This window comes from Variovorax dokdonensis (genome assembly GCF_030316895.1).
GTDB classification, from domain to species: domain Bacteria; phylum Pseudomonadota; class Gammaproteobacteria; order Burkholderiales; family Burkholderiaceae_C; genus Variovorax; species Variovorax dokdonensis.
The window spans coordinates 282,787-338,182 of record NZ_JASZYV010000003.1; the positions used below are offsets into that span (position 1 = coordinate 282,787).

Sequence of the window (55,396 nt, forward strand, 5' to 3'; positions counted from 1 at the left end):
CGCCTTGTAATCGGTGCTCTGGGCGTGCGCCGCAGCCCAGGTCTTCAGCTCTTCGATCAGGGCCAGCCGCAGGGCCTTGTGCTCCGCCGCGTCGGCGCGCACCTTTTCCAGCCAGGCCTCGACCACCTTGTGGGCTTCGTTGCAGGCCTCGTCGAAGCGCTTCCAGAGCGCGTGGTTGGGCACGCCACCCTGGTCGGTCTTCTTCCATTGCTCGCGCAACGCGCGCAGGCTTTCCTGCATCTTGCGGCCGCCGAGCGCCTGCCCTTCCGGGCGCTTGAGCAGCGCCTCGGCCTTGGCGACGAGCTCCTCGCGGATCTTGTCGGCGCTCCAGCGCTGCCAGCCTTCGAGCTCGCCCGCGGCAATGAGCGCGGCATGGACTTCACCTTCGAGCGGCTGTTCGACCAGACGGCCATGTTCCTTGAGCACGGCGCGCAGCGCAGCCGACGCGCTGGCGGTGCCCTTGCCGTGCCCCTCGGCGGTTTCCTTCTTGAGCCGCTCCAGCGCCGCGGTCACGGCTTCTTGCGCCGCGGCGCGGACCGCCGGATCGACCTTCGGTGCGCGCGGCGCAGCGGGCCGCTCGGCGGCTTCCGTTGCCGCGGCCTCCGGCGCCAACCCGCGGGCGACGCGAAGCTCATCCGCCCAGACGGGCACGGGCGGCAATGGCGCCGACGCATCGGCAGCTGCAGCCACGGCTTGCGCCAATGCGGCCTGGAACGCTTCGGATACGGCGGTCAACTGGGCGCGCGAAGCTTCCAGCTGAGGCGCCAGACGGGGGTCGAGACTCTCCCAGTTGGCGTCGGAGGCAATTTCGGTCGCTTGCTCTTTCCATGCGGCAACGTCCGAAGCCAGGGCATCGCCCGTGGCCTGGGCGTCTTGCCAGCCCTTGGTGGAAAGGACGTCGAAGCGCTGCACGAGCAGCACCGCCGCCTCGCGGTGAACCTGAACACGGTGCTGAAGGTCTTCGATGCCCTTGATCCGTTCGGCCAGACGCTGGCGCAAGCTGGCGAGGGGCTCGCGCGACAACGGCGCGCCTGCCTTGGCAGCGTCGCGCTGCCAGGCCAGGGCGTCGGCGATGTTCATCCGGGGTTGGTCAAGCAACGCTTGCGCCTTCTGCTCCCATTCGGCAGCGATGGCGGCCTGATCGCGTGCACGCCGGGCCTCGTCGAGCTTTTCGCGCACCAGGCGCGCCGCCCCCTTGTCGCGGCTGCTGAGTTCCTTGAAGACTTCCTGCAGCTGCTCGGTGGCGGGGCTGCGAGCGAGCCAGTCGCGGACACGCTGGGCGCGCTCTCCGGATGTGGGCGCCGTAAAGGCGCCGCCGGTCAAAGCGTCAAGAGCCTGGATGTCGTGGGGCTTTGGGGAAGAAGAAGTCACTTCGGATCGCTTGTCGGAATGGGGGCTTTTCAAAAGAAACGGCGCCGGAATTTCCGGCGCAGCCCTCCATTTTGACCGACGCGCCGGCTCGGCTCAACGCACCTCGACTTTCAGCAGGGCGCTGGGCTTCCAATCCGCCCCGCTCGGCTTGGTCTGCACCGCCCCCAGGAAGAGGCTTTCTGCGGGCACTTTGTGCTCCAGCAGATAGTCCCGCACGACCACGCCGCGCTCCACCGCGAGTTTCCGGATGGACTCGTCATCCACCTTCATGTCGGCCATGAGCAGCTTTTCCATCTCTTCCTGCGGAAGGTCCTTGGCGATGCCGATCAGGTTGCGCGGCTTGCTGATGTCAGCTCGCTTGTAGACGGCCTCGAGCAGTGCAGGATATTCCGCATCGGTGACAGGCTCGACACTCGACGCGTCCTTGCCGGCGCGCACGGCGCTTCGGCGCTTTTCAGCCTGTGCCATCTGGCGCAGCCTGGCGCGCTGGTAGGCCTCCTTTTCCTTCTCGAGGCTGGCGGTGCCGACCACCGTCATCTGCAAGCCGGCGCGGTCGGTCATGGCCTTGGCGATCTTGTCCAGGCTCTGCTTGGCGGCGGCATCGAGCGTGTCGAGGCCGGCACCGAAAGCGATGGCGTCCGAGGGCCCGCCAGAACCACCCCCGCCTCCGCCGGTGAGCAGGCTGATCGGCGAAGTGATGGCCTTGACGATCAAATTGACGATGCCCTTCCAGATGAGTGGGGCGATGCTGAACTGAGGATCGTTGACCGACCCCGACAAGGGCAGATCGACGTCGATCACGCCATTGCGGTCGGCCAGCAGCGCCACCGCGAGCTTGACGGGCAAGGTGCTGGTCGCGCCGGGCACTTCCTCGCCGAAGGTCAACTGGTTGAGCACCAGCTTGTTGGTGGCGGTCAGGCGGCCGTCGGGCTCGACCTTGTAGTCGACGTCCACGCTCATCTTGCCCCGCTCGATGCCGTGCCCCGTGTAGCGCACGGTGTAGGGCGAAAGCGGCGCCAGCTCCAGGTCGCGGACCTTGGCGCCGATGTCCAACTGCAACGGCTTGACCAGCGGGTTGAGCTTGCCGGCAATTTCGAGCGACGCCGTCTGCTGCGCCTTGCCGCGCAGCTCCAGATCGGCCATCTGGACAGCCCCGTCGACGGGTTGCGAGGAGAAGGCGCTGAGCTTGCCGGTCAGCGCGCTCAGGTCGGCGGAATAGTTGGGCTTGATGAAATGGTCGGTGAAGTCGATGCGGCCGTTGACCAGCGAAATCGGTCCGAAGTTGATGACAGGCTGCGGTCCGGCCGGCTCCGCGGGGGTTGCGGGCGCGGCCTGCGCCGTCGGCGGTGCCGCATCGCCGCCCACCATCTGTTCCGCCGGAACGGCCCCACCCGCTGCGGCGGGCCGCCTGGTCGTCGCCTGCGCAGGCGCCGCCGAACCCGGCGTCACTGGCTGATCGGACCGCGTCACCGTCTCGCCGCTGATGGGCTTGCGCACGGTGGTCGCTGCGCCCGCACCCGCTGCAGGTGGAGCGACCGGTGCAGCGGCCTTGTCGCCTGGCTTGGGCGGCCCTGCCACTTCCACCGGCTTGCTGCTGGCCAGATCCTGGAGATGCAGCGTGCCGGCCTCGTCGATCACGATGCGGGCAAACAGATCCGTCAAGGCCGTTTCACGCACATCCAGCTTGAAGGGCGTCTTGGGCACCATGTCGAACTTGACGCCGCGCAACTGCAGCGATTGCCACGACAGCAGGCGACTCGCGTTGCGCCCAAGGGACGAGCCACCGCCGGCCGCCTCGACCAGCACGGAGCTGTTGACGCGCATGTTGTCCACCGACGTGTCGCCCTGCAGGCTGACGCGCGGTCCGGCCGACTCGCTGGCGAATCGAAGCGCGCCCTTGTAATTGAAGTACGCGCGGCGCAGATCCAGGTTGGGAAACTGATCGGCGACGTAGGCCTTGAAGGCATGGACCGGAATCGACCCCACGTCGAGTTGCCCCTGGGTCGTCAAGGGCGTGAGGGCCAATGTTCCCTTGTACGAGAAGCGTCCAGGATTGGACCGAGCACCCGAGGCAATGCGCCCGGACACGTCGATCGGCATCGCGCCCTTGCCGTCCAGACTGAACTTCTGGGCAGAAACATCCAGCGACGTCAGCTTGACGTCCACTTCCTCGCCTTTGACGGACTTGTCGGAAAAGCCCACCTGCCCATCCGACAGCTTCAAGCTGTCCAAGCTAAGCGCCCAAGGCTTCTCGGCGCTCTTGGCGTCGTTCGCGTTGCGCTTGCCGGCCGGCCTGTCGGCACCCTGGCCGGCCGACGTCGATGTCGACGTCTTGAGCCAATCCTCGTACATCCAGCGACCACCGCCATCCCGCTCCACCTCGGCCACCGGCTTGGCAAGCTCTACACCCTGCACGGTCACATTGCGTTCGGTCAAGTTGACCTTGGCGCCCGTCACCGTCAACTTGGAAACGCTGGCAAGCGCCGCCTTGTCGCGGCGCAGCGCCAGACCATCGGCAGTGAACTGCTGGACATCGACCAACAATCGATCGGGCTTGCTCCATTGGAGACCGACCCGGCCAGCCAGCGTGCCATCCAGGGCCGGATCCAGGAACTGCGACACATACGGCGCAGCCAACTTGAGGGGCAACTGACCGACCTCGGTCTGCACCTTGGCCATTTGATCGGTGGCCTCACCCTGGAACTTCAGGCTGCCTCCGCCCAAGCCAACCGCGCCCTCGAACCGGGCAGGCTGCTCCATCGGCCAACGTACGTCCTGAACCTTCAGTTGCAGTCCGGTCAGCGATGCCTCGGCCGCCGGAGAAACAGACGCGTCACGCCATTGAACGGCGCCGTCGTCCAGTGTGACGGCGTCGATCTGTGCCGTCCACGCCAGCTTTTCCGCCGCCCCCTTGGCCGCCTCGGCGACAGGACGTGACACTTCCGGCGGCTCTCCGGCATGCGCGCCGGGCTGGGTCGGTTGCAGGTTCAGCCGCCCATCTGCCTCACGCGAAACGAGCAGTTGCGGACCGGTCAGCGCCACCTCCGAAAGGTGCACCTTGCCCTCGAGGGGACGCACATCCGCCAGCACCACTTTCAGGCCCTTGAGGGAGGCCAGGTCCTTGTCGCGAGCATCAAGCAGCTTGGCGTCGCGCACTTCGACCGTGCCGCTGATGCGCAACCCCTCGCTGGGCCCCTGCTGGAATTCAACCTGCAGGTCGGCATCGAGGCTGCCGCCTGCGAGCTTGGCGACCTGATCTCGTGGCGCGTAGGCCAGAAAGGGCTGCAGGTCGAGCCCCTGGAAATGCATGCGCGCGCCCGTCTGGCGCGTCTCGGCAAATGGCAGCGCCTCTGCGCTGGAATCGAAATGGCTGCCGTTCAGGGTAAAAGCCAGCTTGGGCATCACCTTGACCTCGCGCTGCGAAGGCAGGCTGCTCAGGAACGGAACGCCCAGGGTTAGATCGCGGATCTCATGCTTGGGGCCCAGCGCCTGGTCATCGAAGTCGACACTGCCGCCGGTCAGTTCGATGTTGTAGATGGCGAAGCGAGCGGGCTCCGAGGCGTCCTTTTTCTCGGGCTGCGGTGAGGCCGCAATGCGCTTGAGCACATCGTCGAAGTCGTAGCTGCCGTCCTTGTTGCGAACGGCCCGGATGGTGGGACGCTCGATCTTGACCGCATCGACCACGGGAGCCAGCCGAAGGATGGACTGCATCTCGGCGTCGACATAGATGCGACCCACCTCGATCTGGGCGTGGCTGCCGTCGGCACTCGCGATGCGCAAGTCGTTGACTGCAAGCTCCAGGGTCCAGGGCTTGAAGTCGATCTTGCCGATCGTGACCTCGCGCCCCAGCGCCGCACTGGCATGTTTTTGCGCCTGACTCTTCGCGATGGGGGGCACCGCGAGCCACAGGATGACCCACAGCAGCACCAGCGCTCCCAATGCGTAAGCAACTCGCCGGACCCACTTGTTGTTCTTGATCGTGACAGCTTTCATGAGCGGCAGTGTGCCGCAATCGGCCAGGGCTTCCCACCCCGAAAACATGAAAGCCGAGCGCACAAATGAGAAAGCCCGGATGCACGACGGAGAAGTCTTGCATCCGGGCTCGATGGCGAGCCCGAAGCTCATGCCATCTCTTTGCGCCGCCGAAAGAGGATGGTTCCGGCAGTGCTGGCGGCAAGAGATTGCCACCGAGGAGGCCTCGACCGTCGGACGCGGGGTGTTTGGTTTCCCCAGGCCAGCCGGGTCTCGGCGAGCGCCTGAAACAGTCAGGCAGTTGCAGGTTAAGCCTGTCTCGCCTGTCGCGCAACTTGAAAATTCAATGGGGTCGCCCTGGTCGATTCATCCCCTTTTTCGGACTTTTCTATCGCACGTTTAGGCATAAAAAATAAGCCCCTTATGCTTGACCGTGTATTTTGACCTCCCTAGAATCGCCGCTGGCCTCGACATCCGACCCCTCGAGGCCCACTGATTCCGCTGAAATGTGAACTTCTGTCCACATTCTCGATGTCTCAGGCATCGGCGCCCATTCCCTCCCTCGCGCTGACCTGATACACGCCGATCCAACGCGCTGTCCCTCCAAACCGTGGCCCTTCGTGGGCATCGTTTCGAGGTCCGCAACGAAAGGAAAGAGCAATGAAACAGGCGTTGTCGGCCGCAGTCCAAGGACTGAGGACATTCGTGTCCGACGTGGCAGATGGCTTTTTCGAAATCACGCACAACGGCTTTGCCCTTCTGGGTCTGGCGACCGTGTTTGCCGTCCTCGCGCTTTTTGCACGACCAGACCTGCGCCAGTCCGGCGAGGAACAACTCATGGGCTGGCTGGAGGCGCGTCGCGCCGCGCTGCGGCCCGCCGAGCCCGTCAGCCCCGTCGCGCTCGAACCGACGGCGTTGGAGCGCACGACGGCGGCGAGCCCGATGGATCTGCCCAAGCAGCAAGCCGCAATGGCGTTCTGGCTGGCACGCAAATATCGTGTCGCGCCTGAGCCGCTGAGCGTGCTGGTGGCCGAGGCCTACGACCTGGGCCAGCGGACCAAGCTCGACCCCGCCCTGATCCTGGCCATCGTGGCTGTGGAGTCCAGCTTCAACCCGTTTGCGCAGAGCCATGTGGGAGCGCAGGGGCTCATGCAGGTCATGACCCGGGTGCACGGTGACAAGTACGAGCCCGCCGGCGGCACGCTGACGGCTTTCGATCCCGTCACCAACATGCGTGTTGGCGTGAAGGTCTTGCTTGAATGCATCTCGCGGGCCGGCTCGCTGGAAGGCGGCTTGCGCTACTACGTCGGCGCGGCGAACCTCGAAAGCGACGGTGGCTATGCGAGCAAGGTGTTGGCCGAACGCAGCCGCCTGCGTCAAGTCGCGGCAGGCAAGGCCGTGGCGCCCAATGCCGCTCCGACGCCGGTGCGCGATGCACCCATCTCGGCGACCAACGACAAGAAGCCCGCCGCGACTGGCGACGACAAGGTCGCGCTGCTCTCCGACGGCTCCTGAGCTCGGCTAAACTCACCCCCGTACGCGACTGGCGATAAGCGCCTGTTCCTGTCGAACGATCGGTGCCCGAAAGGGCCCAACCATTCGGCATGCGAGCATGGGCGCCGACGTGGGGCACACCACTGGGAAGCGTACCGCCCGCCGGCTTGGCACAAAGCGGCGGGCGATCAGCCGTTCGCCTGGGCAGCCCTTGTTTGATTCCTGAACAAGGCCCAATGTCTTGACTGAAGGACTGCCATGTATCAACGCAATATTCTGGTCGAACAGACCGACCCCGAAATCTGGGCTGCCATCCAGGCCGAACACGCCCGCCAGGAACATCACATCGAGCTGATCGCGAGCGAGAACTACGCTTCGCCGGCGGTGATGGCTGCGCAAGGCACCCAGCTGACCAACAAGTATGCCGAGGGCTATCCGGGCCGTCGCTACTACGGTGGCTGCGAGCACGTCGACGTCGTCGAACAACTGGCCATCGATCGCGTCAAGAAGATCTTCGGCGCAGACGCCGCGAACGTGCAGCCCCATTGCGGCGCCTCGGCGAACGAGGCGGTGATGCTGGCCTTCCTCAAGCCTGGCGACACGATCATGGGCATGAGCCTCGCCGAAGGCGGACACCTGACGCACGGCATGCCGCTCAACATGAGCGGCAAGTGGTTCAACGTGGTCAGCTACGGCCTGGACGCCAAGGAAGCCATCGACTACGACGCGATGGAGCGCAAGGCGCACGAGCACCGCCCCAAGCTGATCATCGCCGGAGCCTCGGCCTACTCTTTGCGCATCGACTTCGAGCGCTTCGCCAAGGTGGCCAAGGACGTCGGCGCGATCTTCATGGTCGACATGGCTCACTACGCCGGCCTCATCGCCGCTGGCGTCTACCCCAACCCGGTGCCGCATGCCGACGTGGTGACTTCCACCACCCACAAGAGCCTGCGCGGCCCGCGCGGCGGCATCATCCTGATGAAGGCCGAGCACGAGAAGGCGATCAACAGCGCCATCTTCCCCGGCCTGCAAGGCGGCCCGCTGATGCATGTGATCGCGGCCAAGGCCGTGGCTTTCCAGGAAGCGCTCTCGCCCGACTTCAAGACCTATCAGCAGCAAGTGGTGAAGAACGCCCGCATCGTCGCCGAGACGCTGACCGAGCGCGGCCTGCGCATCGTCAGCGGCGGCACCGAGAGCCACGTGATGCTGGTCGACCTGCGCGCCAAGGGCATCACGGGCAAGGAAGCCGAGGCCGTGCTGGGCCAGGCCCACATGACCATCAACAAGAACGCCATTCCCAACGATCCGGAGAAGCCGATGGTCACCAGCGGCGTTCGCGTCGGCACGCCAGCCATGACCACGCGCGGCTTCAAGGACGAGGAAGCGCGTGCCACGGCAAACCTGATCGCCGACGTGCTGGACAATCCGCGCGATGCGGAGCACATCGCTGCGGTGCGTGCCAAGGTGAACGCGCTGACCGAGCGCTTCCCGGTCTACCGCTGATGACGGGCTGCGCCGCATGAAGTGTCCTTTCTGCGGCCATGCCGAGACCCAGGTCGTCGAAACGCGCCTGAGCGAAGACGGTGAGTTCGTGCGCAGGCGCCGTCAATGCGGCGACTGCGACAAACGCTTCACCACCTATGAACGCGCCGAAGTCACATTTCCGGCTGTGGTCAAGAAGGATGGACGCCGCGCGGAGTTCGACTCCGGCAAGGTGCGCGCATCCATGCAGCTGGCGCTGCGAAAGCGGCCGGTGAGCATCGAGCAGATCGACAACGCGCTGCTGCGCATCGAGCACAAGCTCTTGTCGAGCGGCCTGCGCGAGATCGAGTCCACCAAGCTCGGCGAAATTGTCATGCGCGAACTCAAGCGGCTCGACAAGGTGGCTTACGTGCGCTTCGCCTCCGTCTACCGCAGCTTCGAAGACGTCGACGAATTCAGGCAATTGCTTCGCGATATCTAGATCGTTGCTCGGGAGGCGCGTTTTGCTCCAACCGAGCACGTTTGTTGAGCCGGCGTCACCAGAACGCCCGATGATTCCGCTCATCCGCTGCATAAGACCGATCGGCGGTCGTCTCGCCTGAATCCGCGTTCTATCCCTAACAATCTCGCCCGAGATATGGAGGGAGGAGAGCATGGGAAGCGACGCGTGTGCGGCGGGGTGCCGGAGTGCACCCCGCCAGCGATGTACTCGCGGATTGGTGCTGCTGGAATTGTTGGTGGCCATCGCCATCCTGGCGGTGATGGCGGCATGGGCCGCGCCCAGTTTCGCCGCATTGACAGAGCGAATGCGCGTGCGTGCGGCGACTTTCGCGCTGCGTGACAGCCTCTACCTGGCCCGAGCCGAGGCCATCAAGCGTGGCGGCCGCGTCCTCCTCGCGCGCCTTCCAAGTCTCGGCGATTGCGATTCAAGCGCCGACGGCGCCGGTCAGTGGCGTTGCGGCTGGGCCATCTTTGCAGACGCCAATGGCGACGGCGCTGTCTCTGCGAACGACGAGTTGCTCTTTTCCACGGCAGGGCAGGACAGCGTCAACGTCGCACAGACCAGTTCTCGCGAGCGCCTGCAACTGGACGCTCGTGGCCAGTTCGGCCTGATTGGCGTGGGCTTCAATCTGCAATCGCGCTTTGACAAGGAGATCGTCAGCGCGATCTGCATTTCTGCCGGCGGACGCATCCAGACATGGATTGGAGAAGAACGTTGTCCAGGGTAGGCCATCGGAGCGGCGCCAGCACTTCGCGAGGCTTGGCGCTGATGGAAGCGCTGGTCGCGCTGGCCCTGGTCTCCATGGCGCTGATGGGCCTTCTTTGGGCGCAGTGGAAGACCTTGGCAGACAGCGCCTCAAGCCTTCGCAGAAGCCAGGCCATCCAGTTGATCGCGGATCTTTCGGAGCGGGTGCAGTCCAATCCGCAGGCACGCGCCCGGCTGGACGACTACCGGGTCGAATGGGCACAAGCGGTCGATGCACTGACTGATTGCCAGCTCGAAGCGTGTGACCCTCGCCAACTGGCGCGTTGGGATCTGGCGCACTGGAAGCGGTCCGTCGAAGAGCAATTGCCGCAGGGCGATGCCACTGTCTACGCGTTGTCCGATCAGAGCGGCGGTCACGCACCGGCGTTGGGCGTGATGGTGGGATGGCGATCGAGCGACGACTCGCCGCCAAAGCCAGACGATGGTCAAGTTCGCTGCCCGCCAGGCTGGGCCTGCCACTTCGGTCATGTCCAGCCCTGAACGCATGAAGCGCCACCGCCGATGCGCCGCGCACCTCGTGCGGGGTGCGCTGCTGGTCGAGCTCATGGTGGGCCTGACCGTCGGTGGACTGGTCACCCTCGCTGCGCTGGCGGTGTTGCAGACTTTCGGGCAAACGCAGCGGATCGTCGACGACCAGAGTCAACTGCTGCAGCAAGCCGGCTTCGTCTTCAGACTGCTGGGACAGCAGATCCGCACGGCAGGGTCTCGCGACATCGAGGCTGCGGGAGATGCGGACCCGACGACAGGAGCAACGCCGTACCGCTATGTCGCCCAGGCCACGTCCGCCAACACGACCGTGGTGCGCGGCACGTCCGGCATGCCCCATGACACCCTCACGCTTGCCGCTGCGGCCTATATAGCGCCGGACGGTGTTCGTCGCGACTGCCTGGGACAGAAGGCATCGACTCAAGTCCCGCTGGCCGCCACTTTCCAGGTGGATGCGGGCGGCGTGCTTCGCTGCAAGAGCAGTTCGGGGCAGAACCAGCCGATCGCCTTTGGCGTCGCGGCGTTCCGGATCCGCTATCGCCTGCGCAATGGTGAAGCCATGCGCGACCTCGATGCCTCTGCGATCGAACAGGCTGACCAATGGCGCCAGGTCGTCGCCGTGGCGGTGTGCATCGACCTGCGCGGGGATGCGGTCCTGGCTGGCACGGAGCAACGCTATGTGGACTGCGAAGGCAAGGCCGCCACCGACAAGACGCGCCGGCATCTGGTCCTGCAGCGCCTTTTCCATCTTCGAGCGGACGGATTGACCTGAATGAATCGCTCCATTTCGGCTTCTCGATGCAACCAGCAAGGGTTGGCATTGATGATCGTCATGATCGTGCTGCTGATGGCCACGCTCCTCGTCGTCGGGGCGGCGCGCACAACCTGGTTCACCGAACGCCTGATCGGCAACGATGCGGACCAGGAGCGCGCGCTCGCCAACGCGCAGGCCATGCTGGCTGACGCCGAGTACGACATTCGCGCCGAGTCGCCCGACGGACGCCCGTGTACAGGGGAGTCGCCGCCAAGCCCCAGGAACTGCCGCGCGCCAGGCGATCCGCAATCCAGCGTACCCTGGATTCCGCGCGAGGGACCGCTCGACTTCGCTCGCCTTCGCAACGTGCTGATGACGCAAGCGGTAGGCGGCGGCATTGCGTGCGCTCAAGGCGTGTGCCTGGCTGGCGCGCTGCCTGCAAGATTCTGGCAACTTCCGCCCGCGGAACTCGCACGCATCGAGAACACGGGTGCGCGCTATGCCCAATTCAGCGGCGCGCCGGATGCCCCGGCGGACAACCCTTTGTTGTCGTCCCGAGCCTGGTATTGGATCGAGATCCTCCCCTATTCCGGTCCGACTGGCACTGCGCTCGCGCCCGATGCCGACAACCCGTTCATCTTTCGCATCACTGCATTGGCATCGGGACGCCGCCCGACGACCCAAGTGGTGCTGGAGCGTCTCTTCGTCTGGAAGCGGGTGGATGCATGACCAGGCCTCTGCATCGAAGTCGGCAAGCCTGGCTGGCAAGCGCGCTGATTGGCGCGAGCATGTGCGTCACCCATGCGGTTGCAGCGGACGCCAAGGATTCAAACGGCCTCTCGTTCGAATCAACGCCCGTTCTCACGGCAGGTCGCGTGCCCGTGCCCAGGCTGATGATTGCGCTCTCTCGACTTCCGAGCGACCAGAACAAACGCAAGGATCTGTTGACGGCACTTGGCGGGACCATCGATCAGTTGCCGGATGCCAGCGTGCAGCTGGGATGGGTGGCGCCATCTTCCTGCGAGGCACCTGATCAAGCCGGCGAGTCGTGTTCGAGCGGGGCAACGCCGCAGACCCTCGATGCCGCGACGCGCGCCGCCTTCAAGGCGTTTCTGGCTGCGGCCGGTCGGCAAACAGGCGCGTCGGAGAGCAGCGATGCCCCCACGACAACGGCGCGGACGATCGCCTACGCCGAAGAGCAAAGCAGCCTCGCCGCCGCACATCAGCCGCAGAAGGGCGCCGATCTGCTGTGCCGCCAATCTCACGTGGTCCTCGTGGGTACGGACGTGGGGCCCGGCACGCTGCGGCCAGACCAGCCGCATGACGGAGCAATGGCGCCCAAGCCGGTCATCCATCAAGTCGCCGCGGCAGGCGACGGCCTCGCCGCGCAAATCGACGAAGCGGTGCAGACCGCCGTCGCCGAAAGCCAAGGGCCTGACGACACCCGCACCCTTGCGCTTGCCATGGTGCCGAACGCCAAGGGCGGCGAACAAGCTGTCGTTGCCGCCCGCTACAACGCACATGGCTGGCACGGCGAACTCGCCCTTCGGACCTTGCAGCGCGCCGGAATCGACACAAGCTCGGCACCCTGGGGCAGGCAAGCCGGCAGCGGCGAGCCGCACACCACGGCCACGCTGCTCGATGCAAGGGAGCCCGACACCAGGGTGATCCTTTCCAGCCAGGGCGAAGGCCAGCAACTGAAGGGCCTTGCCTGGCGTTGGACCGAGTTGCCGCAAGCGCAACGCGCGCTGCTCGAACGGGATGCCCACCAGCGCCCCGACGGCCTCGGCAGCCAACGCCTGGAGTGGCTGCGTGGCGTCCGCGCTGACGAACAGGCCAATGGCGGCAAGTTGCGCGACCGTCGATCGCCGCAGGCTGACATGTTGGGCAGCGTTCCATGGGCCAGTCCGGGCCGGCTTGCGACGCGCACGACGCCAGCCCAACCGACGATGATCTACGCAGCCGGCAACGGCGGCATGCTCCACGCCTTCGATGCCGAGAGCGGCCAGGAGCGATTCGCGTACGTGCCCCAAGGTGCGCTTGCCAAGGTTGCGGCCATGAGCCAGCCGCAGTATCTGCACCAAGCTTCCATCGCCGCATCGCCATTCACGGCCGACTGGCAAGAAGGCGACCAGACTCGTCGCTGGCTCTTCGGCACGCCAGGCGCTGGCGGCAAAGGCTATTTCGCATTGGATGTGAGCAACCTCCAAGGCTTTGCCGACGAATCGCAGGGGGCGCAGCAGATCCGGCTGGACACCACCGCGTCCGAAGATCCCGATCTGGGCCATATCTTCGGGACGCCGGTCACCGCCGCTGGCGACCCGTGGCGCAGCGCCTCGGTCATGCGACTGAATGACGGCCGAACGGCGCTGGTGCTCGGCAACGGCTTCGGCAGCGAGTCCGGCCGTGCCGTGTTGCTGCTGCACTACCTGGATGGTGCGCGCGAGTTGCGCAAGATCCCTGCAGGCAAGGAGGTCGGCAACGGCCTCGGCCCGGTTCGCCTGGTCGATCTCGACGGCGATCGGAAAGCCGATCTCGCCTACGCCGGCGACCTCCGCGGGTATGTCTGGAAGTTCGACCTCCGCGCCACGGACCCTGCCCAATGGCGCGTCGCTGTAAAGAGCCAGCCCATGTTCATGGCGAAGGACGAACAAGCCCATCCGCAGCCGATCACCAGCGCCCCCACGACATGGCCGCACCCAGAACGTGGCCGCATCCTGGTCTTCGGTACTGGGCGAATGCTGACACCGGACGACCGCGGCGATACATCCACCCAAACGATCTACGGCATCCACGATCGGGATGACGACGAGCCGGCCAGCCGCGGGCGCGCCGCACTGCGCCGCCGCGAACTCGTGTCAGGCGCAAGCCGGGTCACCACGGCGGCTGCGAGCGACTCCGCGGCAGGCTCGGCACCGGGCTGGTATGTCGACCTCCCCGTGCCCGGCGAGCGGGTGCTTGACCATCCTCGGCACTTCGATGGCCAGCTGATCGACATCGTCAGCTCCGTGCCGGCGCCTGTTCCACCTGTCGGCGCCGGCGAATCCTGCAAGACCGCCAACGAGCGGCAGTTTCGCAACACCCTCAGGGCACTGGATGGCGAGCCACCGCGGACAGCGATCCATGGGACGTCCGACGCTCCATTGACCGTCGGGCGCCTGGAGCTTTCGGCAACGCCGAGCGTCGCCGTTCGCAGCCTGAGTCGCGAAGTCCGGATGAACTTCGAGGGTGGTCAAGACGATGCGACGCGCGCGCGCCTGGGCTTTATCGCCGTCCGACCTTCATGGCGACAGCTTCAATGACACGATTCGAACCGCGGGCCCTGCCCTCCTCCCGCTCGGCATCGGGCCCGACGGGATTCACGCTGCTCGAGATGCTGATGGTGATGCTCATCGTCGCCGTGCTGGCGGCCGTGGCGCTGCCCGGCTACCAGAGCCATGTGCGCAAGGCTCGCCGGGCCGAAGCGCGCACGGCACTTCTGCGGGCAGCCCATTGGATGGAGCGACAGGCCACCGTCCGCGGCCTGTATCCGGATGCCGGCCTACCGCAGGATCTTGAGCTTTCGATCAACAAGTACTACCGCATCGTCCGCAGGCCTCCCAACGACGAGGACGACGCTGGCCTGCACTTCTGGCTGGAAGCCGTACCCCAGGGCGTGCAGGCATCCGACGCTTGTGGCAGCTTCACGCTCAGTCATGCCGGAGAGCGCGGAGTCACCGGGCCAGGCGCTTCGGCATCCGACTGCTGGTCGCGCTAGGCCGCCCCGAACGAGCGCGGATCGACCCGAAGGCGACACGGTCCCTGCATGCGCCGGCTATGCTGCACATCCATGATGCAGCTTGCCCTCGAGGCCGCGCGCCACGCGCTGCGGCTGTCCCCCCCCAATCCGGCCGTCGGATGCGTGCTGGTCGCGCCCGATGGCAGCGTCATCGGTGTTGGCCACACCCAGCGCGCAGGCGGGCCGCATGCAGAGATCATGGCCTTGCGCGATGCACAGGCCCACGGCCGCTCGGTCGAAGGCGCCACGGCCTACGTCACCCTGGAGCCATGCGCCCACCACGGACGCACCGGTCCCTGCTGCGACGCCCTGGCCCAGGCGCGCATCGCCAAGGTCGTCGCCTCGTTGACCGACCCCAACCCGCTGGTCGCCGGCCAGGGCTTCGCACGCCTGCGGGCTGCCGGCGTGGATGTCGAGGTCGGCCCCGGCGCCGACGAAGCGCGCGAGCTGAACATCGGCTTTCTGAGCCGCATGGTGCGGGGCCTGCCATGGGTTCGCATGAAAGCCGCGGCCACGCTCGATGGCCGCACCGCCCTGGACAACGGCGCGAGCCAATGGATCACCGGGGCAGCCGCGCGCGCCGACGGCCATGCCTGGCGCGCGCGCGCCGGCGCGATCCTGACGGGGGTCGGCACGGTCATGGAAGACGACCCCAGGCTGGATGTACGAGAAGTCGAGACAACGCGCCAGCCGCCCTTGGTGCTGGTCGACAGCAGGTTGCAGACTCCTCCCGACGCGCGCCTTTTCGACGTGCCGGGCCGCGAGGTCTGGATCTACGCGGCGCAGGAAGATGCTGGCCGGGCGGGTCCCCTGGAAGACCGGGGCGCCCAGGTCAAAGTCCTGCCCAATGCCGATGGCAAGGTCGATCTGGCCGAATTGATGCGCGACCTGGCCCGGCGCGAGGTCAACGAACTGCATGTGGAGGCCGGCCAGAAGCTCAATGGCTCCCTGCTGCGCGAAGGCCAGGTGGACGAGCTGCTGCTGTACGTGGCCCCCACGCTCTTCGGCGAAGGCATGGGCATTGCCAGTGGCATCCACGGGCGCGGGCCGATGCAGTCCCCCTCGGATGCACTTGCGCTTCAGTTCCGCTCGGTCGATCCGATCGGCCATGACCTGCGCATCCTGGCCCGCCTGCCCGGTCGCGATGGCTTCTAGGGCCTCCCCGCCCAAGGACCGGAGCGGATGACAATCTCTGCGAAAATACGGGGATGTTCACCGGAATCATCACCGGCGTGGGGCGCATCGCCGCCGTTCACGACCTCGGAAGCTCTTCATCGCACGGCAAGCGCCTGCACATCAGCGCGCCAGCCGGCTACCTCGGCGATGTGGGCCTCGGTGACAGCATCGCCCTCAATGGTGCCTGCATGACGGTCACCACCTTCGATGCGGCAAAAGACGAATTCACCATCGACATCTCGGCCGAATCGCTGGACAAGACCGCGGGCCTGGCCGACGTCGGCGCCAGCATCAACCTCGAGAAGGCCCTGCGCGCCAGCGATCGCCTGGGCGGGCACATCGTCTCGGGCCATGTCGACGGTGTCGGCACGGTCAGCCGCTTCGAACCGATGGGCGAAAGCTGGGAGCTTCGCATCCAGGCACCGCGCGCCCTCGCCCACTTTCTCGCCTACAAGGGCTCCATCACCGTCAATGGCGTGAGCCTGACCGTCAACAGCGTCCAGGACCTGGCCGACGGCAGCGAGATCAGCATCAACCTCATCCCCCACACGGTTCAGAACACCGCGCTCGGACAACTGCACCAAGGCAGTCCGGTCAACCTCGAGGTGGACACGGTCGCCCGCTATGTCGAGCGCATGCTGCAGGCCGGCGCCATCGCGCTGCCTTCGGCGAAGGACCCAAAAGCATGAACGCAACCGTCACCCCCTTGTCGACCGTGCGCGACGATCGCCCGCGCGCGCCCATCTCCCCCGTCTCGGAAATCGTCGAAGAGCTTCGCGCCGGCCGCATGGTCATCCTCGTGGACGAGGAAGACCGCGAAAACGAAGGCGACATCGTCGTCGCCGCCGACCACATCACGCCCGACGCGATCAACTTCATGGCCCGCCACGCACGCGGCCTGATCTGCCTGACGCTCTCGCGCGAGATGTGTGAACGCCTGAACCTGCCGCCGATGGTGGCGCGCAACGGCGCCAAGCATTCCACGGCCTTCACTGTCTCCATCGAAGCGGCCGAAGGCGTGACCACCGGCATCTCGGCGGCAGACCGTGCCCGTACCGTGCAGGCTGCCGTGGCGCCGAATGCGGTGGCAGCGGATCTTGTGCAGCCCGGTCACATCTTTCCGCTGCAGGCGGTGGACGGCGGCGTGCTCATGCGTGCGGGCCATACCGAAGCGGGCTGCGACCTCGCCGCCATGGCCGGCTGCTCGCCGGCCTCGGTCATCTGCGAGGTGATGAACGACGATGGCACCATGGCCCGCCTGCCGGACCTGCAGCTGTTCGCCGCCGAGCATGGCCTGAAGATCGGCACCATCGCCGCGCTGATCGAGCACCGCAGCCGTACCGAGACGCTGGTCCAGCGCGTCGGTGCCAGCCGGGAAATGCAGACACCATGGGGCACCTTCACCGCGCATGCGTTCCAGGACGCGCCCAGCGGCGGCGTTCACCTGGCGCTGGTATGCGGCCAGTGGGCACCCGAAGAAACGGTGCCGGTCCGCGTGCACGAGCCCCTGTCGCTCCTCGATGCGCTCGAGCTCAACCGACCGATGCACTCCTGGAGCCTGGACGCCAGCCTGGCGCGCATCGCCAAAGAAGGGCGCGGCGTCGCCGTGTTCCTCAATTGCGGCGAATCAGCGCAGGAGCTGCTCGCCCAGTTCGAAGGCACCGCCCGCCCCGCCCAGGCGCCCGAGCGTGGACGCATGGACCTTCGCAGCTATGGCATCGGAGCGCAGATCCTGCGCGAATGCGGCGTGCAGCGCATGAACCTGCTGGGCACGCGCCGGCGCATGCCCAGCATGGCCGCAGGCTATGGCCTGGAGATCGCCGGCTACATCACTCGCGACTGAATCGCCCCAAGAACCTCTAGAAACACACAACAACATGCAATACGCCAACAAGGGAGCCGCTCCCCTGCCGCTGGACGGCAAGGGACTGCGCATCGGCATCGTCCAGGCGCGCTTCAACGAAGACATCACCGACGCACTGGCCGCGGCCTGCCTCGGAGAGCTCGAATCGCTGGGGGTGGCCTCGTCGGACATCGTGCACATCACCGTTCCGGGCGCGCTCGAGGTGCCGACCGCCCTGCAGGCGCTGGCGGTCCGCGGCGGCTTTCAGGCGCTGATCGCGCTGGGCTGCATCATCCGCGGCGAGACCTACCACTTCGAACTCGTGGCCAACGAATCCGGTGCCGGCGTGAGCCGCGTGGCCCTGGATGCCCGCCTGCCCATCGCCAACGCCGTCCTGACCACCGAGAACCACGCGCAGGCCGTGGCTCGCCAGGAAGAGAAAGGCCGTGACGCCGCCCGCGTGGCGGTCGAGATGGCGCAACTGCTGGCACGCATCAAATGAGCGACGAAGACAACAACTCCGCCGGCAACCGCCGTCCACGCAGCCCGCGCGGCGGCCTCACCAGCACCGGCGCGCGCAAGGCATCGGCCAAGTCGGCCCGCAGCCGCGCGCGCGAGTTCGCATTGCAAGCGCTCTACCAGCACCTGGTCGGGCGCAACGACGCCGAGTCCATCGACGAATTCACGCGCAACCTGTCGGGCTTTCACAAGGCCGATTCCGCGCACTACGACGCGCTGCTGCACGGCTGCATCGGGCAGGCCGTCGAGATGGATGCGCTGATCGTCCCCCTGCTCGACCGCAAGCTGGCCGAGATCTCGCCCATCGAGCATGGCGTGATGTGGATCGGCGTCTACGAGTTCATGCATTGCGCGGACGTGCCTTGGCGCGTGGTGCTCAACGAGTGCATCGAACTGGCCAAGGAGTTCGGTGGCACCGACGGCCACAAGTACGTCAATGCCGTGCTCAACGGCCTGGCGCCTACCTTGCGGGCGGTCGAGGTCGAAGCAGACCGCGCCAGCGGCAAGATCCGCTCCTGATGCCCAACGCCAAGCCCATGAAGATTTCTTCGCGCGCTGAACGCATCGAGCCTTTCTACGTGATGGAGGTCGCCAAGGCGGCCACCCAACTGGCAAAGGAAGTGGCCAGCAGCGACCGGCCGATGATCTTCCTGAACATCGGCGAGCCCGACTTCACCGCCCCACCGCTGGTGCGCGAGGCGGCGGAACGCGCCATTCGCGACGGCTCGACCCAGTACACCCCCGCATGTGGCCTCGATGCCCTTCGCGAACGCATCAGCGGCTGGTATGCCGAGCGCTTCGGCGTTCAGGTGCCGGCGCGGCGCATCGTCGTCACCGCCGGTGCCTCGGCGGCACTGCAACTGGCCTGCCTGGCGCTGATCGAGCGCGGCGACCAGATCCTCATGCCCGACCCGAGCTACCCCTGCAACCGGCATTTCGTCAGCGCTGCCGAGGGCGAGGCCGTGCTGCTGCCGACCACCGAGGCCGAGCGCTTCCAGCTCAGTGCGGACAAGGTGGAGGCCGCCTGGGGCGACAAGACGCGCGGCGTTCTGCTGGCGTCGCCCTCCAATCCCACCGGCACGTCGATTGCGCCCGACGAGCTGCGGCGCATTCACGAGTTCGTGCGCGCCAAGGATGGCATCACGCTGATCGACGAGATCTACCTGGGACTGTCCTACGAAGACGCGTTCAGCCAGACCGCGCTGGCCATCGACGACCAGGTCATCAGCATCAACAGCTTCTCCAAGTACTTCAACATGACCGGCTGGCGCCTGGGCTGGCTGGTGGTGCCCGAAGCGCTGGTGCCGGTGGTGGAGCGCCTGGCCCAGAACCTCTTCATCTGCGCGAGCACCGTCTCGCAATACGCCGCCCTGGCCTGCTTCGAGCGTGAAAGCATTGCCGAGTACGAACGCCGGCGCGGCGAGTTCAAGGCACGGCGCGACTGGTTCATTCCACAACTCGAGGCCGCCGGCCTTCCTGTGCCGGTCGTGCCCGACGGCGCGTTCTACGCCTGGGCGGATTGCACCGCGCTGTCGCGGCAGTTGGGTGTGGACGGCAGCTGGGACTTCGCCTTCGAACTCATGAAGCGGGCCCACATCGCCATCACGCCGGGCCGCGACTTCGGCTCTGCAGACACCCGCCGCTTCGTGCGCTTTTCGACCGCCAGCGCCATGGGCCATCTGCAAGAGGCCGTCGAGCGCCTGCGGGCGCTCTAGTGCCTGACGGATCCATGGGTTTCACGCATCCGATCCGCGTCTACTGGGAAGACACCGATGCGGGCGGCATCGTCTTCTATGCCAACTACCTGAAGTTCATGGAGCGCGCCCGCACCGAATGGCTGCGCTCCCTGGGCATCGAGCAACAAAGGCTTCGAGAAGAAACGGGCGGTATCTTCGTCGTGAGCGAGACGCGGCTGAAGTACCATCGCCCGGCCCGACTCGATGACCAACTGCTGGTCAGTGCACACCTACAGGAAGCCGGCAGCGCCTCGTTGATAATCTTCCAGCGCGTGCTGCTGGCCCATGCAGCCGGCAACCAGCGCGAACCATCGAATCAAGCCACTGCGGCACACGCCTTGCTCTGTGAAGGCAGCATCCGCATCGGCTGGGTGCAGGCAAGCACGCTGCGGCCGGCAAGACTGCCAGCCTCTGTCGCCCAAGCCTTCTCGCACCTGTTACCGAGCACGTCTCCCATCCGGGCCACTCAACCGTGAAGCCATGAATCAAGACTTCTCCATCGTCACACTCATCCTCCACGCCAGCTTCGTGGTTCAGTTGGTGATGGCTCTGCTGCTGTGCGTTTCCATCGCCAGCTGGGCAGCCATCATCCGCAAGTACTTCGCGCTCAAGCGCACACGCGCGCTCAATGAAGACTTCGAACGCGAGTTCTGGTCGGGCACCAGCCTGAACGAGCTTTTCTCGTCGGCCGCGCAGAACGCCAAGTTCGCCGGACCGATGGAACGCATCTTCGCCAGCGGTATGCGCGAATATCACAAGCTGCGCGAGCGGCAGATCGGCGACGCCACCACCCTGATGGACGGCGCCCGCCGCGCCATGCGCGCCAGCTTCCAGCGCGAGCTCGACGCCATCGAATCCAACCTGTCGTTCCTGGCGACCGTCGGCTCGGTCTCGCCCTACGTCGGCCTGTTCGGCACGGTGTGGGGGATCATGCATGCCTTCACCGGCCTGTCGAGCATGACCCAGGTCACGCTGGCCACCGTGGCGCCCGGCATCGCCGAAGCGCTGGTGGCCACGGCCATCGGCCTGTTTGCCGCCATTCCCGCAGTGGTGGCCTACAACCGCTTCGCTCGCGAGATCGACAAGATCGCGATCGCGCTGGAGACCTTCATCGAAGAATTCAGCAACATCATGCAACGCAACCTGTCGGCGACCCAGCGCTGAGCGCGCGCCGACCCGAACGCAAAGACCCGAGGAACGCCCGACATGCCCGCCGTCAGTTCCCGCGGCCGCGGCCGCCGCACCATCAACGAGATCAACATGGTGCCCTTCATCGACGTGATGCTGGTGCTGTTGATCATCTTCATGGTGACCGCGCCGCTGATCGCGCCCAGCGAGATCAAGCTGCCCAGCGTCGACCGCGCCAGCCAGCGCGAGGACAAGCCGATCGAGATCGTCATCCGCAGCGAATCAGAGATCCGCATCAAAAAGGACGCATCGAGCGGCACCGGCTTCACTTCCATCCCCTTCACCCAGATCGGCGCCGCCGCTCGCGAGGCTCAGGGTGGCGACGAGACGCGCCCCGTGGTGCTCTCGGCCGACAAGGACGTGAAGTACGACACCGTCGTGCAGGCGATGAACCAACTCAAGCGAAGCGGAATCGAACGCGTCGGACTGTCCGTGCAGACCACGGGCACAACCAAGTAAGCCGCGCATTCGCCCATGTCACTTGCCGCCGACCGCCCCGAATTCGCCCCCCCGCCACAGCGAGGGACGACACGCGCGCTCATCCTGGCGCTCATCGCCCACGCGCTGCTGATCGCCGCGCTCACCTGGGGCGTGCGCTGGAAGCGCGATAGCGAAAACGCCGCGGTCGAGGCCGAACTGTGGTCGAGCACTGTGCAGCGAGCCGCACCGCGCGCTGTCTCGCCGCCCACACCGCCCACGCCTCCGGTCCCACCGACACCGGCACCACCACCGGCGCCGGAGCCGCCCCCACCGCCTCCACCACCCCCCGCACCCGCGCCCACGCCGCCGGCACCACCGCCACCGGCCCCGGCCCCCGCCCCCGCTCCTGCACCTGACATCGCCTTGCAGGAGGAAAAGCGCCGGCAGGCCGAGCTCAAGCGCCAGCAGGAATACGAAGACCAGAAGCGACGCGCCCAGGAGGAATACCAAAAGCGCATCGCCGAGGAAAAGCGCGTGGCCGAACAGAAGAAGGCCGAACAGAAAAAACTCGAAGAGCAAAAGCGCGTCGAGGAACAGAAGCTCGCCGAGCAGAAGAAGCTCGAGGAGCAGAAAAAGGCCGAACAACAAAAGCTGGCCGAGCAAAAGAAGCTCGAAGAGCAGAAGAAAGCCGAGCAGCAGAAGCTGGCCGAACAGAAGAAAAAGGAAGAAGCCGCCAAGCAGGCTGCTGCCCAGGCCGCCAAGGACCGCGCCGATCAGCTCAAGCGCCTGCAGGCGATGGCCGGCACCGGCAGCGAGAGTTCGACCGGCCAGGCGGCCCGAAGCTCGGGCCCGTCCGGCAGCTACGGTGCGCGCATCGCGTCGGCCGTGCGGCCGAACATCACTTATCCCGATGCCGACACGGTGCGCGGCAATCCGGCCACCGAGTTCGATGTGAAGCTCGCGCCAGACGGCACCATCGTCGACATCAAGATGGTGCGCTCCAGCGGCGTGCCCGGCTGGGACCAAGCCGCCGAGCGCGGCCTGCGCAAGACCGACAAGCTGCCTCGCGATACCGACGGGCGCGTTCCGCCCGCAATGCGCATCGCGCTGCGTCCGAAGGACAACTGAAGACGCCCGACGCCCGGCGGCATGCAGCGCCGCCCGGACGTCTCAGCTATTCGTAGACGACGGTCGCATTGCCGGACTCGGCTTGCGCAGTCCAGCTCGCCAGCGCGGCGTCGGTCGGGAAGAAGCGCGCCGCCTCCCCCAATTGCAGCTCGACCTGGGCACCGGCGCGCTGGAGTGCCAGTCGCACCGCCATGCCGTGCCGCAGCTCGCCATGCTCGCTCGTTTCCAGCTGTGGCGGGAACTCGCGCGCCAGCCGTGCGATGTCGGGCGCATGGCCGTTCACCGCCACGCGCAGGTATTTGCCAAAGCGGCAGCGCGCCTGCGCGAGGTCCCAGACCTGCTGGACCACGAAGCGCGCCTCGAAGCCTCCGCGGCCCGGCTGGAGCCTGCCGCTGACAACGACGAGTTCGTCATCCTTGAGCGCATTGCGGTTAGCGTTGAGCAAGGCTTCGTCCACGGTCGCCTCGATGGCGCCGGACTTGTCGTCCAGCTTGAGGATGCCCACCCGCCCGCGCATGCCATTGATGACGCGCAGTTCGCCGACGATGCCCGCGATCATCTGCGGATCCCGGGTGTCGATCAGATCGTCGATCTGTCGCTTGCAGAAGCGCCGGACCTCGTGCGATACCTCGTCGAACAGGTGGCCGGACAGGAAGAAGCCGATGGCCGTCTTCTCGTGCGTGAGGCGCTCGCGCACGCCCCACGGCGTGGCATCGACGAGTTCCGGCTCCACGCTGGCCGAGCCGTGCTCGCCGTCGCCGAAGATGTCCACCTGTGCGGCGTTGGCCGCGGTGGCATTGGCGAACTCGAAGGCGCGGTCGAGCGACGCCACCAATGAAGCCCGGTTCTGCTGCAGGTTGTCGAAGGCGCCCGCCTTGATCAGCGCCTCGACGGTGCGCTTGTTGATGCGCTGGCGGTCCACCCGCACGCAGAAGTCGTAGAGGCTCTTGAAGGGGCCACCTTCCTCGCGCGCCTTGACCACCGCCTCGATGGCCAGTTGGCCCGTGCCCTTGACGGCGCCGAGCCCGTAACGGATCACCTTGTCGCTCACTGGCTCGAAGCGATAGTTGCCGCGGTTCACGTCCGGCATCTCGAAGGTCATGCCGAAGTTCTTGGTCGCGTCTTCGAACAACACCTTGAGCTTGTCGGTGTTGTCCATTTCCACCGTCATGTTGGCGCAGTAGAACTCGGCCGTGTAATGGACCTTCAGCCACCCGGTGTGATAGGCCAGCAGTGAGTAGGCCGCGGCGTGCGACTTGTTGAAGCCATAGCCGGCAAACTTCTCCATCAGGTCGAAGATCTCGTCGGCCTTTTCCTGCGGGATGTTGTGGGTGGCCAGCGCACCGGCGCGGAACTTCGTGCGGTGCTCGGCCATTTCCTCGGCCTTCTTCTTGCCCATCGCGCGGCGCAGCAGGTCGGCGCCGCCGAGCGAATAGCCGCCCAGGATCTGCGCCGTCTGCATCACCTGCTCCTGGTAGACCATGATCCCGTAGGTCTCGCTGAGCATGTTGGCCACGGCCGGGTGCGGATACTCCACCTGCTCGCGGCCATGCTTGCGGGCCACGAAGCTGGGAATCAGGTCCATCGGGCCCGGGCGGTACAGCGCGTTCAGGGCGATCAGGTCTTCCAGGCGCGTGGGCCGCGCGTCTTTCAGCATGCCTTGCATGCCGCGCGATTCGAACTGGAACACGGCTTCGGTCTTGCCGTCGGCAAACAGGCGGTAGGTGGCGGCGTCGTCCAGCGCGATGTTCTCGTAGGCGAAGCCCTCCTGCCCCTTGTGCCGCTTCATGATGAACTCGCGGGCGATCTCCAGGATCGTCAGCGTGGCCAGGCCCAGAAAGTCGAACTTCACAAGACCGATGGCCTCGACGTCGTCCTTGTCGTACTGGCTCACCGCCGAATCGCTGCCCGGCTGCTGATAGAGCGGGCAGAAGTCGGTGAGCTTGCCCGGCGCGATCAGCACCCCGCCGGCGTGCATGCCGATGTTGCGCGTCATGCCCTCGAGCTTCTGCGCCATCTCGACCACCGTGCGCACCTCTTCCTCGCGCTCGATGCGTGCGGCCAGCATCGGCTCGGCGGCGATGGCGTACTTTTCCTTGTCGTCGTCCTTCAGGTCGGGCGGCGGATACTGCAGCGTGACCGGCTTGCCCGGCTTGTTGGGAATGAGCTTGCTGATGCCGTCGCAGAAGTTGTAGCTCATGTCCATCACGCGGCCGACGTCGCGGATGGCGGCGCGCGCAGCCATGGTGCCGAAGGTGGCGATCTGGCTGACCGCATTGCGGCCGTACTTGTCCTTGACGTAGTCGATCACGCGGTCGCGGTTGCCCTGGCAGAAGTCGATGTCGAAGTCAGGCATCGACACGCGCTCCGGATTCAGGAAGCGCTCGAACAGCAGGTTGTATTGCAGCGGATCGAGGTCGGTGATCTTCATCGCGTAGGCCACCAGCGAACCGGCACCGGAACCCCGGCCCGGCCCCACCGGGCAGCCGTTGTTCTTGGCCCACTGGATGAAGTCGCCCACGATCAGGAAGTAGCCCGGAAAGCCCATCTTCAGGATGGTGCCGATCTCGAATTCCAGCCGCTCGACGTAGCGCGGCCGCTCGGCATCGCGCCTGGCGACGTCCGGGTACAGGTGGGCCAGGCGTTCTTCCAGGCCCTCGAACGAGGCGAAGCGGAAGTACTCGTCGATCGGCATGCCGTTGGGCGTCGGAAAGTCCGGCAACTGCGGCTTGCCCAGCACCAGCGTCAAGCTGCAGCGCTTGGCGATCTCCAGGGTGTTGGCCACCGCGCTCGGCACGTCGGCAAAGAGGGCCTCCATCTGCGACGAGCTCCTGAAATACTGCTCGGCGGTGAAACGGCGGACACGGCGCTGGTTGCCCAGGATCTCGCCTTCGGCAATGCAAACGCGCGCCTCGTGCGCCTCGAAGTCCTCGGGCGTGGCGAACTGAACCGGGTGCGTGGCCACCACCGGCATCGACAGGCGGGCGGCCAGTTGCACCGCTGCCACCACGTGCGGTTCGTCGTCCGGGCGGCCGGCGCGCTGCAGCTCGATGTAGAAGCGGTGCGTGAAGATGCCGGCGAGCTCCAGCGCAATCTCGGCGGCGCGTTCCTGCCCGTGCGCGCCGCCGGCGAGCAGCGGGTGGCCCAGCGGCCCGTACTGCGCACCCGAAAGCGCGATCAGGCCGGCATTGAGTTCGCGCAGCCAATCCAGCTTGCACACGGCCTGCGATTGACCGCGTCCGACGTTCTGGGTCCAGGCCCGGGCCAGGAGCTCCGACAGGTTCAGATAGCCCTGCTTGTCCTGCACCAGCAGCAGCATGCGGGTGTAGGCGCCCGGGTCCTTGCCCATGCCTTCGAGAAAGATCTCGCAGCCCAGCACCGGCTTGATGCCTTTGCCCCGCGCTTCCTTGTAGAACTTGATGCCGCCGAACAGGTTGTTGAGGTCCGTGATGGCCAGGGCCGGCTGGCCATCGCCGGCGGCCGCCTTGACGACCTCATCGATTCGGTTGGTGCCGTCGACGACGGAAAACTCGGTGTGCAGGCGCAGGTGAACAAACATGCCCTGATTGTAGAAAGGCGGCCCATCCCGGATGCTGGAATGGCGAGTTTCTAGAATATCGCCCTCGTGTCTGAAATCCTCAACATTGCCGCCTACAAGTTCGTCGCCATCGGCGACGGCCCCGCCCTGCGCGATCATCTCCTGGCGCACGCCCGCACGCTGGAGCTTCGCGGCACGGTGCTGATCTCGCCCGAAGGGATCAACATGTTCCTGGCGGGCACGGCGACCGCCGTCGAAGACTTCCTGGCCTTGCTCCGCGCCGATGCTCGCTTTTCGGACCTTGTCGCCAAGAAGAGCTGGTCGGCCACGCAGCCGTTCCGGCGCATGCTGGTCAAGTGCAAGCGCGAAATCATCCGCATGGACCACCCCGCCATCCAGCCCGCTTCGGGCCGTGCGCCGGGGGTCGAGCCGGCCACCCTCAGGCGGTGGCTCGACCAGGGCCACGACGACGAAGGCAAGCCGGTCGCGCTGCTCGACACCCGCAATGCCTTCGAGGTCGACTACGGCACCTTCGAAGGCGCGATCGACTGGCGCATCAGCAAGTTCACCGAGTTCCCCAAGGCGGTGGCCGAGCATCGCGAGCAACTGGCCGGCAAGACGGTCGTCAGCTTCTGCACTGGCGGCATCCGCTGCGAGAAGGCCAACCTGCTGATGCACGAGATGGGTCTGGACAACACCTTGCAGCTCGAAGGCGGCATCCTGCGCTACTTCGAGGAAGTGGGCGGCGCGCACTACCGCGGTGACTGCTTCGTCTTCGACGGCCGCGAGGCGCTTGCGCCCGACCTGAGCGCGCGGCGGCAGGACGTGAGCGCCCGGGCCCCTGAAGACCCGGACCTGGGCGTCAAGCGACCTATGGCTGCGCCGGCGTCCTGAACACCGGGTGGTCCGGCAGCGGAATGAATTCCGTCTCGCCGGGCACCTTGTCGAAGCGCTTGGCCTCCCAGTCGGCCCCAGCCTGGGCGATGCGCTCGCGCCGACTTGAAACGAAATTCCACACCATGTGACGCGGCCCATCCAGCGCTGCACCGCCCACCAACACCGCGCGCACGGGCGCATCGGCCGTGGCCTTCAGCACCGCCGCGTTGCCGCCCTCGGGCAAGACCACCATCGCGTAAGGCGGCACCGCCTCGCCATCGAGGGTGACCGAGCCTTGCGCCACATACAGCGCCTGTTCCTGCACCAGTGGCGGCAGCTCGATGCTTCCGCCAGGCGGCAATTGGATGTCGAGGTAGAGCGTCGGCGCGAAGGTCGCGACCGGCGAGCGCACGCCGAAGGCCTCGCCCACCAGCACGCGCACCGCATGGCCTTGCTCGCTCACCTCGGGAATGTCGGCCGCGCCGGTGTGGAAGAAGCTGGGTGCCACCTCTTCCTGGTCTTGCGGCAATGCGGCCCAAAGCTGCAGGCCGTGATTCACGAACTCGCCGCGCAGAAGGCGATCGGGCTTGCGCTCTGAATGCACGATGCCGCGCCCGGCGGTCATCCAGTTGATCGCGCCGGGGCGGATCTCCTGCTCGCTGCCGATGCTGTCGCGATGCATCATCGCGCCCTCGAACAGGTAGGTGACGGTGGCCAGGCCGATGTGCGGGTGCGGCCGCACATCGTGCGCCCTGCCCTCGTGTTCGGTCACCGGCCCCATGTGGTCGAAGAAGACGAAGGGGCCGACCGAGCGACGGCTGGCGGCCGGCAGCAGGCGGCGCACCAGAAAGCCGCCGCCAAGATCCTTCTGATGGGGTTCGAGCAATTGCATTGAAAGCTTCCTATCTGGACTTGATTCGGCGCCCGGGATGACTCAGCCCGCCAGGCGCTGCGCGGCGGCAGCAACGCGCTCGCCCAGGGCACGGGCGGTTTCCAGGTCGCCCCGCGACATCTCGGATGAACTGGCGTCGGTCGGCGACGTGGCCAGTGCGCCGGCGTAGCCGCCAACGTAATTGGGCGAGTCGCGGGTGGCGGCCTTGTCGTTGCTGGGCAGCACGCCCAGGCTGACCCACAGGCCGCTATGCTGCATGGCCAGCGTCCAGAAGTAGGCGATGGTGGCGTGCTTGTCGCCATTCATCGCACTGGAATTGGTAAAGCCGGCGAAGAGCTTGTCTTTCCAGGCCTGCACGAACCAGGGCTTGGAAGACGCATCGGCAAACTTCTTGAACTGCCAGCTCGGCCCGCCCATGTAGGTGGGCGCACCGAAGATGATGGCGTCGGCGGCGGCCAGCGCCTCCCAGCCGCCGCGCGGCAGGTTGCCATCGGCATCGATGGCGATCAGGTGGGCGCCGGCGCCTTCGGCCACCGCCTGCGCCATGCGCTGCGTGTGGCCGTAGCCGGAGTGGAAAACAACGACGATGTCAGACATCGCCCGAGTTTCCACGCCGAATCACTTCTTGTCGATGGACAGGCGACCAGGACCGAATGCAGCCAGGGCCAGCAGGCCGCCGACGATCGCGATGTTCTTGGTGAACAGCAGCGTCACGATCATCTTCTGAGCTTCCGGCGCGGACCAGTAGGGATGGAAGAAGAACGAGGCAGCCAGCGTGAACACGGCCAGCACGATGGCGGCGATGCGCGTCTTGTAGCCCAACAGCAATGCCGCGCCGGCGCCCACTTCCACCAGGATGGCGAGCACCGCGCCCACCGCCGGCAGCGGCAGGCCAACGGAGCCGATGTAGCCGACGGTGCCGGCGAATCCCATGATCTTGCTGATGCCTGCCGGGATGAACATGTAGGCGATCAGCACGCGGCCGATGAGCGCCAGGGCATCGCTGCCCGGCATGGCGACGGCGCCGGAATTGGAAGAAGCGGTGATCGAGTTGGACATGGGAAGACTCCTGGGGTTGAAAAAACAAGAAGGAAAAAAGGACAGTGGAGCGCGGCTCACTGCGCCGCGCATCCCTCGAAGGTCAGGGCTGCAGGTCGAACACCAGCACCTCGGCCTGCTTGCCGTGGGCCAGCGACAGCGCGTCGACGCCCTCCAGCTTGGCGGCATCGCCACCGGTCAGCTTCTGGCCGTTGACCTCCAGCTCGCCGCGCACCAGGTGCACGTACGTCTTGCGGGCCGGATCGAGTGGCAGGCTGGCGTGCTCGTCACCGTCGAACAGACCGGCGTACAGGCGCGCATCGGCATGGATCCGCACCGAGCCGTCGGCCGAGTCCGGCGACGCCACCAGGCGCAGGCGACCGCGCTTCTCGGCTTCGGCAAACGCCTTCTGCTCGTAGCCAGGCTCGATGCCCTTCACGTTCGGCTCGATCCAGATCTGCAGGAAGTGCGTGGTCTGGTCGGACTTGTGGTTGAACTCGCTGTGCGTCACGCCGCGCCCTGCGCTCATGCGCTGGACCTCGCCGGGCGGAATCGATTCCACGTTGCCCATGCTGTCCTTGTGGGCCAACTCGCCCGAAAGCACGTAGCTGATGATTTCCATGTCCCGGTGGCCGTGAGTGCCGAAGCCAGCACCGGCCGCCACGCGGTCCTCGTTGATGACGCGCAGGTTGCCGAAGCCCATGTGAGCCGGGTCGTAGTAGCCCGCGAAGGAAAAGCTGTGGAACGAGCGAAGCCAGCCGTGGTCGGCATAGCCGCGTTCCTGTGATCTGCGAATTTGAAGCATCTTTCACTCCTTGTCCGCGGGGCGCTCGGCCCGGCGGTTCCTGGTAAGCCGCGCCTGACTGCGCAGCGATGGGATGAAGTTTGAGCGTGTCGGGGCGGCTCGCGAGGCTGCCGATTTGAAGGCATCATTCAATTTTTTCGAACGATCGGAATTCCAGCCATGCCCAGCGCCCGCGACGCCCTCACCCCCGATGCCCTGGCCATGCTGCAGGCCGTGGCCCAGACCGGCAGCTTTGCCGGCGCCGCCCGCGCTCTGGGGCTGGTGCCCAGTGCGCTCAGTTATCGGGTGCGCCAGATCGAGGACGCGCTGGATGTGCTGCTGTTCGACCGCAGCGCGCGGCAGGCGCGCATCACCGAAGCCGGCGCTGAATTGCTGCGCGAAGGCAACAGGCTGCTCGGCGAAATCGACGCGGTGGCCAATCGGGTGCGGCGCGTGGCGACCGGCTGGGAGGCGCAGCTGACCATCGCCATGGACACCGTCATCGCCCGCGATCCGGTCATGGATCTGGTGGGCGCCTTCTACGACCTGGCCCCACCCACCCGGCTCAAGCTGCTGGACGAAACGCTGCTGGGCACTGTGCAGGCGCTCACCGAAGGCCATGCGGACCTGGCCATCGGCGCCATCGTCGATGCGGCCACTCTGTCCTACACCTCGCCAGGCGTGCACAGCTGCCTCCTGGGCGAACTGAGCTTCGTCTATTGCGTGGCACCCAATCATCCGCTGGCCCGCGTGCAGGGCCCTCTGGGCGATGACGTGCTTCGCCAGCACCGCGGCGTTGCCGCCGCGGATTCGTCGCGAACGGGGCAAAGCCTGAACGTGAACCTCGTCAGCGGGCAGGACGTGCTGACCGTCCCCAGCATGCATGCCAAGCTGGCGGCGCAGTTGCACGGCCTGGGCGGCGGCTTTCTGCCCGAACCCATGGCCCGTCCCTACATCGAGGCCGGCCATCTCGTCGAATGCCGGACCGAGCGCACGCCGCCCAAGGGGCAGATGCACTGCGCCTGGCGCGTCGCGGGCACCGGCAAGAAGCCCGGTCGCGCGCTGCAATGGTGGCTCGCGCGTTTCGAACACGAAGGCACGCGTCGGGCCTTGCTGGAAAACCATCGGGGGCGCTGAGCCGGCATCGGGTGCGCTTGCGGTTAGAGTCCAGCCACGATCGCCAGCACGCCCAAGAAAGCACTCATGCCCCAAACACGTTCACGCAAAGCCTCCAGCAAGCATTTCGCCATCATCGGTGCGGGCATCGCCGGCGTCGCATGTGCCCGTACGCTGGTGCAGGCCGGCCACCGGGTCACGGTGTTCGAGCAGGCTGACCGCCCGGGCGGTCGGATGGCCAGCGAGGATTCGCCCTTCGGCAGTTTCGACAGCGGGGCCCAGTACTTCACCGTGCGCGACCCGCGCTTCATGCGCGTCATCCAGATCGAACCCGAGCTGTGCCGTCCCTGGAGCGCCAATGCCGTGCGCGTGCTCGATGCCCACGGCCGCGTTGCCGAGGCCGCCCTGCCCAGCCACGAGCCGCATTTCGTTGCCCAACCCGGCATGGGCGCGCTGGTGCGCCATTGGGCCGCGCCGCTGGGCGATGCGCTCGTCACCGGCACCGAAGTGACCGGCATCGAGGCCGACGCGCTGGACGCGCAGCGCTGGCAGTTGCGCACGCGCGGGGCCGACGATTCGCAGCACGTCTACTCCGGCTTCGACGCGGTCTTGCTGGCCACGCCGCCCAATGCCGCTCGGCGCCTGCTCGAAGGACGCGCGTCAGCACTCGTCCAACAAATGGCACATGTGCAGGTCGCGCCTTGCTGGACGCTGATGATCGCCTTTCCCAACGCGAGCCAGCCCACGCTGCCCCACCTGGGCCCGCAGTGGAACGCAGCGCGCAGCACGCACCATCGCGTCGCCTGGCTGGCGCGCGAATCTTCCAAGCCCGGCCGGCAGACGCTCGAGCGCTGGACCGTTCAAGCGAGCCCCAAGTGGTCGACCGAGCACCTGCGCGACGATCCCCAGCGGGTCCAGGCCAAGCTGCTGCGCGCGTTCTCCGAAATCACCGGCATCCGCGCGGAGCCCGGCTACGCCCTTGCGCGCTGCTGGCCCGAGGCCCAGACCAGTGTGCCGGCAGGCCGCCCGCACCTGTGGGACGCCAAGACGCGCCTGGGTGCGGCTGGCGACTGGTGCACCGGCCACCGCGTGGAGGAAGCCTTCCTCTCGGGCCTGTCGCTGGCGTTGGCCGTCGCCTGACACGGACTCACGCATGGCCGAGGTCGGCCGCTTCGCCCCATCGCCCACCGGTCCGCTGCATGCGGGCTCGCTGGTCGCCGCGCTGGCCAGCTGGCTCGACGTGCGGGCGCGCGGACCGCACTCGCGCTGGCTGGTGCGCATCGAGGATGCCGACACCGAGCGCTGCAAGCCTGAGTTCGCAACCCTGATCCTGCGTCAATTGCAGGACTGCGGCCTCGTGCCCGACGAGCCACCGGTCTGGCAGACGCACCGGACGGCGCTCTACAACGCCGCCCTCGAACAGTTGCGACACGGCGGCCTGGCCTATCCCTGCGGCTGCTCGCGCAAGGACATCGACGCCGCGCTGGCCGCCCAGGGCTTCACGCACGAGCGTCACGGCGAACGCGTCTACCCCGGCACCTGCCGCAACGGACTGCATGGCAAGCCAGCGCGGGCTTGGCGTTTTGCCACGGAGCATTTCCAGCGCCAGCGGATGGACGATTCGCCCCTGCATTGGACCGACCGCCGCCTCGGCCCGCAGGTGCAGGGTGTGGCGCGCGAGGTTGGCGACTTCATCCTGCGCCGCGCCGACGGCCCCTGGGCCTACCAACTGGCGGTGGTGGTGGACGATGCCGACCAGGGCATCACCGACGTCGTCCGTGGCGAGGACCTGGCCGACAACACGGCGCGCCAGATCCTGCTGCAGCGCGCGCTCGGGCTGCCGACCCCGCGCTACCTGCACACGCCCCTGGTGCTGGGGCCCGACGGCAGCAAGCTTTCCAAGCAGAACGGCGCCACGGCCATCGATACCGCCACGCCTGCTGCCGCCGCGGCGGCCCTGGCCGATGCTGCCAAAGCCCTTTGCCTCGTGGGCGACGAGCGTGCCGGCTGGGTGGCCCAATGGCGCGCTCTTTACAATCGCGGTCCCCATGAACGCGCATGACCCCGACCCCGCGGCTGGCGACCAGGACGCCGCTCCGCCCGCCCCCGACGCCACGCCTCAAGACCCCGCCGAGGAATCGCCCCATCCCCTGCACCGGAGACTGCGCAGCTTCGTGCGCCGCGCCGGCCGCACCACCGAAGGCCAGGCCCGGGCCTACCGGGAGCACGGACCCTCGTTTCTTCTGCCCTACAGCGCCTCCAGGCTGGACCTGGCTGCTGCCTTCGGCCGCGAGGCGCCAACGGTGCTGGAGATCGGCTTCGGCATGGGCGAGGCCACAGCACACATCGCCGGCCTGAAGCCCGACATCAACTTCCTGTGCTGCGAAGTGCACGAACCCGGCGTCGGCGCGCTGCTCAAGCGAATCGGCGAGCAGAACCTCGGCAACATCCGGATCTGCGCGCACGACGCGGTCGAAGTGCTCGACGACATGCTCGCCCCCGGCGTGCTGGCCGGCGTGCACATCTTCTTTCCGGATCCATGGCACAAGAAGCGCCATCACAAGCGCCGCCTGATCCAGCCGCCTCTGGTGAAAAAGCTCGCCGACCGCCTGGCCCCCGGCGGCTACCTGCACTGCGCCACCGACTGGAAGCCCTACGCGGAGCAGATGGTGCAGGTGCTGTCGGCAGAACCGATGCTGGCGCCTTCGCCCGACGCCTCGCCCGAAGGCTTCTCGCCCAAGCCCGACTACCGTCCGCTCACCAAGTTCGAGAACCGCGGCATCAAGCTGGGACACGGCGTCTACGACGTTTTGTTCACGAAACGCTGACTTTTTACCTCTTCCCTGGCACCGCCCTTGCGTAGCATCGGCAGGTAACGATTTGTTAAGGAAGATGGAATGAAGTCAACGCGCAGGCAGTGGATGGCGCAGGCCGGCGGTATCGGGATGGGGATGCTGGCGTGGGGTAGCCTGAATGCTGCTCATGCCGCGCCGCCGCCGGGTCGCAAGCTGCTGATCGGCCAATCGGTTCCACTCACCGGCGCGGCCAGCGAGATCGGCCTGGCCTTCGCGGCCGGCGCGAAGCTCTACGTCGATGCCTTCAATGACCGCAGCGACGTGCCGATGGGCCTGGAATTGCGCCAGCTCGACGACGGTTACGACCCCGCGCGCGCCGGCGCCAATGCGAAGAAGTTGATGGCCGAAGGTGCCGACCTGCTGTTCGGCTTCGTGGGCACGGACGCCGCCGCCAATGCCGCTTCGATCGCCCGCCAGAACAACGCCGTGCTGTTGGCGCCCTTCGCGGCCGGCGATGCGCTGCGCGACGGCTCGCAGCCCCAGGTCTTTCACGTGCGGCCGAGCATTGCCGACGAGGCTTTCAAGATCGTCCAGCACTGCGGCACCATCGGCCAGACCCGCATCGCCGTGCTCGGCGAGGACGACGCGATGGGCCGCGCTGGCCTCGCCGCGGTCGAGCGCGCGCTCAAGGAACTGAAGATGCCGCCGCCGGTGGCCAGTGCCTTCGTGGCACCCAACAGCGACAAAGTGGATGCGGCAGTGGCGACGATCATGGCCGGCAAGCCGCAAGCGGTGGTGCAGGCCTCGCTCTTCAAGACCACGGCGGCCTTTATCCGGGGCATGAAGAAGGCGGGCTACGGCGGCGCCTTCATGAACTTCTCGGTGGTGGGCATGGACCCGCTGTTCGTCGCGCTGGGCAAGGACATCCGCGGCGTGGTGGTCAGCCAGGTGGTGCCCTCGCCGCGCAGCTCGGCCACGCCCATCGTCCGCGAATATCTGGCGGCCATCGACAACTCCGATCAGTCGCCCAGCTACGAGAGCCTGGAAGGCTTCATTGCCGCCAAGGTGCTCGGCGAAGCGGTGCGACGCGCCGGGCCGGGGCTCAACCGCGCGGGCATGCAACGGGCACTGTCGGCGCTGGGGGACCTGGACGTCGGCGGCCTGCGCATCAACTTGCGCGCCGGCCCCCGCGATTCCGCCTGGGCGATCGACCTGGTGACCATCACGGCCGACGGACGCGTGGTGCGCTGAGGGGCATTTGCCTTGCGGCAATGTGTGTCCGCTGCCGGACACACATTCGGTCGCGCGCTGGTCTAGAGTGCTTGTCGAAGCGGCGAGAATTCGACGCGCGCCACGCGCAAGACACCACAAGGAGACAACCCATGAACGCCACCACGTCAAAAGAATCCGAAGCCCTGCGACGCCTCGTCGGCGAAGAGGAATGGCAGTTGCGGCAAGACCTCGCCGCCTGCTATCGGCTCGTGGCCCTGTACGGCTGGAGCGACCTCGTGTTCACGCACATCAGCGCGCGCATTCCCGGGCCGGAGCATCACTTCCTCATCAACCCCTACGGCTTGATGTTCGACGAGATCACCGCATCCAGCCTGGTGAAGGTGGACCAGCATTGCAACAAGGTGATCGACTCGCCCTACCCTGTCAATCCGGCGGGCTTCGTCATTCACAGCTGTATCCACGAGGCGCGTGAAGACGTGGCCTGCGTGCTGCATACCCACAGCCGCGCCGGCGTGGCGGTAAGCGCGCAGAAGTGCGGCGTGCTGCCCATCAGCCAGCAGAGCACCTTCGTGCTCGCCTCGCTGGGCTATCACGACTACGAAGGCGTGGCGCTGCGCGATGACGAGAAGCCGCGCCTCGTGGCCGACCTGGGGCACAAGACCTTCCTCATGCTGCGCAACCACGGCCTGCTGACCGTCGGCAAGAGCGTGCCCGAAGCGTTTCTGTCGATGTACACCTTCGAGAACACCTGCCGCATCCAGATCGATGCGCAGGCTGGCGGTGAACTGGTGCATGTGGACCCGCGCATCCTGCAGGGCCTGGCCGAGGTCATGAAGACCGTCACGGCCGGGCAAGGCGCCGGCATTGCGTGGCCGGCGCTGCTGCGCAAGCTCGATCGCGTCGATCCTTCCTACAAGTTGTGACTCGGCGCTACGTGCGCTGCGCCGCCTGAATCGCACCGAACTGGCGCAAGCGGCGCACCACTGCCGCGCATGCTGAGGCCGTCGAGCCTCCACACCAGGGCCTGCTCGCACTACAAGCGTTCAGGCCCGTTTTTTGCCCCTGTTCGCGTGTCGTGTGAAGGCTTGGACAACGGCCTCTGGCCCTTAACATCTTCATCACGCGTACAGCGCGCGCGGCTCGCGCTTTCTCGACGCCGCATGGAAGGGAGTCATCACACCATGCAGCGCTCACACCCCACGCCCATTCGCCACATCGCCACTGCGGCCATCACGGTGTTCGCGCTGTTGGTCGCACCGAGTTGCGGTGGCGGCAACAGCAGCGAAGGCCCGGCAGACTCGGCCAGCCCGGCCGATGAGCAGGCAGGCTCGAAGAACGAGAGCATCTGGGGCGTCGCGCCTTCCAGCGCCACATCCAAGACGCCCGCGACGTGGTTGCCTTCGATGGCCGGCGCAGGCGTCACGACCGTTCGCAACTTTCACGCAGCGCCGAATGATGATCAGCTGACGCCGATCACGGCGGCAGGCATGACAGTCGTCGGCTTCCTGATGTGGAGCACCGCTGCAAACCGGCCGGGCGCCGATTGGACACTGCCCGTCGACGACCTGGACGGATGGCGCGCCTACGTCACCGATCAGGTCAAGCGCTACAAGGGCAAGGTCAAGTACTGGGAGATCTGGAACGAGCCACCCAACTTCACCAAGGACACATCGCCGGCGTCTTATGGCAAGGTCGTGGCCGCTGCCTACGACGCCGCCAAGGCCGCGGACCCGAGTGTGCAACTCGGCCTTGCGGCCAAGAGCAACCACGTGAACTATCTGGCCGAAGCGATCGCCGCAGGGGCCGCCGACAAGTTCGACTTCGTCACGCTGCACCCCTACGAGACTGCGGAGTTGCTGCCACAGGGCTGGGAAGGCCAGTTCATGTCCATCGTGCCGCGCGTGCGGCAGATGCTCGAGGTGATGAACCCTGCGAAGGCATCGGTGCCGCTGTGGTTCACCGAGATCGGCATATCGGCCGCACCGCCTGCCGAGCGGGGACTTGGCCCGCAAGGCCAGGCCGATGCACTCATCAAGATCTACACCATGGCCTTTGCGCAAGGCGTGGCCCGCCTCTACTGGTTCGAGCCGCGCGACAGCGAAGGCCTGCAGATGGGCCTCACCACCGCCGACGGCACGCGGCGCCCCGCATGGAGCGCGATGCGCGGCCTCAAGGCCGCGCTCGGCGCCACGCCGCGCTACGTGGGCTGGACCCAACCGGACAACGCCTGGTACGGCTTCGTCTTCCGGGGGCCGCAGGGCGTCGTGCTGTCGGCCTGGTCGCGCGCTGGCGAATCGACGACGTTGCGGCTCGGCTCCGAAGTGCGGGTGGTCAACCCGCGCACCGGCGCGAGCACGACCACCCGCACCCCGTCCATCACCGATGCGCCGATCCTGCTGATCGCACCCAACGGATCGAACCAGGCGCGCAAGTGGCTCGACGAAGCCCAAGCGAACGACGGCAAGACCTTCCCATGGAATGGCGACCACAGCGCGTCGACCAGCGTTCAACTCGAACCTGGCGCGAAACCCGCCGGCGTCTTCATGAAGAACCCGCCGCCCACCACCGTCGTGAACGGCGTCGCTGAAGCGAGCCTGGAAGGAACCATCGGCGCCTGCTTCGCCGTGGACCCGACCTTTCTTTCGTACGCCTACAAGACCACACCGATCCGCATCAGCGCGACGGTGCGCGGGCACGGCATCGGCAAGCCTGGGTTTTTTCTCCTGTATGAGTCGGGCGCGCCGATCGCATCGACGGACGTCAACAACCTACGGCAAGCCGATGGCGGCTCGTTCGACATCCAGGGCACGAGCGTCCAGCAAAAGACCTGGACCGTGCCCGACGCCCGCTTCATCGGCCTGTACGGCTATCACTTCTGCTTCTATTCGCCGAGCCTGGAGCAATCGCACTTCAGCGTGCAGCGGGTGACGGTGAGCCGGTAGGTTTCATCGCCGGCAGCCCTGACAAGGCGTCATGTTGTCTGGCATGATGAACACAAAGTAACTACACGCGGTGTGTTGCCCATGGTCAGACTTCTTGGCTCATTGTTCGGCGGCCGGCCTGCACCGGCCGCTTCCCCAACCCCGGCGACGGCGGATCCGCAAGGCGAGCCCCCAAGCTTCGAGCAGTATCTGGCCGTGGCCATCCGGCATTCGCGCGCGCTCACGCCGCGTGGCGAGGCCGTGATGACGGAACACATCCGTCAGTTCGCGCAGATCGCGTGCGAAGGCGCGGACCGCCGCGACGACGCCAGGCGCAACGCCCGCCATGCCGCGGAGAACGCCCTCGACATCCGCGCGGCCGAACTGCTGCGAATTCCGCTTTCGCCAAGACGCACTCTCACGTCTTTCGCCGCCGAGCTGTATCGCGACGCGATGCTGCGAAAGGCCAGGCACGATGCCGTGGTGCAGATGCGCCTGTTCTGCAGCGAGATGACGCTGAACGTGCTGGACACGGGCGCCGAATGCGATTGGTGCAAGGCCAACGATGGCAAGGCCTTCCCGGTCAGCGAAGACCCCAACGAACTGCTGGCCAGGCATTGCAGCTGCGCGCCGTATTCGTCTGCGACGTTCTACCCGGCCGAAGTGCACTGCGGCTAGTGCCTTGGCAGGTGCGCAGGCTCATGCCCGTGCGCTCTCACACGGCTTGGGGCAGATAGCTCGGTCTGGGTGCCGTCATGCCCTGCTTCACATGCAGGGTGAGGTCATCGGCGAGCACCTCGTCCGCGCCCGATTCAAGTCCGTCGAGTGCCCGCTTGACGATGGCTTCGGGGCTGGATTTCGGCGCATCGAGCCCGCGCGTGAGGTCGGTATCGACGTACGCCATGTGGAGCCCGAGCACCTGTGTCTTCTGCGCCGCAAGCTCATTGCGAAGTGCATTGGTGAGCGACCAGGCCGCGGACTTGCTGGCCGAGTAGGCCGCCAGTTCACCCCCGTTGATCCATGAAGCGATCGACAACACGTTGAGCATCGCCCCGCCGCCGTTGGCCTTGAGGATCGGCGCGAAAGCCTTGCTGACGCGCAACATGGCGAAGAAGTTGGTCTCGAAGATGCGCCGAGCGACCTCTTCACTGTCGGGCGCAAGAAAACCACCGGGTTGGGCAATGCCAGCGTTGTTGACCACGAGCGTCACGTCGGACGCGAGCTCCGCAGCAGCCGCCACATCGCTTGGCGAGGTCACGTCGAGCTTCAGAGGTTGAACCCCTGCTTGCGTCACGGATGCGGGGTCGCGTGCACCGGCATAGACCTTGCGGGCGCCGCGAGCGATCAACTCACGCGCGAAGGTCAGGCCGATGCCGCGATTGGCGCCGGTGACGAGGACGACGGCATTCTGAATCTTCATGAGGAACTCCAAAGGGGGGTGGTGTGGAAAGAAGCGAGGTCACTTGACCTTGATGACAACCTTGCCCTTCGCGCGGCCGGCTTCGACGTAGGCAAGGGCTTCATTGGTCGACTCGAACGCGAAGGTGCGATCGATCACGGGGCGGATTGCTCCGGCCTCGATGAGGCGGGAGATCTCTTGCAGTTGGGCGCCGCTGGGGCTCATGAAGAGGAACGAGTAACCAATCCCTCGCGCGCGCGCCCTGCGCCGCACGCCTGCGCTCAGTAGCCGAACGACCCATTGCACGAAGCGGGGCGCCTCGATGGCCTTGCCGAACTCAGGGTCTGGTGGCCCCGAGATGGAGATCAGTCTTCCGCCGCGCTTGAGTACTCGCAGCGACTTCTCCAGCGTCTTGCCGTCCTGGCTGTGAAGCACGACGTCGTAGTCGCGCAGCACCTCTTCAAAATCTTGCGACTTGTAGTCGACCACAACGTCGGCGCCGAGACTTTTCACCAGCGCGGCATTGGCCGCGCTCGCCGTCGTGGCGACGGTCGCACCCAGATGCTTGGCAAGCTGGATGGCGAACGTGCCGACGCCGCCGGAGCCTGCCTGAATGAAGACCTTTTCATCCTTCTTGAGATGAGCCTTCCCGACCAGTGCCTGCCAAGCCGTCAGGCCCACCAGAGGGATCGAGGCGGCTTGCTCCATCGACAGGTTGCTGGGCTTGAGCGCAAGGGATGTCTCCCTGACAGGGACGAATTCGGCGAAGGTGCCGATGCGCAAGTCGTCGACTCTTGCATAGACCTCGTCCCCCACCTTGAAGCGCCTTGCGCGCGATCCCGCCTTCACGACGACACCCGCGACGTCGTGCCCCAAGACCACGGGCAGGCGGTAAGGCAGGATGAGCTTGAACTCTCCATCTCTGATCTTGGAGTCCAGTTGATTCACGCCAGCGGCATGGACTTCGACCAGCACCTCGTCATCGCGCAATTCCGGAGTGGGCAGCGCCATCGAGCGCAGGTCACGCTTCTTGCCATAGCGCTCCAGGACAAATGCTTTCATCACTTCATGTCACTCCGTCGAATGGGATGCGGCCATTTTTGCATGATGACCATCATATTGAATGGCGCACGAAAATGTTGATCACTCGTCGGCTCCTCAGTCGCCGATCGACGTCAATTGCTTGATAGCGGTCTCGCGCAGATCGTCCGACAGCGAGGGCTCGTCGACCGCACGGGCCAGCAGCAGCGCTCCAACCATGGTGGACAGGGTCACGAGCGCCCGCTCGTGGGCGCCTGGCTTTCCCCAGTCCGGCAGTTGGCGGGCGACGAGATCGATCATTTCCTTGATATGCCGCGTGACCGCCCGACGCACCTCCGGGACCTGACGCGATGTCTCGGAACCCAGTGCAACCAGGGGGCAAAGGATATCGGCTCGGTCCAGGTGCTCCTTGGACAGATACGCAGCCACCAGGGTCGCCAGCGCCGCATCGCCAGGCGCGCCGGCCACCACATCCGCTGCCGCGGCCGAGGATTCGGCGCACGCCTTTGTCGCAGCTTCGGCCAACATGGCATCGCGCGAGGCGAAGTGGGCGTAGAAGGCGCCGTGCGTGAGGCCAGCCTCCTTCATGATGTCGGCGACGCCGGTACCGCCATAACCGCTGTGACGAATGGCCCGGGCGGCCACCGACACGATGCGCTCGTGCGTAACGTCTTTGGCGGCTGATCGGGTGGATTGGCGCTTTCGCATGACCGTCATCATACTAAATTTGGCCAACATGCGTGTTGCCCAGCCTTCCCTTCCGACGCCTGAAGGCCTGTCTCTTGCGCTGTTGCGGGAGGCAGGTACGCTTCGATCCCCATGAGCCAAGCCTTTCACAATCCCGAACTTCGCGCCGCCTTTGCACCCAAGGGTGCGCTGCGTGCCTCGATCAACCTGGGCAACCCCATCCTTGCGCGCCGTGACCAAAGCGGCGCACCTGCCGGCGTGTCGGTGGACCTGGCGCGCGCCCTCGCCCGCCTGCTGGGGCCGGAGATCGAGTTCAAGGTGTTTGAAAAAGCCGCAGCCTCGGTGGACGCGGTGCGGCAGGAAGAGGCGGACATCGGGTTCTTTGCCATCGATCCGGCCCGCAGCGAGGGCCTGTCATTCAGCGCGCCCTACGTGTTGATCGAAGGCAGCTACCTCGTGCCATCGGCCTCTTCCATCCAGGCCAACGACGCGGTCGATCGTGAGGGCCTGCGGGTGGCCGTCGGCGAGGGCAGCGCCTACGACCTGTTCCTCACGCGCGAGCTGAAAGCGGCGACCATCGTGCGCGTGCCCGGCGCGGCCGGCGTCATGCAGGCGCTTCGCGCGGGCGAGGCCGACGTGGCTGCCGGCATCCGGCAGGTGCTGCAAGCCGAGGCCGCCGCCGCTGGTGCGGGCCTGCGGATGCTGCCCGGCCGCTTCATGGTGATCCAGCAGGCGATGGGCATGCCGGCGTCGCGCGGCGCCGGAGCCGCCCGCGCCTTGCACGACTTCGTCGAGGCGATGAAGGCCAGCGGCTTCGTGGCGCAAGCGCTGGAGCGCCACAACGTGCAAGGGGCCAGCGTGGCGCCCGCGGCACAAGCCTGAATCGGCGCGCTGCCCTTGGCAGCTGCTCGCTACTTCTGGTTGTTGGTGTAGACCTGATCGAAGCTCGCGCCTTCGGCGAAGTGCGCCTGCGTCGCCTTGCTCCAGCCGCCGAAGGCTTCGTCGATGGTGAAGAGCGCGAGCTTGGGGAACTGCTTTGCGTACTTGGCTTGCGCCTTTTCAGAGGTCGGGCGATAGAAGTGCTTGCCGGCGATGTCCTGGCCTTCGTCGCTGTAGAGGTACTTGAGGTATTCCTCCGACACGACGCGCGTGCCGCGCTTGTCGACCACCTTGTCCACCACCGTCACCGCCGGCTCGGCCAGGATCGACACCGACGGAACGACGATCTCGAACTTCTCTGCACCGAACTCGCGCAGCGCGAGGAAGGCCTCGTTCTCCCAGGCCAGCAGCACGTCGCCCACGCCGCGCTGCACGAAGGTGATGGTGCTGCCCCGTGCGCCGGTATCGAGCACCGGCACGTTGCGGTAGAGCCGGGCCACGAAGTCCTTGGCCTGCGCATCGCCGCCGTACTTGCGCTTGGCAAACTCCCACGCGGCCAGGTAGTTCCAGCGCGCGCCGCCCGAGGTCTTGGGATTGGGCGTGATCACCTGCAGGCCGGGTTTGAGCAGATCGTCCCAGTCCTTCACGCCCTTGGGATTGCCCTTCTTCACCAGGAAGACGATGGTCGATGTGTAGGGCGACGCGTTGTGCGGCAGGCGCTTTTGCCAGTCGGCCTTGACCCACTGGCCGTTGCTGACCAGCGCGTCGGTGTCGCCACCCAGCGCCAGCGTGGCCACGTCGGCCTCCAGCCCGTCGATGATCGAGCGCGCCTGCTTGCCGGAGCCACCGTGCGATTGCTTGATGCTTACCTGCTGCCCCGTCTTGCCCTTCCAATAGGCGGCGAATGCCTTGTTGTAGTCGGCATAGAGTTCGCGGGTGGGGTCGTAGGACACATTCAGCAACGTGATGGGAGCCGCCGAGGCGCCCGCCTGCTGCTGTGCAAGGGCGGCCGGAGCCGCGCCGATACCGGCCAGGCCGGCGGCCGTCGCCGCGGCGCCCAGGGCGGCGCGGAAGATGAAGCTGCGTCGTTGTGTGTTCATGGTTCTCGAATCCGTCGATGTGCAAGGCGACCGATTCTTCGCGGCAAGCCGAGGCAGGAGAACGAAGCACTTCGCACATCCAAGCACGAAAAACGCATATGGCGGCCGAGCCCTTAGCTGCGGGGCCGAATAAGCATTCAACCCATAAGCAAGCAAGAACTCTGTCGTTGGTGTGTGCCCCTCGGCACTCCAGAATGAGTGCGCCCAAAGCTGCCCGGGCCCGACGCTGCCCGCTTGCACCCCTCATGAACTTCCAGCAACTTCGCACCGTCCGAGAGGCCGTGCGCCGCAACTTCAACCTGACCGACGCCGCCGAGGCGCTGCACACCTCGCAACCGGGCGTGAGCCGGCAGATTCGCGAGCTGGAGCAGGAACTGGGCATCGAGCTGTTCGTTCGCGCGGGCAAGCGTCTGACCGGCCTCACAGCGCCGGGCGAGCACGTGCTGCCGATCATCGAGCGCGTGTTGCTGGAGTCTGGCAACCTGCGCAAGGCCGGCGAGGACTTCGCGCATCAGACACGCGGCGAACTCTCGATTGCCGCCACCCACACGCAAGCACGCTACGCCCTTCCCGAAGCTGTGCAGGAGTTTCGCGCCAGGTTCCCGGGCGTGCGGCTGCGGCTGCACCAGGGCTCGCCCCGGCAAGTGGCGCAGATGCTGTTCGAAGGCGAAGCCGACGTCGCCATCGCCACCGAGGGCCTGGCCGACCACGACCAACTCGTCGCCCTGCCCAGCTACAGGTGGACGCATTGCGTGATCGCACCGCCCGGCCATCCGGTGCTCGACGGCACGATCACGCTCGAGCGACTGGCCGAACACGCACTCATCACTTACGACGCCGGACTGACCGGCCGAACGCGCATCGACCTCGCCTTTGCAGGCGCCGGCCTGCAGCCCGATATTGCGCTTGCCGCCATGGACGCCGACGTCATCAAGACCTACGTGGGTCTGGGCATGGGCGTGGGCATCGTGGCCAGCATGGCGTTCGAGGCCGAGCGGGACACCGGCCTTCGCGCTGTGGATGCGGGCCACCTGTTCGGCGTGAACCACACGCGACTGGCGCTGCGTCGCGGCAGCTACCTGCGCCGCTATGTATATGCCTTCATCGAGTCGTTCTCGCCCAGCCTGACGCAGGAGGTGGTGCAGGCGGCGGTGACCGCGCGGGCAGAACCTGCCGCCAGCGCGCAAGTCGAAGGCAGCGGTGAGAACGGGGCCGCAACCCTCAATTGAGTCGAAGCCCGCTGTCGGCGTCGAAAAGATGCGCGTGCGCGGCCTGCGGCCGCAGCGCCAGTCTTTCCCCGGGCCTTGCCTGAAGGCGCTCGCGAAACGCCGCCAACACCTCGTGGCGGCCCAGGCGCAGCGCCACCTGCGTCTCGGCTCCGGTCGGTTCCACCACGATCACCTCGGCACTGTGACTGGTGGAACTCACGAACTCGAAGTGCTCGGGCCGCGCCCCGTAGAGCACTCTGGCACCCTCGGGCGCTGCGCCCTGCACCAGCGGCAGTGACAGGCCATCGTCGGTCAGCACATGGGTACCCGATGCGCCGACGGTGACGCGGCCCGGAATGAAATTCATCGAGGGCGAGCCGATGAATCCGGCAACGAATGCGTTACGCGGCCGGTCGTACAGTTCAAGCGGCGTACCCACCTGCTCCACCCGCCCGTCGCGCAGTACCACGATGCGGTCTGCCATGGTCATGGCCTCCACCTGGTCGTGCGTCACATAGATGGTGGTGGTGCGAAGTCGTTGGTGCAAGGCGCGGATCTCGGTCCGCATCTGTACGCGCAGCTTGGCGTCGAGGTTGGACAGCGGCTCGTCGAACAAGAATGCCTCGGGCCGCCGCACGATGGCACGGCCCATTGCCACGCGCTGCCGTTGGCCGCCCGACAACTGACGGGGCCGCCGATCGAGCAGCGGCGTGAGCCCGAGCACCTGCGCAACCTCCAGCACGCGGGTGTTGATCTCCGCCCGTGGCACACCTTGCAGCTTCATTGCGAAGCCGAGGTTTTCGCGCACCGACATGTGCGGATACAACGCATAGTTCTGGAACACCATCGCGATGCCGCGGTCACGGGGCGCGACGTCGTTGATGACGCGCCCGCCCAGGCGAATCTCGCCGCCACTGATGCCTTCCAGACCTGCGATGGCGCGCAGCAAGGTCGACTTTCCGCAGCCCGACGGGCCGACCAGGGCGACGAATTCGCCGTCAGGGATGTCGATGTCCACGCCGTGGATCACCGGCGTCTGGTCGTAGTGCTTGAAAACGTTGCGCAATTGAAGAGAAGACATTCGGGGTCCTTGGGTCAGTCCTTGACGCTGCCGGCCGTCAGGCCATGCACGAGATAGCGGCGCACCAGCACCGTGAAGATGACCACCGGCAGCGCGACCAGCGTGCCGGCGGCGGCGATCTTGGTCCATTCCCAGCCTTCGTACTGAAGGAAGTTGACGATCGCCACGGGCGCGGTGACCGCCTGCGTCCGGGTCAGGACCAATGCGTAGAAGAAGTCGTTCCACGAGAACACGAAGCACAGCACCGCAGTGGCCGCCAGCCCGGGTGCCGCCAGCGGCAGCGTGATCCGCCAGAAAGCCTGCCAGACGCCGCAACCGTCGATCCAGGCGGCCTCCTCCAGTGCGGGTGGCAAGGACTCGAAGAAGGTCTGCATCAGCCAGATGACGATGGCGAGGTTGAAGGTCAGGTAGACGAGCGCCAGTCCGATCACCGTGTCCTGCAGCCCCAGCCATCGATAAGCCAGGAAGAAGGGGATGGTGAAGGCGATGGGCGGTGCCATGCGCGTGACGAGAATCCACAGCGCCACATTGCGCCGCCATCTGAAGTTCCAGCGCGCGAGCGCGTAGGCGGCAGGCACGCCGACGGCCAGAGAGAGCGACGTCGACAGCGTGCTCACCAGCAGGCTGTTGGCGAACGAACGAGGAAAGTTGCCCTTGAGCAGGCCCATGAACCCATCCAGCGTCGGCTTGAACAACAGTGCGTCGTCGAACACTTGCGCCGCCGGGCGGAATGCAAGCTGCACGAGCCAGAGGAAGGGCAGCAACACCAGGAACAACAGCACGAGGGCGACCAGCACACGCGCGTGCTGGCGCAACCAGCGCGGGCGCCGAATGGCGGCCGGTTGCAGTACTGCCAGGGGAAGATCAATGTTCAGGGTGCTGCTCATGGCTGTTCCATCCCAGCTTGCCCACGGCCCAACTCAACAGGAAGACGCCAGTCAGGATCGCTACTGCGATCGCGCTGCCATACCCCCAGTAGGAGAAGTTGAACGCCTGGATGAAGCCGTAGTAGTTGGTGACTTCGGTGACCGTGCCCGGTCCGCCATCGGTGAGCACATAGATCAGGGGAAAGGCCTTGAAGCTGTCGATCAGCCGGAACAGGCCGCAGACCACCAGCACGGGCCGGATGTGGGGAAAGACGATGTAGCGAAACAACTGCCAGCGGCTTGCGCCGTCCAGATTGGCCGCTTCCACCGGGTCTGGCGGCAGTGTCTGCAGTGCCGCAAGCACCATCAGCATCGTGAAGGGAAACCACTGCCACGTCTCGGCCACCGTGATGGCCCACAGCGCCGTATCCGGGTTGGCGATGAGCGAGCGCACTGGCCAGCCAATCGCCTCCAGGGCTCGATGCATGGGGCTGATGTCCGGCGTGTAGAGGATCTTCCAGATCAAGGCCACGACGACGGGCGGCAGCACCATCGGAATCAGGAATGCCGTCCGGCTTGCGGACAGCACACGCGAGCGCCCGTTGAGCAGCAGGGCGATGCAGAGGCCGAAGCTCAGTTGCAGCGCCACGCTCGACAGCGAGAGCTTGAGCTGCGTGCCGATCGACTGCAAGAAGCGCTCGTCGGCCAGCAGGTGCCGGTAGTTGACGAGTGGGTCGTCGAAGCGGAAGGTGTTCGCCGGATCGGTGAGCGATAGCGGCGTGAGGCTGCCCACCACCAACGCGCCTGCAGGCACCAGGGTGATGGCGACCAGCACCAGCAGCGCCGGTGCCAGGCCAACCATGAAGGCACGCTGGCGCTGCGCCTGCCAACCGGCGCCGCGAAGAAAGACAGCGACCATGGCTAGAGGCTCAACCCGGAGCGCTTGAGCTCGGCGATCGACTGCGCCTGTGCCTGCTGCATCGCCTGCTTTGCCGTGGCCTGCCCGCTGGCGATCAGGGCGATCGCCTTGTTCAGCTGCTGATCGACCTGGGGATAGACCGACACGGTGCGGTACTTCATGTGGCCGCTCTTCTGAGCCAGCTCGATCGAATCGATCGCCAGTTGGGCAAGGTCACTGCCGTTCACCACTTGCCGCGATCGATAGGCCTGCGAATCGATGTCGCTGCGCCTTGCCGGAGAACCGTAGCCGGCCGCCACGGCACGCCGCGTCGTCTGCTTGGACAGCGCCCATTGGATGAACGCCCACGCCGCCTCCTTGTTCTTCGAGCCGGCCGGTATGCCAAGCCCATGCACGGCCGTACCGGGAAAGCGCCCGGCAGGGCCCTTGGGCACCAGGCCGAACTTCAGGGTGTCGACCGTCTTGCTCGTGTTCCTGTCCCCAAGCTGCGCCAAGTGGAGTTGCCCCGCGTCCGCGAAGTTCACGCGCCCCTGCTTGAGCGCCTGCGTCACCTGGTCGGGCTGGTACGTGATGGCACCGTCGGGGCCGAACTCGCGCAGGAGATTGGCGTAGAAGTCGGCGGCAGCCACGGTCTCCGGCGTGTCGAGCGTGGGGAAGAGATCGTCCGGCGCCTTGCGGAAGACGTCGCCTCCGAAGGCATGCAGGTAAGGCACGAAGGTCCAGCCGTAGTGGCTGTCCGAGACGAATCCTGCCACCCGCTCCTTCTTGTTGACCACGCGCAGCACCCTGAGCAGATCGTCGGTGGTCTCGGGAAAGGCCAGTCCTTCGCGGGCGACAAGATCGAAACGGGACGAAACCGAGAGCAACGCCTCTGCAGTCCACGGGATGCCGTAGAGCTTGCCGTCCTTGCCGGTTTCGGGCGCACGGGCGCCGGGCAGGAAATCCTGGACGTCGAAATCCGGCGAGGTGAGGTTCGGATTGCGCAGATAGTCGTCCAGCGGCGTGAGCCAGCCAGAGCCGATCCAGCGGCTCGAGTAGATGAAAGTGACGTTCACCACGTCATAGGCGGCGCCGCGGGTGGAAAGCTCCAGGTCGACACGCTGGTTGTAGATCGGGAAGGACGGCGCGTCGAAATTGACCTTGGCGCCCGTCGCCTCCTCGAACTCCGGAAGCCACTGCTGCAGCAGCTTGGGATAGGTGGCACTGAAGGTCGAGACGTTGAGCGTCACGCCCTGGAACTTCTTCGCACCGCCCTGCGCCAGCGCGAGCCCTGGCAGAAGCGCACCTGCTCCCAGCGCGGCGCCTGCCGCCAGCACCCGCCGGCGAGAACTGGATTCGATGTGGGTCATCTGCATCGCTCCTGTGTTCAAGCGGTGGCCGCAATGACGGCGTCGACTTGCGAATCGTTGCTGGCATCGGGCCGACGCCGCGTGCGGCTGCGCTGTCCATCGACCGAAACGGCCGCCTCGCCATGCACGGTGACGCGGCGAACCACACGCGGCTGGTTGCCGTAGTCGTTGACGGCGTAGTGCTGCGTTGCGCGGTTGTCCCAGATCGCCACGTCGTCCTTCTGCCACTGCCAGCGAACGGTGTTTTCGAGCCGCACGGCACGCGACTGCAACAGCTCGAACAGGCGCTGCGATTCGTTGCTGGACAGGCCCACGATCTTCTTGAGGAAATGACCAAGGATCAGCGCGCGCTCCCCGGTTTCGGGATGGACATGCACCAGCGGATGCTCGGCCTCGTAGTGGGCCGACACGAACACATCTCGGTGATGGCGCAGGCGTTGCTCCGAAAGATCCGATCGGTCGGCCGCATAGTCGTAGTCGTTGCCGTGTACCGCCCACAGCGATTCGACGAGGCGCTTGAGCGCATCGGGCAGCACTTCGTAGGCACGCGCTGTATTGGCCCAAACCGTGTCGCCGCCATAGGCCGGAATGGTCACGCCGCGCAGAATCGAAATCTTGGGAAAGGCCTCCACGAAGGTCACGTCGGTGTGCCAGGAGTCAGCCCGGCCGCCCCCTTTCGATGCATCGAGCTCCAGCAGCTTGGTGTCGCCCGGCGCCGGAACGGTCGGGTGCGCCACGATGCGGCCGAAGCGCTCGCCGAAGGCCTGATGAGAGGCGTCGTCCAGATGCGACTGGCCGCGCACGAACAGCACCTTGTGCGCAAGCAATGCGGCCTTCAGGTGTGCGAAGGTTTCGTCGGTCAGTTGTTCATCCAGCCGAAGGTCGAGGACCTCGCCGCCGATGTGCCCGGAGACGCGACGGATGCGCAGGTCGCCAAAGCGGGTGTCGATGTTGTCGTTGTGCGTGAGGCTGGCAGTCAAGTGATGCTCCTGAGGAAGGTGATCTCGAAAGAAGCCCGATGCTAGGAACGCTTGCCTGTTTGCGTTGGAAGGTTTGCGCATATCGATAGGCGAGCGGCAATGGAGCGGCGCGTTGCGGTTACCGACGCCGCCGGAGCCGGCATTGCCGGTGATGCCTTAGGATGCGGCGATGCGCCGACACCTCAGATCCTCACTCTGCGCGGCAGCCCTGACTGCCATGACCTGCTTGGTTGCCCATGCGCAATCCGACAGCAGCACTTCGGCGGGTTCCATGCCCGACGGCAGTACTCCCAAAGGCGAACAGGCCGGCTCGCAGAGCCACGACAGATCGCCGTGGCTGCTGGTGCCGCTGGTCAGCAGCAACCCCAAGCTGGGAACTTCGGCCGGAGGCATGGTGGGCTATGTCACGCGCTTCGACGAGCAATCGGAACCATCGCTCTTTGCCGTGCAGGGGCAGACGTCGAACACCTCGTCGACCACCGTGGCAGTGGGCAGCAAGGCGTTCTGGAACGCCGATCGCGAGCGCCTGTCCGTCGGCGCGGTGGGCGGCAAGGTCAGCAACGACTACCTCGACTTCCTGGGCACCGGGCGCGAGGTGCGCTCCGACGAGAACCTGCGTGCCTTCTTCGTGCGCTACCAGCACGAAGTGCTGCCCAACTGGTATGTGGGTGCGCAGGCGCTCTATGCCAACTACGCCGTCGACGGGCTGGACCCGACGTCCGACCTGATCCTGGAGCAGGCGGGCCTGGCCGGGCTGGTGTCTGCCGGCGCCGGCCTGATCACCTCGTACGACACGCGCGACAACACCAACAACCCCACGAGCGGCGTCTATGCGCAGTTGCACAACCTCGCCTATCGCGAAAGCCTGGGCAGCGACGACAACTACGATGCCCTGACCGCAGACATCAAGTGGTATGCCACCACCGGCAAGAACAATGTGCTGGTGGCGCATGCCAAGGGCCGCTGGACCAAGGACGCACCGGCCTCGCGCGAGAGCACGGTCCAGCTTCGCGGCTACACCTCGGGGCAGTACCTGGGCCGCAACGCGCTCACGCTCGAAGTGGAAGACCGCTACATGGTCTTGCCGCGCTGGGGCGTGAAGGCATTCGCCGGCGTGTCATGCCTGTACGGCGATGGCAAGAGTTGCAGCGGCGACCAGGTCTATCCGATGGTCGGCGGCGGCGTGTTCTTCATCGTCAAGCCCGAAGCGAACATGGTCGTCAGCGCCGAGTTCGCCAAGGGCAAGGACGAGAACCAGGGCTTCTACCTGACCTTCGGGCACCGCTTCTAGCCGGCGCTCGCTCCGCGTCGGCGCACGGCTATCGGTCCAGCAGCCGCGCAATGGTGCGCGTCCACGACGCGACGTCGGGGCCGGCAGCCGCCGTGGCACCCATGCCGAACACCAGTTGGGCCGCATGCCCGCCTTCGGATGCGGGGCGCAGACAGACGACATGCACGCCGGTCCGGCGCGCCGCCTGCACAGCCGCATGCGCGTCCGCGGCCAGATGCCCGTCCAGATGCACGTCGACGTCATGCGGCTCGCCGTCGCCAAGCACGACGACCCAGCGCCCTTCGTCGGATCGAGCGGCCAAGTGGCGAGTGCCGTGGCGCAGCACCGCGCCCAGGCGCGTCGACAAGCCGGCACGCAGGCCAGCCAGTCGCGCCGCGGCCTGCGCATCCCACGGCGCGCCGTAGTCGAGCACGCGATGCATCTGCACACGATGCCGCCCGTCGGAACAGAAACCATGGATCGACACGCGCCACCCCGCTCGCAGCATGGCCTGCGCCAGCGTGGCGGCCTGCGCACACTGGCGATCGAGGGCGCGGGCGCCGGTGTCCGCCAGCCGGGCGGCGCTGGATGCCGACGCATCCACCAGCAGCGCGGCGGCCATGCGCCGCGGCACGGTGCGCGTGCGCTGGTAGGGACGCAGTGACGCGCCCGACAAGCCAGATCGCTGCAACACCGCCAACTGCACGGCTTCGCGCAGGTCGATCTCGTCGCCAGACAGCGCATGGGGTTGCCAGCTGCGCGCATCCCGGGCCGCGCGCGCCAGCGCCTGAACGAGCGCAAGCGGCGGCGGGGATGCGTCGACCGGCGCCATTGCAACATCCGCCTCGGGCGCCGGCCCTTCGCTGACGGTGCACCAATCGCTGCGCATCACGGCGGCGCGATGGTCCCACTCCGGATAGCGCCAACTCAAGAGGGTCGCGGGCGGCGGCTCTTGCAGGGTCCGTTCGCGCGGCGTTGCCGGCGCCGGGGCGGGTTGCGGCTTGGAGGCCTGAAGGCTTTCGGCGTGCCACAGCCAGCGGTTGTCGTCCCGGTAGTACGGTTGGGGGCGATGCATGCGCAGGTTGAAGCCCATGCGCATCTGGCCGATGTCGTGGCCGAGCGTCGATGCCAAGGCACGCATCTGTCGCGCATCGGGTACGCGCAGCACGCGCTGTGCTTGGTCCTGCCAGAACATGGCGCGGCCTTTGCGCACCCAGGGGTGCGGATCGTCGTAGTCGGCATCGGCGAGCGCGCGCGAGAGGCGTGCCATCAGGGCTTCGAAATCGTCGCCGTCCTCCGGGCGTGCCACGTGCTGGCTGCTCCAAAGGCGGGCCAGTCCTGGCAGCTCGCGCGCCGCCAGCGCCTCCGCCCGCGCATCTTCGAGCAGCCCCGTCAGCGCCACGGTGACGGGCGCCGCGCCTTCGCGCATGAACACGCTGCGCGAGAACACGAGGTGGGCGGCGGCATGTGCGCTGGCGGCGCGCAGCCAGTTCGCGCCTTGGTCCGCGTCCAGCCTTGGCGGCACCGGCGGCAGATGAATGCCCGTTCGCGACAGCCAGGGCGCAGGCATCGCCCCATCGGTGCCAGCAGGCACCGCCATCAGCGGCGGCGCAATGCCCCAAAGCATGCGCAGCCACGGGCCGATCATGCGCAACTCATGCGCGGCGCCCGTGTTTTCGGAGTCAGAAGGACGCATCCACGGCCGCCATCAGCGCGTCGCAAAGCGCCGCTTCGTCGGTCAGCGGCACCACCAGCGCGGCGATGCACGCGTCGCGCGCAGACATGCCCTGGCGTAGCAGTTGCGCGGCGCGCACCAGCATGCGGGTCGACGCGCCCTCCTCCAGCCCGTGGCCCGCCAGCCGACGCGTGCGACGGCCCAGCGCCACCAGCGCGGAGGCCATCTCCACATCGACACCGCCTTCACGCATCAGGATCTCGGCCTCGTCTTCCGCATCGGGGTAGCCGAAGCGCATGCCGCAGAAGCGCTGGCGTGTCGAAGGCTTGAGCTCGCGGCTGCCGCCGGGGTTGTAGCTCACCACCAGCATGAAGTCGGGATGCGCGCGGATCACCTCGCTCGCCCGATCCAGCGGCAGCATGCGCCGCGTGTCGGTCAGGGGATGGATCGCGACCACGGTGTCGGGCCGGGCTTCGACGATCTCGTCCAGGTAGCAGATGCCGCCGTGGCGCGCCGCCAGCGCCAGCGGCCCGTCCTGCCAGCGGGTGGCACCGTCTTCCAGCAGCCAGCGGCCCAGCAGATCGCCTGCAGTGGTGTCTTCGTTGCAGGCCACGGTGACGAGCGGACGGCCCATGCGCCAGGCCATGTGCTCGATGAAGCGCGTCTTGCCGCAGCCGGTCGGGCCCTTGAGCAGCAGCGGCAAGCGGCGTGACCATGCCGCCTCGAAGCGATCGCACTCGTCGCCCTGCGGCTGGTAATAGGGCTCGCTGCCCAGGCGCCATGCCGCCAGCGGATCGCTCATGCCGCGCCTCGTTTTCAGCGGTGCGTGGCCGCGCTGTTTTCGTTGGGAATGCCTTCGATCGGCGCCTCGGCCGTGCCGACGGTCTTGCGGGTGAACGACTCGACCATCTCCCGCGTGCCTTGCGGATCGGCGATCCACTTGCCATAGAACTCGTAGGGACAGGCAGCCACGCCCTGGTCGCCTTCGCCGGAATTGATCATGCCGGTGTAGCCTCGGTGCAGCAGCTTGAACAGGTGGTTCTCGCTCTGGCCGTTCTTGCGGAAGTCGCGGATCAGGCTCTTGGAGAGCGCGGCGTACTGCACGCCCATCTCTTCTTCGCCGCATTCGCCGAGCGTGCGGCCGTCGAAGCCGATCACGGCCGAATGGCCGAAGTACGAATACACGCCATCGAAGCCTGCAGCGTTGGCCACCGCCACGTAGGTGTTGTTGGCGAAGGCCATGGCCTTGCTGATGAGGATCTGCTGTTCCTTGGCGGGATACATGTAGCCCTGGCAGCGCACGATCAGCTCGGCGCCCTTCATGGCGCAGTCGCGCCAGATCTCGGGGTAGTTGCCGTCGTCGCAGATGATCAGGCTCATCTTCAGGCCCTTGGGACCGTCGCTCACGTAGGTGCAGTTGCCCGGATACCAGCCCTCGATGGGCACCCAGGGCATGATCTTGCGGTACTTCTGGACGATCTCGCCCTGGTCGTTCATCAGGATGAGCGTGTTGTAGGGCGCCTTGTTCGGATGCTCCTCATGGCGCTCGCCGGTGAGCGAGAACACGCCCCACACCTTGGCCTTGCGGCAGGCCTGCGCAAAGATCTCCGTCTCGAAGCCGGGAACGGACGCCGCGTTCTCGTACATCTCCGCGCTGTCGTACATGATCCCGTGGGTGCTGTATTCCGGAAAGATCACCAGGTCCATGCCCGGCAGGCCCGCCTTCAGGCCCACCACCATGTCGGCGATCTGCTTGCAGTTGGCCAGCACCTCGGCGCGCGTGTGCATGCGGGGCATCTTGTAGTTGACCACTGCCACGCCGACGGTGTCGTGGCTGCTCGATATGTCGCCGTGGATCATTGGCTTTCCTCGTCGTGTCGATGGGGTTGCGTGGGTGAACGGCGCTCATGTTGCTTCGGCGTGCGCGCCCACGGCATACGTTGATTGACGTATCGAGCGCCATGCACCGACGACAATCGGTCTCATGCCTTCGAACGATTCTGCCCAGCGCGCCGCACCGCGCATCTATCTCGCCGGCCCCGATGTCTTTCGTGCGGACTGCGCGCCGTTCTTCGCCGCCCTGAGCACGGCGTGCAAGCGTCTGCACCTCGTGGCCGTGCCGCCCTCGGACGGCAACCTGCCCCACGGTTTCGACGGCGACGACCAGGCGCATGCGCAACGCATCTACGACGACAACATCGCGCTCATCAAAACCTGCGATGGCGTGATTGCCAACCTGGCGCCATTTCGCGGCCTCGAACCCGATTCCGGCACGGTGTTCGAAGTGGGCTTTGCGGTCGCGCTCGGCCTGCCGGTCGTGGGCTATGGCATTCCGGCCAGCACCTACGCGCAACGCGTGGGCGAACAGATCGAATGCCAACCGGACGCCCAAGGCGTGCTGCGCGAGCGCGCCAGCGGCCTGATGGTCGAAGGCCTGGGCCAGCGCGCCAACCTCATGCTCACCCGCTCCGTGCTGGCGCTCGCCGACGATGCCGAGGATGCGCTCGCACGCCTGGCCCGCCACTTTCGCGTCGGTTGAGCAGGCCGCCACGCCCTGAGCGAGGGGCCAGCGGATCGGCTGCGTACATACGTTGATTGACGTATGGCGCGCCAACGTCAGAATGCGCGTCCTGGAGACAGCCGGAGACATCCATCATGCGCATCCCGAAGATGGTCTGGGCGGGCGTCGTCGCCGCGCTCGCGGCAGCGCTGGGCGCAACGGCGGCCCATGGCGCCGGACAGTACGAATCGACGCTGGACGGGCATCCGTCCGTCACCCGCTACGTCTCCAACGACGCACCCTTCGTGGTGTTTGGCGTCACGCCCACGCACCTGGACGGCCAGGGCGGCCCGCTGACGCTGACCTTCATCGCCACCGACCGGCTGGAGCAGGTCAACGTGTTCCCCTTCGTTCGATCGGCGCCGGGCGGCCAGGCGGTCATGCGCAGCAAGGTGGCTTGCGGCCCGCGCGATGCCGGTTCGTGGAATTGCTCCGTGCCCGTGGCCGATCTGCTGGAGCGGATGGACAGCTCCGAAGGCCAGTTGGGCCTGCGCATCGAGGCCCAGGGCGAACTGCACGACCTTCGCCAGCACAGCACGGTCATCGTCACGTTGCCGGTGCGCCGGCGCTCGCCT

General features: G+C 66.4%; 52 protein-coding genes and 1 riboswitch (2 of these 53 running past the window's edge). Of the genes, 33 read left to right on the forward strand and 19 right to left on the reverse strand.

Annotated features, from left to right (window positions below):
• Nucleotides 1–1,371 carry the 5' end (the start) of a DUF349 domain-containing protein gene (locus QTH91_RS15115; protein WP_286660924.1) on the reverse strand. 1,371 nt of this gene lie to the left of the window's left edge, so only the first 1,371 of its 2,742 coding nucleotides appear in the window; the start codon lies at nucleotides 1,369–1,371; the stop codon falls past the left edge of the window.
• Between the two features lie 93 nt (nucleotides 1,372–1,464).
• On the reverse strand, nucleotides 1,465–5,364 hold the full coding sequence (locus tag QTH91_RS15120; protein ID WP_286660925.1) for a DUF748 domain-containing protein: 3,900 nt from the start codon (nucleotides 5,362–5,364) through the stop codon (nucleotides 1,465–1,467).
• A gap of 639 nt (nucleotides 5,365–6,003) precedes the next feature.
• On the opposite strand from QTH91_RS15120, the gene QTH91_RS15125 reads away from it, so the two are divergent.
• The 19 genes from QTH91_RS15125 (at nucleotide 6,004) to tolA (ending at nucleotide 22,614) form a co-directional block, all read left to right on the forward strand.
• A complete protein-coding gene (locus QTH91_RS15125; RefSeq protein ID WP_286660926.1) occupies nucleotides 6,004–6,858 on the forward strand; it encodes a lytic transglycosylase domain-containing protein in 855 nt (284 codons plus the stop codon).
• A 14-nt stretch (nucleotides 6,859–6,872) separates the two neighbouring features.
• Nucleotides 6,873–7,050, forward strand: a riboswitch (ZMP/ZTP riboswitch).
• A gap of 45 nt (nucleotides 7,051–7,095) precedes the next feature.
• Nucleotides 7,096–8,340, forward strand: a complete 1,245-nt coding sequence (gene glyA, locus QTH91_RS15130; protein WP_286660927.1) for a serine hydroxymethyltransferase — start codon at nucleotides 7,096–7,098, stop codon at nucleotides 8,338–8,340.
• Nucleotides 8,341–8,356: 16 nt separating this feature from the next.
• Complete coding sequence (gene nrdR / locus QTH91_RS15135) at nucleotides 8,357–8,800, forward strand: transcriptional regulator NrdR (protein ID WP_286660928.1); 444 nt, start codon at nucleotides 8,357–8,359, stop codon at nucleotides 8,798–8,800.
• Nucleotides 8,801–8,972: 172 nt separating this feature from the next.
• Nucleotides 8,973–9,548 carry a GspH/FimT family pseudopilin gene (locus QTH91_RS15140; RefSeq protein ID WP_286660929.1) on the forward strand — a complete coding sequence of 192 codons (576 nt, stop codon included), beginning with the start codon at nucleotides 8,973–8,975 and terminating at the stop codon, nucleotides 9,546–9,548.
• Entirely contained in the window at nucleotides 9,518–10,066 is a 549-nt protein-coding gene (gene pilV, locus QTH91_RS15145) for a type IV pilus modification protein PilV (protein WP_286660930.1), read from the forward strand. Before QTH91_RS15140 ends, pilV begins: the two co-directional genes overlap by 31 nt.
• Nucleotides 10,053–10,844 carry a hypothetical protein gene (locus QTH91_RS15150; protein ID WP_286660931.1) on the forward strand — a complete coding sequence of 264 codons (792 nt, stop codon included), beginning with the start codon at nucleotides 10,053–10,055 and terminating at the stop codon, nucleotides 10,842–10,844. Before pilV ends, QTH91_RS15150 begins: the two co-directional genes overlap by 14 nt.
• On the forward strand, nucleotides 10,845–11,555 hold the full coding sequence (locus QTH91_RS15155) for a pilus assembly PilX family protein (RefSeq protein ID WP_286660932.1): 711 nt from the start codon (nucleotides 10,845–10,847) through the stop codon (nucleotides 11,553–11,555).
• Nucleotides 11,552–14,128 carry a pilus assembly protein gene (locus QTH91_RS15160; RefSeq protein ID WP_286660933.1) on the forward strand — a complete coding sequence of 859 codons (2,577 nt, stop codon included), beginning with the start codon at nucleotides 11,552–11,554 and terminating at the stop codon, nucleotides 14,126–14,128. The genes QTH91_RS15155 and QTH91_RS15160 overlap by 4 nt, the downstream gene beginning before the upstream one ends.
• Nucleotides 14,125–14,583 carry a type IV pilin protein gene (locus tag QTH91_RS15165; protein ID WP_286660934.1) on the forward strand — a complete coding sequence of 153 codons (459 nt, stop codon included), beginning with the start codon at nucleotides 14,125–14,127 and terminating at the stop codon, nucleotides 14,581–14,583. Before QTH91_RS15160 ends, QTH91_RS15165 begins: the two co-directional genes overlap by 4 nt.
• Before the next feature lie 72 nt (nucleotides 14,584–14,655).
• A complete protein-coding gene (gene ribD / locus QTH91_RS15170) occupies nucleotides 14,656–15,759 on the forward strand; it encodes a bifunctional diaminohydroxyphosphoribosylaminopyrimidine deaminase/5-amino-6-(5-phosphoribosylamino)uracil reductase RibD (protein WP_286660935.1) in 1,104 nt (367 codons plus the stop codon).
• Nucleotides 15,760–15,812: 53 nt separating this feature from the next.
• The gene (locus tag QTH91_RS15175; protein ID WP_286660936.1) at nucleotides 15,813–16,469 is read left to right on the forward strand and encodes a riboflavin synthase; all 657 of its coding nucleotides are present in this window, start codon (nucleotides 15,813–15,815) and stop codon (nucleotides 16,467–16,469) included.
• A complete protein-coding gene (gene ribBA / locus QTH91_RS15180) occupies nucleotides 16,466–17,623 on the forward strand; it encodes a bifunctional 3,4-dihydroxy-2-butanone-4-phosphate synthase/GTP cyclohydrolase II (protein ID WP_286660937.1) in 1,158 nt (385 codons plus the stop codon). Before QTH91_RS15175 ends, ribBA begins: the two co-directional genes overlap by 4 nt.
• Before the next feature lie 34 nt (nucleotides 17,624–17,657).
• The gene (gene ribH / locus QTH91_RS15185; protein ID WP_286660938.1) at nucleotides 17,658–18,125 is read left to right on the forward strand and encodes a 6,7-dimethyl-8-ribityllumazine synthase; all 468 of its coding nucleotides are present in this window, start codon (nucleotides 17,658–17,660) and stop codon (nucleotides 18,123–18,125) included.
• Nucleotides 18,122–18,661 (forward strand): transcription antitermination factor NusB, encoded by a 540-nt coding sequence (gene nusB, locus QTH91_RS15190; RefSeq protein ID WP_286660939.1) that lies wholly within the window; start codon nucleotides 18,122–18,124, stop codon nucleotides 18,659–18,661. Before ribH ends, nusB begins: the two co-directional genes overlap by 4 nt.
• 17 nt (nucleotides 18,662–18,678) lie before the next feature.
• Nucleotides 18,679–19,857 carry a pyridoxal phosphate-dependent aminotransferase gene (locus QTH91_RS15195; protein WP_286660940.1) on the forward strand — a complete coding sequence of 393 codons (1,179 nt, stop codon included), beginning with the start codon at nucleotides 18,679–18,681 and terminating at the stop codon, nucleotides 19,855–19,857.
• 14 nt (nucleotides 19,858–19,871) lie between these two features.
• A complete protein-coding gene (locus QTH91_RS15200) occupies nucleotides 19,872–20,354 on the forward strand; it encodes a YbgC/FadM family acyl-CoA thioesterase (protein ID WP_286660941.1) in 483 nt (160 codons plus the stop codon).
• Nucleotides 20,355–20,358: 4 nt separating this feature from the next.
• On the forward strand, nucleotides 20,359–21,042 hold the full coding sequence (gene tolQ, locus QTH91_RS15205) for a protein TolQ (protein WP_286660942.1): 684 nt from the start codon (nucleotides 20,359–20,361) through the stop codon (nucleotides 21,040–21,042).
• Between the two features lie 42 nt (nucleotides 21,043–21,084).
• Complete coding sequence (locus QTH91_RS15210) at nucleotides 21,085–21,525, forward strand: biopolymer transporter ExbD (protein ID WP_286660943.1); 441 nt, start codon at nucleotides 21,085–21,087, stop codon at nucleotides 21,523–21,525.
• A 15-nt stretch (nucleotides 21,526–21,540) separates the two neighbouring features.
• On the forward strand, nucleotides 21,541–22,614 hold the full coding sequence (tolA, locus tag QTH91_RS15215) for a cell envelope integrity protein TolA (protein ID WP_286660944.1): 1,074 nt from the start codon (nucleotides 21,541–21,543) through the stop codon (nucleotides 22,612–22,614).
• Nucleotides 22,615–22,660: 46 nt separating this feature from the next.
• Here tolA and dnaE read toward each other — a convergent pair whose 3' ends face one another.
• Nucleotides 22,661–26,173: a DNA polymerase III subunit alpha gene (dnaE, locus tag QTH91_RS15220; protein WP_286660945.1), complete on the reverse strand. Its 3,513-nt coding sequence runs from the start codon at nucleotides 26,171–26,173 to the stop codon at nucleotides 22,661–22,663.
• Between the two features lie 66 nt (nucleotides 26,174–26,239).
• On the opposite strand from dnaE, the gene QTH91_RS15225 reads away from it, so the two are divergent.
• Nucleotides 26,240–27,046 carry a sulfurtransferase gene (locus QTH91_RS15225; RefSeq protein ID WP_286660946.1) on the forward strand — a complete coding sequence of 269 codons (807 nt, stop codon included), beginning with the start codon at nucleotides 26,240–26,242 and terminating at the stop codon, nucleotides 27,044–27,046.
• Here QTH91_RS15225 and QTH91_RS15230 read toward each other — a convergent pair.
• The 4 genes from QTH91_RS15230 to QTH91_RS15245 all read right to left on the reverse strand — a co-directional run bounded on the left by QTH91_RS15230 (nucleotide 27,024) and on the right by QTH91_RS15245 (nucleotide 29,763).
• Nucleotides 27,024–27,920: a pirin family protein gene (locus QTH91_RS15230; RefSeq protein ID WP_286660947.1), complete on the reverse strand. Its 897-nt coding sequence runs from the start codon at nucleotides 27,918–27,920 to the stop codon at nucleotides 27,024–27,026. The genes QTH91_RS15225 and QTH91_RS15230 overlap by 23 nt on opposite strands.
• 42 nt (nucleotides 27,921–27,962) lie before the next feature.
• Nucleotides 27,963–28,517 (reverse strand): flavodoxin family protein, encoded by a 555-nt coding sequence (locus QTH91_RS15235; protein WP_286660948.1) that lies wholly within the window; start codon nucleotides 28,515–28,517, stop codon nucleotides 27,963–27,965.
• Between the two features lie 21 nt (nucleotides 28,518–28,538).
• Nucleotides 28,539–28,934 carry a DoxX family protein gene (locus tag QTH91_RS15240; RefSeq protein WP_286661587.1) on the reverse strand — a complete coding sequence of 132 codons (396 nt, stop codon included), beginning with the start codon at nucleotides 28,932–28,934 and terminating at the stop codon, nucleotides 28,539–28,541.
• Nucleotides 28,935–29,061: 127 nt separating this feature from the next.
• Nucleotides 29,062–29,763: a pirin family protein gene (locus tag QTH91_RS15245; RefSeq protein ID WP_286660949.1), complete on the reverse strand. Its 702-nt coding sequence runs from the start codon at nucleotides 29,761–29,763 to the stop codon at nucleotides 29,062–29,064.
• Nucleotides 29,764–29,922: 159 nt separating this feature from the next.
• Here QTH91_RS15245 and QTH91_RS15250 point away from each other — a divergent pair, with 159 nt between their 5' ends.
• From QTH91_RS15250 to QTH91_RS15285, 8 genes are all read left to right on the forward strand, one after another.
• Nucleotides 29,923–30,879, forward strand: coding sequence for a LysR family transcriptional regulator (locus QTH91_RS15250; RefSeq protein WP_286660950.1), 957 nt, complete (start codon nucleotides 29,923–29,925; stop codon nucleotides 30,877–30,879).
• A gap of 66 nt (nucleotides 30,880–30,945) precedes the next feature.
• Nucleotides 30,946–31,998: an NAD(P)/FAD-dependent oxidoreductase gene (locus QTH91_RS15255; RefSeq protein WP_286660951.1), complete on the forward strand. Its 1,053-nt coding sequence runs from the start codon at nucleotides 30,946–30,948 to the stop codon at nucleotides 31,996–31,998.
• Nucleotides 31,999–32,011: 13 nt separating this feature from the next.
• Nucleotides 32,012–32,920, forward strand: coding sequence for a tRNA glutamyl-Q(34) synthetase GluQRS (gene gluQRS / locus QTH91_RS15260; RefSeq protein ID WP_286660952.1), 909 nt, complete (start codon nucleotides 32,012–32,014; stop codon nucleotides 32,918–32,920).
• A complete protein-coding gene (trmB, locus tag QTH91_RS15265; protein ID WP_286660953.1) occupies nucleotides 32,907–33,686 on the forward strand; it encodes a tRNA (guanosine(46)-N7)-methyltransferase TrmB in 780 nt (259 codons plus the stop codon). Before gluQRS ends, trmB begins: the two co-directional genes overlap by 14 nt.
• Before the next feature lie 69 nt (nucleotides 33,687–33,755).
• Nucleotides 33,756–34,904 (forward strand): ABC transporter substrate-binding protein, encoded by a 1,149-nt coding sequence (locus QTH91_RS15270; RefSeq protein WP_286660954.1) that lies wholly within the window; start codon nucleotides 33,756–33,758, stop codon nucleotides 34,902–34,904.
• A gap of 131 nt (nucleotides 34,905–35,035) precedes the next feature.
• Complete coding sequence (locus tag QTH91_RS15275; protein ID WP_286660955.1) at nucleotides 35,036–35,809, forward strand: class II aldolase/adducin family protein; 774 nt, start codon at nucleotides 35,036–35,038, stop codon at nucleotides 35,807–35,809.
• A 258-nt stretch (nucleotides 35,810–36,067) separates the two neighbouring features.
• A complete protein-coding gene (locus QTH91_RS15280) occupies nucleotides 36,068–37,828 on the forward strand; it encodes a hypothetical protein (RefSeq protein ID WP_286660956.1) in 1,761 nt (586 codons plus the stop codon).
• Nucleotides 37,829–37,909: 81 nt separating this feature from the next.
• Nucleotides 37,910–38,485, forward strand: a complete 576-nt coding sequence (locus QTH91_RS15285) for a hypothetical protein (RefSeq protein ID WP_286660957.1) — start codon at nucleotides 37,910–37,912, stop codon at nucleotides 38,483–38,485.
• A gap of 37 nt (nucleotides 38,486–38,522) precedes the next feature.
• Here QTH91_RS15285 and QTH91_RS15290 read toward each other — a convergent pair whose 3' ends face one another.
• The 3 genes from QTH91_RS15290 to QTH91_RS15300 form a co-directional block, all read right to left on the reverse strand.
• On the reverse strand, nucleotides 38,523–39,227 hold the full coding sequence (locus QTH91_RS15290) for an SDR family oxidoreductase (protein WP_286660958.1): 705 nt from the start codon (nucleotides 39,225–39,227) through the stop codon (nucleotides 38,523–38,525).
• Between the two features lie 39 nt (nucleotides 39,228–39,266).
• Nucleotides 39,267–40,268, reverse strand: coding sequence for an NADP-dependent oxidoreductase (locus tag QTH91_RS15295; RefSeq protein WP_286660959.1), 1,002 nt, complete (start codon nucleotides 40,266–40,268; stop codon nucleotides 39,267–39,269).
• Nucleotides 40,269–40,364: 96 nt separating this feature from the next.
• The gene (locus tag QTH91_RS15300; protein WP_286661588.1) at nucleotides 40,365–40,967 is read right to left on the reverse strand and encodes a TetR/AcrR family transcriptional regulator; all 603 of its coding nucleotides are present in this window, start codon (nucleotides 40,965–40,967) and stop codon (nucleotides 40,365–40,367) included.
• A gap of 99 nt (nucleotides 40,968–41,066) precedes the next feature.
• On the opposite strand from QTH91_RS15300, the gene QTH91_RS15305 reads away from it, so the two are divergent.
• On the forward strand, nucleotides 41,067–41,816 hold the full coding sequence (locus QTH91_RS15305; protein ID WP_286660960.1) for a transporter substrate-binding domain-containing protein: 750 nt from the start codon (nucleotides 41,067–41,069) through the stop codon (nucleotides 41,814–41,816).
• A gap of 29 nt (nucleotides 41,817–41,845) precedes the next feature.
• Here QTH91_RS15305 and QTH91_RS15310 read toward each other — a convergent pair whose 3' ends face one another.
• The gene (locus QTH91_RS15310; protein ID WP_286660961.1) at nucleotides 41,846–42,913 is read right to left on the reverse strand and encodes a sulfate ABC transporter substrate-binding protein; all 1,068 of its coding nucleotides are present in this window, start codon (nucleotides 42,911–42,913) and stop codon (nucleotides 41,846–41,848) included.
• Nucleotides 42,914–43,158: 245 nt separating this feature from the next.
• On the opposite strand from QTH91_RS15310, the gene QTH91_RS15315 reads away from it, so the two are divergent.
• A complete protein-coding gene (locus QTH91_RS15315) occupies nucleotides 43,159–44,142 on the forward strand; it encodes a CysB family HTH-type transcriptional regulator (protein ID WP_286660962.1) in 984 nt (327 codons plus the stop codon).
• Here QTH91_RS15315 and QTH91_RS15320 read toward each other — a convergent pair.
• From QTH91_RS15320 to QTH91_RS15340, 5 genes are read right to left on the reverse strand one after another with little or no spacing between them, the layout of a single operon-like run.
• Nucleotides 44,135–45,202, reverse strand: coding sequence for an ABC transporter ATP-binding protein (locus QTH91_RS15320; protein WP_286660963.1), 1,068 nt, complete (start codon nucleotides 45,200–45,202; stop codon nucleotides 44,135–44,137). The two genes, QTH91_RS15315 and QTH91_RS15320, sit on opposite strands and share 8 nt — an antisense overlap.
• A gap of 14 nt (nucleotides 45,203–45,216) precedes the next feature.
• Entirely contained in the window at nucleotides 45,217–46,089 is an 873-nt protein-coding gene (locus tag QTH91_RS15325) for a carbohydrate ABC transporter permease (protein WP_286660964.1), read from the reverse strand.
• A complete protein-coding gene (locus tag QTH91_RS15330) occupies nucleotides 46,067–46,987 on the reverse strand; it encodes a carbohydrate ABC transporter permease (protein WP_286660965.1) in 921 nt (306 codons plus the stop codon). Before QTH91_RS15330 ends, QTH91_RS15325 begins: the two co-directional genes overlap by 23 nt.
• Nucleotides 46,988–46,989: 2 nt before the next feature.
• Nucleotides 46,990–48,336, reverse strand: coding sequence for an ABC transporter substrate-binding protein (locus QTH91_RS15335; RefSeq protein ID WP_286660966.1), 1,347 nt, complete (start codon nucleotides 48,334–48,336; stop codon nucleotides 46,990–46,992).
• Between the two features lie 17 nt (nucleotides 48,337–48,353).
• The gene (locus QTH91_RS15340; protein ID WP_286660967.1) at nucleotides 48,354–49,316 is read right to left on the reverse strand and encodes a TauD/TfdA dioxygenase family protein; all 963 of its coding nucleotides are present in this window, start codon (nucleotides 49,314–49,316) and stop codon (nucleotides 48,354–48,356) included.
• 217 nt (nucleotides 49,317–49,533) lie between these two features.
• Between QTH91_RS15340 and QTH91_RS15345 the strand changes: the two genes are divergently transcribed.
• The gene (locus tag QTH91_RS15345) at nucleotides 49,534–50,607 is read left to right on the forward strand and encodes a BamA/TamA family outer membrane protein (RefSeq protein WP_286660968.1); all 1,074 of its coding nucleotides are present in this window, start codon (nucleotides 49,534–49,536) and stop codon (nucleotides 50,605–50,607) included.
• A 28-nt stretch (nucleotides 50,608–50,635) separates the two neighbouring features.
• Here the strand turns inward: QTH91_RS15345 and QTH91_RS15350 are convergent, their stop codons facing one another.
• Genes QTH91_RS15350 through QTH91_RS15360 form a run of 3 tightly spaced genes read right to left on the reverse strand, consistent with a single transcriptional unit; the run spans nucleotide 50,636 to nucleotide 54,121 of the window.
• A complete protein-coding gene (locus QTH91_RS15350) occupies nucleotides 50,636–52,282 on the reverse strand; it encodes a hypothetical protein (RefSeq protein WP_286660969.1) in 1,647 nt (548 codons plus the stop codon).
• Nucleotides 52,269–53,063 (reverse strand): CbbQ/NirQ/NorQ/GpvN family protein, encoded by a 795-nt coding sequence (locus tag QTH91_RS15355; protein ID WP_286660970.1) that lies wholly within the window; start codon nucleotides 53,061–53,063, stop codon nucleotides 52,269–52,271. The genes QTH91_RS15350 and QTH91_RS15355 overlap by 14 nt, the downstream gene beginning before the upstream one ends.
• Nucleotides 53,064–53,077: 14 nt before the next feature.
• Nucleotides 53,078–54,121, reverse strand: coding sequence for an aliphatic amidase (locus tag QTH91_RS15360; RefSeq protein WP_286660971.1), 1,044 nt, complete (start codon nucleotides 54,119–54,121; stop codon nucleotides 53,078–53,080).
• Nucleotides 54,122–54,245: 124 nt separating this feature from the next.
• Between QTH91_RS15360 and QTH91_RS15365 the strand changes: the two genes are divergently transcribed.
• Together QTH91_RS15365 and QTH91_RS15370 are read left to right on the forward strand one after the other, a co-directional pair.
• On the forward strand, nucleotides 54,246–54,800 hold the full coding sequence (locus QTH91_RS15365) for a nucleoside 2-deoxyribosyltransferase (RefSeq protein WP_286660972.1): 555 nt from the start codon (nucleotides 54,246–54,248) through the stop codon (nucleotides 54,798–54,800).
• Between the two features lie 116 nt (nucleotides 54,801–54,916).
• On the forward strand, nucleotides 54,917–55,396 hold the 5' portion of the coding sequence (locus QTH91_RS15370) for a hypothetical protein (RefSeq protein ID WP_286660973.1). The gene runs 9 nt beyond the window's last position; 480 of the gene's 489 nt are visible here — the first part of the coding sequence; its start codon is at nucleotides 54,917–54,919; its stop codon lies off the right edge, out of view.

What these genes read in the sequence shown, in the direction of transcription:
- QTH91_RS15120 (WP_286660925.1), bottom strand. Translation starts at nt 5,364, where the DNA reads ATGAAAGCTGTCACGATCAAGAACAACAAGTGGGTCCGGCGAGTTGCT.
- QTH91_RS15125 (WP_286660926.1), top strand. Translation starts at nt 6,004, where the DNA reads ATGAAACAGGCGTTGTCGGCCGCAGTCCAAGGACTGAGGACATTCGTG.
- glyA (WP_286660927.1), top strand. Translation starts at nt 7,096, where the DNA reads ATGTATCAACGCAATATTCTGGTCGAACAGACCGACCCCGAAATCTGG.
- nrdR (WP_286660928.1), top strand. Translation starts at nt 8,357, where the DNA reads ATGAAGTGTCCTTTCTGCGGCCATGCCGAGACCCAGGTCGTCGAAACG.
- QTH91_RS15140 (WP_286660929.1), top strand. Translation starts at nt 8,973, where the DNA reads ATGGGAAGCGACGCGTGTGCGGCGGGGTGCCGGAGTGCACCCCGCCAG.
- pilV (WP_286660930.1), top strand. Translation starts at nt 9,518, where the DNA reads ATGGATTGGAGAAGAACGTTGTCCAGGGTAGGCCATCGGAGCGGCGCC.
- QTH91_RS15150 (WP_286660931.1), top strand. Translation starts at nt 10,053, where the DNA reads ATGTCCAGCCCTGAACGCATGAAGCGCCACCGCCGATGCGCCGCGCAC.
- QTH91_RS15155 (WP_286660932.1), top strand. Translation starts at nt 10,845, where the DNA reads ATGAATCGCTCCATTTCGGCTTCTCGATGCAACCAGCAAGGGTTGGCA.
- QTH91_RS15160 (WP_286660933.1), top strand. Translation starts at nt 11,552, where the DNA reads ATGACCAGGCCTCTGCATCGAAGTCGGCAAGCCTGGCTGGCAAGCGCG.
- QTH91_RS15165 (WP_286660934.1), top strand. Translation starts at nt 14,125, where the DNA reads ATGACACGATTCGAACCGCGGGCCCTGCCCTCCTCCCGCTCGGCATCG.
- ribD (WP_286660935.1), top strand. Translation starts at nt 14,656, where the DNA reads ATGATGCAGCTTGCCCTCGAGGCCGCGCGCCACGCGCTGCGGCTGTCC.
- QTH91_RS15175 (WP_286660936.1), top strand. Translation starts at nt 15,813, where the DNA reads ATGTTCACCGGAATCATCACCGGCGTGGGGCGCATCGCCGCCGTTCAC.
- ribBA (WP_286660937.1), top strand. Translation starts at nt 16,466, where the DNA reads ATGAACGCAACCGTCACCCCCTTGTCGACCGTGCGCGACGATCGCCCG.
- ribH (WP_286660938.1), top strand. Translation starts at nt 17,658, where the DNA reads ATGCAATACGCCAACAAGGGAGCCGCTCCCCTGCCGCTGGACGGCAAG.
- nusB (WP_286660939.1), top strand. Translation starts at nt 18,122, where the DNA reads ATGAGCGACGAAGACAACAACTCCGCCGGCAACCGCCGTCCACGCAGC.
- QTH91_RS15195 (WP_286660940.1), top strand. Translation starts at nt 18,679, where the DNA reads ATGAAGATTTCTTCGCGCGCTGAACGCATCGAGCCTTTCTACGTGATG.
- QTH91_RS15200 (WP_286660941.1), top strand. Translation starts at nt 19,872, where the DNA reads ATGGGTTTCACGCATCCGATCCGCGTCTACTGGGAAGACACCGATGCG.
- tolQ (WP_286660942.1), top strand. Translation starts at nt 20,359, where the DNA reads ATGAATCAAGACTTCTCCATCGTCACACTCATCCTCCACGCCAGCTTC.
- QTH91_RS15210 (WP_286660943.1), top strand. Translation starts at nt 21,085, where the DNA reads ATGCCCGCCGTCAGTTCCCGCGGCCGCGGCCGCCGCACCATCAACGAG.
- tolA (WP_286660944.1), top strand. Translation starts at nt 21,541, where the DNA reads ATGTCACTTGCCGCCGACCGCCCCGAATTCGCCCCCCCGCCACAGCGA.
- dnaE (WP_286660945.1), bottom strand. Translation starts at nt 26,173, where the DNA reads ATGTTTGTTCACCTGCGCCTGCACACCGAGTTTTCCGTCGTCGACGGC.
- QTH91_RS15230 (WP_286660947.1), bottom strand. Translation starts at nt 27,920, where the DNA reads ATGCAATTGCTCGAACCCCATCAGAAGGATCTTGGCGGCGGCTTTCTG.
- QTH91_RS15235 (WP_286660948.1), bottom strand. Translation starts at nt 28,517, where the DNA reads ATGTCTGACATCGTCGTTGTTTTCCACTCCGGCTACGGCCACACGCAG.
- QTH91_RS15240 (WP_286661587.1), bottom strand. Translation starts at nt 28,934, where the DNA reads ATGCCGGGCAGCGATGCCCTGGCGCTCATCGGCCGCGTGCTGATCGCC.
- QTH91_RS15245 (WP_286660949.1), bottom strand. Translation starts at nt 29,763, where the DNA reads ATGCTTCAAATTCGCAGATCACAGGAACGCGGCTATGCCGACCACGGC.
- QTH91_RS15250 (WP_286660950.1), top strand. Translation starts at nt 29,923, where the DNA reads ATGCCCAGCGCCCGCGACGCCCTCACCCCCGATGCCCTGGCCATGCTG.
- QTH91_RS15255 (WP_286660951.1), top strand. Translation starts at nt 30,946, where the DNA reads ATGCCCCAAACACGTTCACGCAAAGCCTCCAGCAAGCATTTCGCCATC.
- gluQRS (WP_286660952.1), top strand. Translation starts at nt 32,012, where the DNA reads ATGGCCGAGGTCGGCCGCTTCGCCCCATCGCCCACCGGTCCGCTGCAT.
- trmB (WP_286660953.1), top strand. Translation starts at nt 32,907, where the DNA reads ATGAACGCGCATGACCCCGACCCCGCGGCTGGCGACCAGGACGCCGCT.
- QTH91_RS15270 (WP_286660954.1), top strand. Translation starts at nt 33,756, where the DNA reads ATGAAGTCAACGCGCAGGCAGTGGATGGCGCAGGCCGGCGGTATCGGG.
- QTH91_RS15275 (WP_286660955.1), top strand. Translation starts at nt 35,036, where the DNA reads ATGAACGCCACCACGTCAAAAGAATCCGAAGCCCTGCGACGCCTCGTC.
- QTH91_RS15280 (WP_286660956.1), top strand. Translation starts at nt 36,068, where the DNA reads ATGCAGCGCTCACACCCCACGCCCATTCGCCACATCGCCACTGCGGCC.
- QTH91_RS15285 (WP_286660957.1), top strand. Translation starts at nt 37,910, where the DNA reads ATGGTCAGACTTCTTGGCTCATTGTTCGGCGGCCGGCCTGCACCGGCC.
- QTH91_RS15290 (WP_286660958.1), bottom strand. Translation starts at nt 39,227, where the DNA reads ATGAAGATTCAGAATGCCGTCGTCCTCGTCACCGGCGCCAATCGCGGC.
- QTH91_RS15295 (WP_286660959.1), bottom strand. Translation starts at nt 40,268, where the DNA reads ATGAAAGCATTTGTCCTGGAGCGCTATGGCAAGAAGCGTGACCTGCGC.
- QTH91_RS15300 (WP_286661588.1), bottom strand. Translation starts at nt 40,967, where the DNA reads ATGATGACGGTCATGCGAAAGCGCCAATCCACCCGATCAGCCGCCAAA.
- QTH91_RS15305 (WP_286660960.1), top strand. Translation starts at nt 41,067, where the DNA reads ATGAGCCAAGCCTTTCACAATCCCGAACTTCGCGCCGCCTTTGCACCC.
- QTH91_RS15310 (WP_286660961.1), bottom strand. Translation starts at nt 42,913, where the DNA reads ATGAACACACAACGACGCAGCTTCATCTTCCGCGCCGCCCTGGGCGCC.
- QTH91_RS15315 (WP_286660962.1), top strand. Translation starts at nt 43,159, where the DNA reads ATGAACTTCCAGCAACTTCGCACCGTCCGAGAGGCCGTGCGCCGCAAC.
- QTH91_RS15320 (WP_286660963.1), bottom strand. Translation starts at nt 45,202, where the DNA reads ATGTCTTCTCTTCAATTGCGCAACGTTTTCAAGCACTACGACCAGACG.
- QTH91_RS15325 (WP_286660964.1), bottom strand. Translation starts at nt 46,089, where the DNA reads ATGAGCAGCACCCTGAACATTGATCTTCCCCTGGCAGTACTGCAACCG.
- QTH91_RS15330 (WP_286660965.1), bottom strand. Translation starts at nt 46,987, where the DNA reads ATGGTCGCTGTCTTTCTTCGCGGCGCCGGTTGGCAGGCGCAGCGCCAG.
- QTH91_RS15335 (WP_286660966.1), bottom strand. Translation starts at nt 48,336, where the DNA reads ATGACCCACATCGAATCCAGTTCTCGCCGGCGGGTGCTGGCGGCAGGC.
- QTH91_RS15345 (WP_286660968.1), top strand. Translation starts at nt 49,534, where the DNA reads ATGACCTGCTTGGTTGCCCATGCGCAATCCGACAGCAGCACTTCGGCG.
- QTH91_RS15350 (WP_286660969.1), bottom strand. Translation starts at nt 52,282, where the DNA reads ATGCGTCCTTCTGACTCCGAAAACACGGGCGCCGCGCATGAGTTGCGC.
- QTH91_RS15355 (WP_286660970.1), bottom strand. Translation starts at nt 53,063, where the DNA reads ATGAGCGATCCGCTGGCGGCATGGCGCCTGGGCAGCGAGCCCTATTAC.
- QTH91_RS15360 (WP_286660971.1), bottom strand. Translation starts at nt 54,121, where the DNA reads ATGATCCACGGCGACATATCGAGCAGCCACGACACCGTCGGCGTGGCA.
- QTH91_RS15365 (WP_286660972.1), top strand. Translation starts at nt 54,246, where the DNA reads ATGCCTTCGAACGATTCTGCCCAGCGCGCCGCACCGCGCATCTATCTC.